The sequence below is a fragment of the Micromonospora sp. DT229 genome (assembly GCF_049844505.1).
Taxonomy (GTDB): domain Bacteria; phylum Actinomycetota; class Actinomycetes; order Mycobacteriales; family Micromonosporaceae; genus Micromonospora.
In genome coordinates, this window is the sequence record NZ_JBNCLD010000030.1 from 1 (window position 1) to 41,378 (window position 41,378).

Annotated in this window: 40 protein-coding genes; 9 read left to right on the plus strand and 31 right to left on the minus strand. The window is 71.3% G+C overall.

The window, feature by feature from the left end; translation table 11 throughout:
* Window positions 1-178: 178 nt before the first annotated feature.
* The 15 genes from ACLQ2T_RS27940 to ACLQ2T_RS28010 all read right to left on the minus strand — a co-directional run bounded on the left by ACLQ2T_RS27940 (window position 179) and on the right by ACLQ2T_RS28010 (window position 17,359).
* Window positions 179-2,980 (minus strand): LuxR C-terminal-related transcriptional regulator, encoded by a 2,802-nt coding sequence (locus ACLQ2T_RS27940; protein WP_425769345.1) that lies wholly within the window; start codon window positions 2,978-2,980, stop codon window positions 179-181.
* 131 nt (window positions 2,981-3,111) lie between these two features.
* On the minus strand, window positions 3,112-3,723 hold the full coding sequence (locus ACLQ2T_RS27945) for a TetR/AcrR family transcriptional regulator (RefSeq protein ID WP_425769381.1): 612 nt from the start codon (window positions 3,721-3,723) through the stop codon (window positions 3,112-3,114).
* A gap of 45 nt (window positions 3,724-3,768) precedes the next feature.
* Complete coding sequence (locus ACLQ2T_RS27950) at window positions 3,769-5,004, minus strand: acyl-CoA dehydrogenase family protein (protein WP_425769346.1); 1,236 nt, start codon at window positions 5,002-5,004, stop codon at window positions 3,769-3,771.
* Between the two features lies 1 nt (window position 5,005).
* On the minus strand, window positions 5,006-5,782 hold the full coding sequence (locus tag ACLQ2T_RS27955) for an SDR family NAD(P)-dependent oxidoreductase (protein ID WP_425769382.1): 777 nt from the start codon (window positions 5,780-5,782) through the stop codon (window positions 5,006-5,008).
* A 105-nt stretch (window positions 5,783-5,887) separates the two neighbouring features.
* Window positions 5,888-7,168, minus strand: coding sequence for an ABC transporter substrate-binding protein (locus ACLQ2T_RS27960; RefSeq protein WP_425769347.1), 1,281 nt, complete (start codon window positions 7,166-7,168; stop codon window positions 5,888-5,890).
* 58 nt (window positions 7,169-7,226) lie between these two features.
* Window positions 7,227-8,261, minus strand: a complete 1,035-nt coding sequence (locus ACLQ2T_RS27965) for a branched-chain amino acid ABC transporter permease (RefSeq protein ID WP_425769348.1) — start codon at window positions 8,259-8,261, stop codon at window positions 7,227-7,229.
* A gap of 68 nt (window positions 8,262-8,329) precedes the next feature.
* Window positions 8,330-9,208 (minus strand): branched-chain amino acid ABC transporter permease, encoded by an 879-nt coding sequence (locus ACLQ2T_RS27970; protein WP_425769349.1) that lies wholly within the window; start codon window positions 9,206-9,208, stop codon window positions 8,330-8,332.
* 18 nt (window positions 9,209-9,226) lie between these two features.
* Window positions 9,227-9,946 carry an ABC transporter ATP-binding protein gene (locus ACLQ2T_RS27975; protein WP_425769350.1) on the minus strand — a complete coding sequence of 240 codons (720 nt, stop codon included), beginning with the start codon at window positions 9,944-9,946 and terminating at the stop codon, window positions 9,227-9,229.
* Window positions 9,946-10,728 (minus strand): ABC transporter ATP-binding protein, encoded by a 783-nt coding sequence (locus ACLQ2T_RS27980; protein ID WP_425769351.1) that lies wholly within the window; start codon window positions 10,726-10,728, stop codon window positions 9,946-9,948. Before ACLQ2T_RS27980 ends, ACLQ2T_RS27975 begins: the two co-directional genes overlap by 1 nt.
* Before the next feature lie 74 nt (window positions 10,729-10,802).
* The gene (locus tag ACLQ2T_RS27985; RefSeq protein WP_425769352.1) at window positions 10,803-11,909 is read right to left on the minus strand and encodes an acyl-CoA dehydrogenase family protein; all 1,107 of its coding nucleotides are present in this window, start codon (window positions 11,907-11,909) and stop codon (window positions 10,803-10,805) included.
* The gene (locus ACLQ2T_RS27990) at window positions 11,906-13,063 is read right to left on the minus strand and encodes an acyl-CoA dehydrogenase family protein (RefSeq protein WP_425769353.1); all 1,158 of its coding nucleotides are present in this window, start codon (window positions 13,061-13,063) and stop codon (window positions 11,906-11,908) included. The genes ACLQ2T_RS27985 and ACLQ2T_RS27990 overlap by 4 nt, the downstream gene beginning before the upstream one ends.
* A 119-nt stretch (window positions 13,064-13,182) precedes the next feature.
* Window positions 13,183-14,013 carry an alpha/beta hydrolase family protein gene (locus ACLQ2T_RS27995; protein WP_425769383.1) on the minus strand — a complete coding sequence of 277 codons (831 nt, stop codon included), beginning with the start codon at window positions 14,011-14,013 and terminating at the stop codon, window positions 13,183-13,185.
* 157 nt (window positions 14,014-14,170) lie between these two features.
* Window positions 14,171-15,412: a glycoside hydrolase family protein gene (locus ACLQ2T_RS28000; protein ID WP_425769354.1), complete on the minus strand. Its 1,242-nt coding sequence runs from the start codon at window positions 15,410-15,412 to the stop codon at window positions 14,171-14,173.
* 95 nt (window positions 15,413-15,507) lie between these two features.
* On the minus strand, window positions 15,508-16,929 hold the full coding sequence (locus ACLQ2T_RS28005; RefSeq protein ID WP_425769355.1) for a dihydrolipoyl dehydrogenase family protein: 1,422 nt from the start codon (window positions 16,927-16,929) through the stop codon (window positions 15,508-15,510).
* 226 nt (window positions 16,930-17,155) lie between these two features.
* Window positions 17,156-17,359, minus strand: a complete 204-nt coding sequence (locus ACLQ2T_RS28010) for a cold-shock protein (RefSeq protein ID WP_425769356.1) — start codon at window positions 17,357-17,359, stop codon at window positions 17,156-17,158.
* A 427-nt stretch (window positions 17,360-17,786) separates the two neighbouring features.
* On the opposite strand from ACLQ2T_RS28010, the gene ACLQ2T_RS28015 reads away from it, so the two are divergent.
* Window positions 17,787-18,080, plus strand: coding sequence for a hypothetical protein (locus ACLQ2T_RS28015; protein WP_425769357.1), 294 nt, complete (start codon window positions 17,787-17,789; stop codon window positions 18,078-18,080).
* Between the two features lie 256 nt (window positions 18,081-18,336).
* Complete coding sequence (locus ACLQ2T_RS28020) at window positions 18,337-18,891, plus strand: hypothetical protein (protein WP_425769358.1); 555 nt, start codon at window positions 18,337-18,339, stop codon at window positions 18,889-18,891.
* A 40-nt stretch (window positions 18,892-18,931) separates the two neighbouring features.
* Here the strand turns inward: ACLQ2T_RS28020 and ACLQ2T_RS28025 are convergent, their stop codons facing one another.
* Window positions 18,932-20,125, minus strand: a complete 1,194-nt coding sequence (locus ACLQ2T_RS28025) for an ARPP-2 domain-containing protein (protein WP_425769359.1) — start codon at window positions 20,123-20,125, stop codon at window positions 18,932-18,934.
* Window positions 20,122-21,549, minus strand: coding sequence for a hypothetical protein (locus tag ACLQ2T_RS28030; RefSeq protein ID WP_425769360.1), 1,428 nt, complete (start codon window positions 21,547-21,549; stop codon window positions 20,122-20,124). Before ACLQ2T_RS28030 ends, ACLQ2T_RS28025 begins: the two co-directional genes overlap by 4 nt.
* A gap of 224 nt (window positions 21,550-21,773) precedes the next feature.
* Here ACLQ2T_RS28030 and ACLQ2T_RS28035 point away from each other — a divergent pair, with 224 nt between their 5' ends.
* Window positions 21,774-22,349 carry an MOSC domain-containing protein gene (locus ACLQ2T_RS28035; protein WP_425769361.1) on the plus strand — a complete coding sequence of 192 codons (576 nt, stop codon included), beginning with the start codon at window positions 21,774-21,776 and terminating at the stop codon, window positions 22,347-22,349.
* A gap of 27 nt (window positions 22,350-22,376) precedes the next feature.
* Window positions 22,377-22,904: a metallophosphoesterase family protein gene (locus ACLQ2T_RS28040; protein ID WP_425769362.1), complete on the plus strand. Its 528-nt coding sequence runs from the start codon at window positions 22,377-22,379 to the stop codon at window positions 22,902-22,904.
* Here ACLQ2T_RS28040 and ACLQ2T_RS28045 read toward each other — a convergent pair.
* Together ACLQ2T_RS28045 and ACLQ2T_RS28050 are read right to left on the minus strand one after the other, a co-directional pair.
* On the minus strand, window positions 22,901-24,124 hold the full coding sequence (locus tag ACLQ2T_RS28045; protein ID WP_425769384.1) for a serine hydrolase domain-containing protein: 1,224 nt from the start codon (window positions 24,122-24,124) through the stop codon (window positions 22,901-22,903). The two genes, ACLQ2T_RS28040 and ACLQ2T_RS28045, sit on opposite strands and share 4 nt — an antisense overlap.
* 79 nt (window positions 24,125-24,203) lie before the next feature.
* Complete coding sequence (locus ACLQ2T_RS28050; protein WP_425769363.1) at window positions 24,204-25,856, minus strand: sugar ABC transporter permease; 1,653 nt, start codon at window positions 25,854-25,856, stop codon at window positions 24,204-24,206.
* A gap of 268 nt (window positions 25,857-26,124) precedes the next feature.
* On the opposite strand from ACLQ2T_RS28050, the gene ACLQ2T_RS28055 reads away from it, so the two are divergent.
* Window positions 26,125-27,351, plus strand: a complete 1,227-nt coding sequence (locus tag ACLQ2T_RS28055; protein WP_425769364.1) for a DUF2786 domain-containing protein — start codon at window positions 26,125-26,127, stop codon at window positions 27,349-27,351.
* A gap of 13 nt (window positions 27,352-27,364) precedes the next feature.
* Here the strand turns inward: ACLQ2T_RS28055 and ACLQ2T_RS28060 are convergent, their stop codons facing one another.
* Window positions 27,365-28,948, minus strand: coding sequence for a DUF4139 domain-containing protein (locus tag ACLQ2T_RS28060; RefSeq protein ID WP_425769365.1), 1,584 nt, complete (start codon window positions 28,946-28,948; stop codon window positions 27,365-27,367).
* Between the two features lie 67 nt (window positions 28,949-29,015).
* Window positions 29,016-29,273, minus strand: coding sequence for a transcriptional regulator (locus ACLQ2T_RS28065; protein ID WP_425769366.1), 258 nt, complete (start codon window positions 29,271-29,273; stop codon window positions 29,016-29,018).
* A gap of 64 nt (window positions 29,274-29,337) precedes the next feature.
* On the opposite strand from ACLQ2T_RS28065, the gene ACLQ2T_RS28070 reads away from it, so the two are divergent.
* A complete protein-coding gene (locus ACLQ2T_RS28070; protein WP_425769367.1) occupies window positions 29,338-29,964 on the plus strand; it encodes a hypothetical protein in 627 nt (208 codons plus the stop codon).
* Here ACLQ2T_RS28070 and ACLQ2T_RS28075 read toward each other — a convergent pair whose 3' ends face one another.
* From ACLQ2T_RS28075 to ACLQ2T_RS28095, 5 genes are read right to left on the minus strand one after another with little or no spacing between them, the layout of a single operon-like run.
* On the minus strand, window positions 29,965-30,714 hold the full coding sequence (locus tag ACLQ2T_RS28075) for a hypothetical protein (protein ID WP_425769368.1): 750 nt from the start codon (window positions 30,712-30,714) through the stop codon (window positions 29,965-29,967).
* 17 nt (window positions 30,715-30,731) lie between these two features.
* A complete protein-coding gene (locus tag ACLQ2T_RS28080; RefSeq protein ID WP_425769369.1) occupies window positions 30,732-31,049 on the minus strand; it encodes a hypothetical protein in 318 nt (105 codons plus the stop codon).
* Window positions 31,050-31,058: 9 nt separating this feature from the next.
* Window positions 31,059-31,736: a hypothetical protein gene (locus ACLQ2T_RS28085; protein ID WP_425769370.1), complete on the minus strand. Its 678-nt coding sequence runs from the start codon at window positions 31,734-31,736 to the stop codon at window positions 31,059-31,061.
* Between the two features lie 60 nt (window positions 31,737-31,796).
* A complete protein-coding gene (locus ACLQ2T_RS28090; protein ID WP_425769371.1) occupies window positions 31,797-32,984 on the minus strand; it encodes a Gfo/Idh/MocA family protein in 1,188 nt (395 codons plus the stop codon).
* A complete protein-coding gene (locus ACLQ2T_RS28095) occupies window positions 32,954-33,664 on the minus strand; it encodes a ThuA domain-containing protein (RefSeq protein ID WP_425769372.1) in 711 nt (236 codons plus the stop codon). Before ACLQ2T_RS28095 ends, ACLQ2T_RS28090 begins: the two co-directional genes overlap by 31 nt.
* Before the next feature lie 291 nt (window positions 33,665-33,955).
* Between ACLQ2T_RS28095 and ACLQ2T_RS28100 the strand changes: the two genes are divergently transcribed.
* Entirely contained in the window at window positions 33,956-34,783 is an 828-nt protein-coding gene (locus tag ACLQ2T_RS28100; protein ID WP_425769373.1) for an SAM-dependent methyltransferase, read from the plus strand.
* Between the two features lie 126 nt (window positions 34,784-34,909).
* On the opposite strand, the gene ACLQ2T_RS28105 is transcribed toward ACLQ2T_RS28100, so the two are convergent.
* Complete coding sequence (locus ACLQ2T_RS28105; RefSeq protein ID WP_425769374.1) at window positions 34,910-37,783, minus strand: immunoglobulin-like domain-containing protein; 2,874 nt, start codon at window positions 37,781-37,783, stop codon at window positions 34,910-34,912.
* Window positions 37,784-38,169: 386 nt separating this feature from the next.
* The gene (locus ACLQ2T_RS28110; protein ID WP_425769375.1) at window positions 38,170-38,532 is read right to left on the minus strand and encodes a hypothetical protein; all 363 of its coding nucleotides are present in this window, start codon (window positions 38,530-38,532) and stop codon (window positions 38,170-38,172) included.
* Between the two features lie 160 nt (window positions 38,533-38,692).
* On the opposite strand from ACLQ2T_RS28110, the gene ACLQ2T_RS28115 reads away from it, so the two are divergent.
* Window positions 38,693-39,022 carry a MazG-like family protein gene (locus ACLQ2T_RS28115; RefSeq protein ID WP_425769376.1) on the plus strand — a complete coding sequence of 110 codons (330 nt, stop codon included), beginning with the start codon at window positions 38,693-38,695 and terminating at the stop codon, window positions 39,020-39,022.
* A 147-nt stretch (window positions 39,023-39,169) separates the two neighbouring features.
* Window positions 39,170-39,580 (plus strand): VOC family protein, encoded by a 411-nt coding sequence (locus ACLQ2T_RS28120; protein ID WP_425769377.1) that lies wholly within the window; start codon window positions 39,170-39,172, stop codon window positions 39,578-39,580.
* 35 nt (window positions 39,581-39,615) lie between these two features.
* Here ACLQ2T_RS28120 and ACLQ2T_RS28125 read toward each other — a convergent pair whose 3' ends face one another.
* The 3 genes from ACLQ2T_RS28125 to ACLQ2T_RS28135 form a co-directional block, all read right to left on the minus strand.
* A complete protein-coding gene (locus tag ACLQ2T_RS28125; protein ID WP_425769378.1) occupies window positions 39,616-40,509 on the minus strand; it encodes a tryptophan 2,3-dioxygenase in 894 nt (297 codons plus the stop codon).
* Entirely contained in the window at window positions 40,502-40,702 is a 201-nt protein-coding gene (locus ACLQ2T_RS28130) for an MbtH family protein (RefSeq protein ID WP_425769379.1), read from the minus strand. The genes ACLQ2T_RS28125 and ACLQ2T_RS28130 overlap by 8 nt, the downstream gene beginning before the upstream one ends.
* Window positions 40,695-41,378 (minus strand): phosphopantetheine-binding protein (locus tag ACLQ2T_RS28135; protein WP_425769380.1); only part of this gene is annotated, 684 nt, incomplete at its 5' end. The genes ACLQ2T_RS28130 and ACLQ2T_RS28135, both read right to left, overlap by 8 nt.

The following is a 41,378-nucleotide window of genomic DNA, read 5'->3' on the forward strand; positions in this document are numbered from 1 at the left end:
CCCGACAATCCCACTACACACGCCGCCTCAACCTCGAACTCCAGCCATGATCCCGAACGGCGGCTGCCGTACTAGAAGCGAATCATCGATGCCCGAAGCAGCGAGCGCATCGCGGCATCGCGGCAGCCTGCGGAACGGTTGCGGCTCGACCAGATGGAACGATGTTGCGGTTGTTGCCTCAGCCCAAGGCGCGGGCCAGTTCCGTGCGGGAGCGGATGCCGAGTCGGTGGTAGATGTTGCGCAGGTGGTGGTCGACCGTCCGGGTGGAGAGGAACATCTGTGTGGCCACCTCCCGGTTGGTGGCGCCGGAGGCGACCAGGTGGGCGATGCGTAGCTGTTGACCGGTGAGCAGCCGCGCCGCCTGCCGATCCGGGGTTCCGACGGACTCCCCCGCTGCCCGCAGTTCCTCGGTGGTCTGCCGCGCCCACACCTCGGCACCGAGCAGGGTGAAGGTCTGCCGGGCGCGGTGCAGGTGGGCGCGGGCGTCGCGGGGGCGGCGGGCCCGGCGTAGTTCCCGGCCGAACAGCAGTTCGGTGCGGGCGCGTTCGAAGGCGGCGGCGTCGGCCGGGTGCAGCAACAGAGCACGTTGGTACTGCTCTTCGGCCTCGGCGCTGCCCCGGGGCGCCAGCAGGGCGTGGCAGCGGGCCGACAGGGCCTGCCGCAGTGGGCTGGCGGTACTGCCGGCCCAGCGGTCGAAGACGGCCAGGGCGGCGCGGGCTCGGGCGGGTCGGCCGTCGTGCACGGCGGCTTCCACCAGGTGTGGGGTGGCCATCACCTGGACGAGAACCTGGCCGCGTCCGGTGCCGGGGCGGGCCAGGGCGGCCAGGCGGTCGGCCGCGTCGGCGTACCGGGCGTCGACCAGGTCCAGCACCGCCAGGGCCCACTGCGCCAGGGCGTACGGGCGGCTGTCCGGCGTGGCGGTGTCGCCCAGCTCGGCGACGTGGCCGAGGGTGGTCTCCCGGTCGGCCCGTACGGCTGCCAGCACGGCCAACAGACCCAGGTGTACCCCGGCAGTGGCCTGCTGTCCGGTGGCCCGCGCCACCCGCAGCCCTTCCCGGCAGCTCTTGGCTGCGGCGTCGTGGCGGCCCAGCCAGTATTCGCTCATCGCGCGGAGTTCGAGGGCCCTGGGCAGCATGGACACCTCGCCCCGCTCGGTGGCCAGTTCGACGGCCCGTTCGGCCAGCCGGTACGCCGCGGCGTCGACCGCCACCAGCAGACCGGCTGCGGCGGCACCGCACAGCGCCGTGGGGGTAGCGGCGGCGCCGGTCAACCGGCCGCCGAGGGCCACCGCCTGGCGCAGCAGGGGGCCGCCGTCGGCATGGTCCCCGCGCAGGGTGGCGGCCACTCCGGAGATCAGGGTGGTCAACAGGTGTGCCCACTGTGGGTCGCCGTCGCGGCGCATCGCCGCCGCCCGTCGGGCCACCTCGGCGTAGCGGTAGTGGTCACCGGCGAAGCAGACCGCCTCCCCAGCCCGGACCAGGGCGACAAGCGCCGACTCCCGGTCGACCTCGGCCAGGGTGGTGGCGGCGCCCAGCAGGGTGGGCAGGGCGGTGGTGGCCGCCCCGCAGCGCAGCTGCATCTCACCGCGCAGCAGCTCGGCCAGGCCACCGGTGGTGGCGGCCATCAACCGGTCGGTGGGGGTCGGTGGGGTCTCGGGCGAGGGGCCGGCGAGGTGCAGCAGCAGGTGGGCTCGTTCGACCTGTCCGGCCTGCCAGGCGTAGCGGGCCGCGATGACCTGCCGTCGGGCGGCCGTCAGGGGGTTCTCGCTGAGGTCGGCGGCCCGGGTCAGGGCGGTGGCGGCCACGGATCTGTCCTCGTGCTCCGTTGCCGCGTGCTCCAGCTCGGTCGCCAGGGTCGGTTCGGTCCCGTCGGTGGCCGCCGCCCGGTGCAGGGCCACCCGCAGTCGGGAGCCGGTGCCGTCGAGGGATGCGGCCAGCAGCAGGTGGGCCTGTCGGCGCGCGGTCACCGAGGCGGTGGCTTCGATCATGGCGCGGGCCAGCGGCCGGGGGAAGGCCACGCCCCCCGGGGCGGTGATCCGGATCAGGCCGGCGGTCTCGGCCGGTACCAGGGATTCGATGGTGTGGCCGACGGCCCGCAGGACCCGGCCCAGGGTCCTCGGGTCGACCGCGCCGGGCCGGTCGGCCGGATTGGGGTGGGCCAGGTCCGCCGCGCCGACCGCGGCCAGCAGCAGGGCCTGGCGGGTGTCCTCGGGCAGCCGGGCCAGCAGGGCGCGGTAGGTGCGGCCCAGAACCCCGTCGGCCGGGGGTGCCGTCGGCAGGGGTTGGGTGCCGCACCACTGGCCGGGGGTTAGCGAGTCCGCCAGGTCGACCAGGGCCTGGGGGTTGCCGGCGGCCAGCCCGGCCAGGGCGGTCAGCACCGGCTCGGGTGGGGACGCTCCGGGGCATCGGGCGGCCAGCAGGGCGAGGCTGTCCGTACGGTCCAGCGGCAGCAGACGGTGGCCGGGTATCGCCTGGGCCGCCGTGTCGGCGGCGGCGGTGAGCAGCAGCACCACCGGCAGGTGCGCGAGTCGTCGGGCCACGAAGGTCAGCAGCCGGGCGGTCGGGAGGTCCCCCGCATCGAGGTCGTCCATGGTGCACAGCAGCGGCCCGTCGTGGGCGGCGTCAGCGAGCAGTCCGAGTACGGCGGTGGCGAGGAGGAGCTGGTCTGCCTCGGGGCAGCCCTCCCCGGCCAGGGCGCGGCGCAGCACCTGCCGCTGCCGTTCGGGCAGCGCCTCGGCGTGGTCGAGCACCGGGTCCAGCAGGCGTTGCAACCCGGCGTAGGGCAGCATCGCCTCGTCGGCCAGGCCGGCGGCGGCGAGCAGCCGGCGACCTGCGCGGTGGCGGTGGGCGTACGCCAGCAGGGCGGTGCGACCGGAGCCGGGCTCGCCGTGCAGCAGGAGGGCGCCTCCGGCTGAGGCGGTGATCAGTGACCGGATCTCCCGGCACTCCGCCTGCCGGCCCCGTAGCACTTCTATTTGCACTGCTGATGCACTAACCATGCATGGAGTCTCGCCTATTGGTAAGCGCTTGAGAAGAGGTGAATCGGAACACTCCGGCCACTTCTCCGAAACAACCCGTCAGGACGGCCCGGCCGGGCGGCACTTACCGCGACTCAGCGCTCGTCCCACTCGGCCAGCAGGGCACCGACGGTACGGGCCATCACCGCCCGGGCGGCGTCCACGCCCAGCCCGAGGCCGTCGCGCAGGGTCGACCAGGCCGGCCAGGTGCTGGCCGCCACCACCGCGTTGATCACCTGCTCCCGGCCCGGTCCGGCGCGGTCGAGTTCCTCGGCGAACAACTGCTCGACCTCGTCGCGTACCCGGGCGATGTGCTTGAGCCGGTTGCGGCGCAACTGGGCGGAGTGGGGTTCGCGCAGTTGGGCCGCCCGCGCCGACGGTGCGATCAGTTGCAGCAGCTTCGCCCGTTGCCGACAGAAGGCGTCGACCCGTTTGGCCAGCGGCAGGGTGGGCGAGATCGGCCGCCAGGCGGCGTCCTGCTGGCGGAGCAGTTCCGCACCGCTGGCCTCGAACAGGGTCTCCATGTCCTTGAAGTTGGTCCACAGGGTGCGCAGGGAGATGCCGGCCCGTTCGGCGATGCGCTCCCCGGTCGGCCGCAGGTCACCCTCGGTGATGAGCGCCAGATGGGCCTCCACGATCGCCGCCCGGGTACGCTCCGCCCGCGCGGTGCGCCCGTCGATCCGACCGGCCGCCTCGGCACTGACCATCCGCGCCCGTCTCCTCACCGCTGTGTTTCCTCGTGCCAGCCGAGTCTAGACGTGCGTCGGTTCGGCATCCGCGTCCCGATACCGGCGCAGTTCCCGACGGGCCAGGGACTGCCGGTGCACCTCGTCGGGGCCGTCGGCGATGCGTACCGCCCGGGCCCGGGTCCAGAGCCGGGCCAGCGGGGTGTCCTGACTGACCCCGGCCGCCCCGTGGGCCTGCACCGCCCGGTCGATGATCCACTCGACCGTCTCCGGCACGGCGATCTTGATGGCCTGGATCTCCGTGTGGGCGGCCCGGTTACCGACGGTGTCCATCAGCCAGGCGGTCTTGAGCACCAGCAGGCGGGCCTGTTCCAGGCGTACCCGGGCCTGCGCGATCCAGTCCCGCACCACCCCCTGCTCGGCCAGGGGCGCACCGAAGGCGTGCCGCTGGCTGACCCGTCGGCACATCAGCTCGACGGCCCGTTCCGCCATGCCCAGCAGCCGCATGCAGTGGTGCACCCGACCCGGACCGAGCCGGGCCTGCGAGATGGCGAAGCCGGAACCCTCCGCGCCGATCAGGTTGGTCACCGGCACCCGTACGTCGACGAAGTCGATCTCCGCATGGCCGCCGTGGTCGCCGTCGTCGTACCCGAAGGCGGTCATGCCTCGGCGGACGGTGACCCCCGGGGTGTCCCGCGGGACGAGGATCTGGCTGTGCTGCTGGTGCCGGGGGGCCGAGGGGTCGGTGCGGCCCATCACGATGAAGATCGCGCACTGCGGGTCCATCGCCCCGGTGACGAACCACTTGCGGCCGTTGACGACGTACTCGTCGCCCACCCGTTCGATGCGGGTGGCGATGTTCGTGGCGTCGGAGGAGGCCACCGCCGGTTCGGTCATCGCGAAGGCGGACCGGATCCGGGCGTCGAGCAGCGGGGTGAGCCACCGCTCGCGTTGCTGTGCCGAGCCGAACTGGGCCAGCAGTTCCATGTTGCCGGTGTCCGGGGCGGCGCAGTTGAGGGCCACCGGGGCCAGCCACGGACAGTGTCCGGTGATCTCCGCCAGGGGGGCGTACTGGAGGTTGGTCAGGCCGGCGCCGTGCTCACCGGGCAGGAAGAGGTTCCACAGCCCGCGTCGCCGCGCCTCGGACTGGAGTTCGGCCACCACCGGGGGCACCCGCCACGGCTCGCCCGGCTCCCGGGCCTGGGCCTCGAAGACCGGCTCGGCCGGGTAAACGCACTCGGTCATGAAGTCGCCCAGCCGCTCCCGCAGCCGCTCAGTGGTGTCGTCGTAGCGGAAGTCCACCTCACACCTTCCCGTCCGGTTCGCCTTCGGTCTGTTGCTGGAGACGGTTCATCCCGCGCAGCCAGCGGTCCGGGTCGGCGGCCCGGTTGGCGTACCAGGCGGCGACCTCCGGGTGCGGCAGCACCAGGAACCGGTCGTCGGCCAGGGCCGCCAGCACGCAGTCGGCCACCTGGTCGACCGTGACGGCGGTGCCCTCCAGCAGGGCGCTGCCGATGGCGTCCGCACCGGCCAACATCGGGGTACGCACCCCCTGGGGGCAGAGCACCTGCACCACGATCCCCCGGTGGGCGTAGCTGGCCCGCAGCCACTCGGCGAAGCTGACGGCGGCGTGTTTGCTCACCGCGTACGGTGCGTTGCCGAGCATGGTCAGCAGGCCGGCGGCCGAGGAGGTGACCAGCAGCCGCCCCCGCCCGGCGGCCAGCCAGCCGGGCAGCAGTTCCCGGGCGGCGTACACGTGGGACATCAGGTTGACCCGCCAGGCCCGCTCCCAACCGGCGTCGGTGTCGTCCGCGGGCACCACTCCGGCGTTGGCGCAGTACAGGTCGACCCGGCCGAGCCGTCGGCGGGCCAGGTCGACCAGTTCGGCCACTCCGGCCGGGTCGGCGGCGTCACCGGGGCAGGCGTACCCCCCGATCCGCTCGGCCACCCGCTGCGCCGCCTCGGCGTCCAGGTCGTTGACGATCACCTCGGCGCCGGCGGCGGCGAACCGTTCGGCCAGGGCCGCCCCGATGCCGGAGCCCGCGCCGGTCACCACCACGGCCGCCCCGGGCAGTCGCAGTCCGCCGGTGGCGGGGTCGGGGGGTCTGTCGCCTGTGGGCATGGTCGTCCGTCCGGGGTAGGGCCTGGTCCGCACCTGCAGTGGGGTGCGGACCAGGCGAGCGGCTCAGGCGGTCGGTACCCCGTTGGCCGGCGGGGCCACCGGCGCGACGGTGTACTCCTGGACCGGTCCGTCGGCCTCGTCGGTCTCGTAGGTCGGCCCGAAGTAGCTCTGCTTGCCGTCGGTGACCCGGCTCAGCCGGCCACCGCCGTAGCCGGAGTGGTCGGTGGCGGAGAAGCGCAGCGGCGCCACCCCCGGGCCCTGGTAGCCGCCCTTGCGTACGGCCTCGATCAGCGACTGGCGGGTCAGGTCCTTGCCGGCGGCCTGGAGCACCTGCACGAACAGGTAGCCCACCGCCATGCCGTACACGGTGTTGCCGTCGAACTCCGCCCCGCTGTTGTGCTCAGTGTTGATCTTGTTGAACAGCTGGATCCAGGGGTCCTCGGTGTCGGTCTGCATCGGCATGTAGTTCAGGCCGACCATCCCCTCCAGCAGCCCGGCGGCGTCGCCGAGTTGCCGGGCCAGGGTCGGGTGGTCACCACCCACGTTCGACACCACCCACTGCGGGCGGTAGCCCAGCCGGGCGGCGGTGCCGACGGACAGGGCGGTGAAGCCGGGCACGGTGGCCAGGATGACGACCTCGCAACCGGCCTCCTTGAAGGCGCCGATCTGCGGGGCGACATTGGTGTTGCTGGTGACGTAGGTTTCCTTGGCGGTCACCCCGTCGGCACCGAGCACCTTCTCCACCCCGACCAGGGCGTCGCGGCCGAAGTCGTCGTCCTGGCCGAGGAAGCAGACCTTGCTACCCGGCATGGTGCTCTTGACGTGGGTGGCCAGGATCTTGCCCTCGACGGTGTAGTCCGGGTTGAAGCCGAAGGTGTTCGGATACTTGTCGGGCTGGTCCCAGCTGCGGCTGCCGGAGGCCACGAAGAGGTCCGGCACCCGGTTGCTGTGCAGGAAGTCCAGCACACCGGTGTGGGTCGGGGTGCCGAGCCCGTTGATCACGGCGAAGACCTTGTCCTGGAGGACCAACTGCCGCACCACCTGCTGGGTGGTGGCGGGGTTGTAGCCGTCATCCATGATCTTGTAAGTGATCTTGCGGCCGTGCACTCCCCCGTTGGCGTTGACGTAGTCGAAGTACGCCTTCGTCGCCGGGGCGATCTTCGAGTAGCCGGCGGAGGCCGGTCCGGTGAGCGGCATGTGGGTGCCGACGACGATCTCCGTGTCGGTGACCCCGGGAACCGGCTCCCCGGAGCCGGGAGCGTCGTCCGCGCCGCAGGCCGCGAGGCCGAGCAGCAGGGTGATGGTGGTGGCGATCACGAGACCGCGCCGTGCCGTGGTTCGCATGGGACACCGACCTTTCATCGGTCCGGTTGTGCGAGATGGGTGGGTGGGGGTGGGACGGTCACGACCGCCCGACCGGCCGGCGGGTGCGCAGCCGGTGGGTCAGCCGGGACAACAGACCCTGCACACCGCCGGGTGCGGCGATCATGACCACGATCAAGGTGGCCCCGAAGATCGCCAGCGGAAGGTTGCCCTCCAGCCGCTGCGCCGCCGCCGGTGACAGGGTGAACAGGTTCGTAAGCGAGTGGGTCAGGTCGGGCAGGGCGACCAGCAGGAGGGCGCCCCACACCGCACCGGCGAGCCGACCAAGACCGCCGATGACGACGGCCATCAGCAGGAACAGCGACAGGGTCAGACCGAAGGCGCCGGGTGACACGCTCTGCGCGAGCACCGCCAGCAGGGCGCCGCCCAGGCCGGCGCCGGCCGCGCTGACCACGAAGGCGATGACCTGGGTACGGGCCACATGGATGCCGGCCAGGCGAGCGGCCACCTCGTCGTCGCGGACCGCCCGGAACAGGCGGCCGTACCGGCTGCGGACCAGGTTGGCCAGCACCACCAGGCAGAGCAGGGTGGTCCCGGCGGCCACCCAGAGCTGCCACCGCTCGTGCGGGAAGTAGAGCCCCAGGCTCTCCGGTGCGGGCGCCACCGGCACCGGCAGGCCCTGCTCGCCGTTGAAGACGCCGTCCAGGGTGACCGTCAGGGCCGGCACCACCACCGCCACGGCCAGGGTGAGCCCGGCCAGGTAGGGCCCGCGTAGTCGGGCGGCGGCCACCCCGACGACCAGCCCCACCACGACGGTGACCAGCACCGCCGCCGCCAGCGACCCGACCAGGGTCAGCCCGGAGGTGACCCCCCGGTCGAAGAAGGCGGCCTGGCACAGGGCGACCGTGTACGCGCCGGTGGCCATCAGCGCCCCGTGCCCCAGCGACAGCTGCCCGCACAGTCCGGTCAGGATGGTCAGCCCGGCGGTGGCGCAGAGGTAGGCGGCCACCGTGGCCAGTTGGAAGTTGCGGTACGAGTCGAGCTGGTAGCTGACCATCAGCACCACCAGCCCCACCCCCGCGGCGACGAGGAGGTGCCGGAGCAGGGTAGGCATCGTACGGCCGGTGCGGAGGGCGTCGACGGCACGGACTCGGCGGGGTGGGGCCGAGGCCCGGGTGGCGCTCACACCTGCCTCGCGGTGACCGGGGCGAACAGTCCACCGGGGCGGACCAGCAGCACCGTCAGCAGCAGGGCGAGCACCGCCAGCGGGATGAGGTCGCCCCCGGCGTACCCGCTGACGTAGGAGAGCAGCAGGCCGACCCCCAGGCCACCGACGACCGCGCCGGGTGGGCTGTCCAGCCCGCCGAGCACCGCGGCGGTGAAGGCGGAGACGAAGACCAGGTCCATCGCGTGCGGGTGCAGGCCCAGCTCGGTGGGGATGACCAGCATCCCGGCCAGCGCCCCGACCCCGGAGGCCAGCGCCCAGCCGAGGGTGAGCATCCCGCCGACGTTCACCCCGAGCAGCCGGGACACCTCCGGGGCGAAGGCCGCTGCCCGCATCCGTAACCCGATCGCGGTCCGGGTGAAGATCCAGACCAGGGCCGCCCCGACCACCCCCACGGCCGCGAAGACGAACAGGTCGTACGGGGACAGCACGGCGGTGCCGCCCACCGTCAGGGCGGTACGGCTGAACGGAGTCTGCGCGGGCAGGTACTCGTTGCCGTACACCATGCCGAGGATGGCCTGGATCAGCAGGACCAGGCCGAGGGAGACGATCACCGGGTTGAGGGGTGAGCGGTGGTCCACCAGCCGCATCACCGCCACGTCGACCAGGGCCCCGAGCAGCAGTCCGGCCAGCAGTGCCGCGGCGAAACCCAGCCAGTAGGAGCCGGTCGCGGCGGTGACGCTGTAGGCGACATAGGCGGCGGCGACCGCCATCGCGCCCTGGGCGAAGTTGACGATCCGACCGGCGCGCCAGATGAGCACCAGGGCCAGTGCGAACGCGGCGTAGACCGCGCCCCTCGACAAACCGTCGAGGGTGAGGAAGAGGAAGCGGTCCACAGTCCTCCCAGCCTTCTTTCAGAATCCGAGGTAGGCGTGGCGCAGGTCGGCGTCGTCGCGCAGCCGCTCGGCCGGGGCAGCCAGGACGACCCGGCCCAGCGACATCACGATGCCCTGGTCGGCCACGGCCAGGGCGCTACGCACGTTCTGCTCCACCAGCAGCACGGTCAGCCCGGTGTCGTCGCGCAGTTGGCGCAGCAACGCCATGGTCTGCGCCACCACCCGGGGGGCCAGGCCGAGGGAGGGTTCGTCCAGCAGCAGCAGGCGAGGGCGGCCGACCAGGGCCCGACCGAGGGCCAGCATCTGCCGTTCGCCGCCGGAGAGCTGGTGGCCGAGGTGTCGCCGCCGTCGGGCCAGCGGCTCGAACAGCTGGTAGACCTCGTCCAGGGCGCGGGCGGCGTCGCCGCGATCGCGCCGCCACAGGGCACCCAGGCGCAGGTTCTCCGCCACGGTGAGTTCGCCGATCACGCCGCGCCCCTCCGGCACGTGGGCCACCCCACGGCGGACCAACTGCTCTACCGGGGTGCCGCGCAGGTCCCGCCCGTCGAAGAGGATCCGGCCGGCGGTCGGGCGCAACATGCCCGACAGGGTGCGCAGCAGGGTGGTCTTGCCGGCGCCGTTGGCACCGATAACGGCGGCGATGGTGCCGGCGGGCACCTGCATGCCCACCTCGTGCAGCACCGGCACCGGGCCGTAGCCGGCCGCCAGGGCTTCGACGGCGAGCAGGTCGGCGGCCACTACGCGGCCTCGTCCACGGTCGCGCCGAGGTAGGCGTCGACCACGGCCGGGTCCTCCCGGACCGCCTCGGGTGATCCGGCGGCGACCACCCGTCCGAAGTCGAGCACCACGATGCGGTCGCAGACCGCCATGACCAGGTCCATGTGGTGCTCCACCAGCAGTACGGCGCAGGGGTCGTTGGCCCGGTGCGGCAAGCTCCGGATCAGCTCCGCCAGGGCGTCCACGTCCTCGGCACCGAGGCCGCCGGCCGGTTCGTCGAGCAGCAGCAGGCGGGGTCGGGCGGCCAGCGCGCGGGCGAGCCCCACCCGCTGGCGTACGGCGAAGGGCAGGGTGCCCGGCACGGCGTCGGCGTACTCCTCGATGCCCAGCTCCGCCAGGACGGTGCGGGCGTGTTCGCGCAGCCGGTGCTCCTCGCGGTCGCTGCGGGGCAGCCCCAGCAGGGCCGGCAGCAGGCCAGTGCGGGCGGTGTGGGTGGCCCCGGTCATCACGTTCTCCAGCACGGTGAGCCCACCGAAGAGGCCGGTGGCCTGGAGGGTGCGGGCGATGCCCAGCCGGGTCAGTCGGTGCGGTCGGGGCCGCAGGGGCCGACCGTCGAGGGTCAGGGTGCCGGTGTTCGCGGCGACGAAGCCGCACACCACGTTGAACAGGGTGGTCTTGCCGGCGCCGTTGGGACCGATCACCCCGACCACCTCACCCGGACCGACCTCCAGGGAGACCTCGTCCAGGGCGGTGAGGCCGCCGAAGCGGACGCCGACCTGGTGCAGTGCGAGACCCGCCGCCATCTACCCGCCCCTCGCCGTGCGGCCAAACTTATTACACTGGGAGTGTACGTTTCTCGCGTGTTTCGTCAACACCTTCAATGTCGTTGTTCAGCCGGTGGGGCGGGCAGATCGACCATTCGGGCGAGGGCGGCCCGGTGCCGGTCGGCGGTACCGAAGCCGATCGCGGTGCTCTTGGCCCGCTTGAGATACAGATGCGCCGGGTGTTCCCAGGTGAAGCCGAGCCCACCGTGCAACTGGACGCAGACCTCCGCCGCCCGCACCGCCATCGGCCCGCAGTACGCCTGGGCCAACGCGGCGGCCAGGGCCGCCTCCGCATCGGCCGCACCGAGCCGGTCGGCCGCGTACCGGGCCACCGCCCGGGCCTCGGTCAACTCCACCCAGAGGTCGGCCAGCCGGTGCTTGACCGCCTGGAAGGAGCCGACCGGGCGGCCGAACTGGTGACGTTGTCGTACGTAGGCCACCGTGGTGTCCAGACACCACTGGGCCAGGCCGACCTGCTCGGAGGCGAGCAGGGCCGCCCCGGCGGTCAGCGCCGCCGTCACCGCCTCGGCGGCGGCCACCCCGGCGGCCACCGGTCGGGCCGGGGCCTCGGTGAACTCGATGTCGACAAGCGGCCGGGTGGCGTCCAGCGACACCACCGGGGCCAGCCGCACGGCCGGATCGGCGGCCTCGACGACGTACAACCCGTCCTCGGCCGGAACCAGCAGCAGACCCTGCGGCACGGCGTCGACCACCCCGGACACTGAGCCGGACACAGTGGGTCCGGGGCCGACCCGCACCGGGTCGCATCGCGTGTCGGGGGCGGTGGCGAACCCGACCGCCAGGGCCACCTCGCATCCGGCGGTCGCCACCTGACGCAGCAGGGTGTGCTCCCCGCAGGCCAGCAGCGCCCGGGTGGCCACGACCGTGCCCAGGAAGGGCACCGGGGCCACCGTCCTACCCAGTTCCTCCAGCACCACGGCGACCTCGCGGAAACCCGCCCCGGCCCCCTCGTACTCGGTGGGCACGGCCAGGCCGGTGACCCCCAGCTGGTCGACCAGCCGACGCCACAACCCCAGGTCGTACGGGTCCTCGCCGTCCACTGCGGCCAGGGTCCGCTGCCAGGGGGCATGCGCGGTCAGCAGGGCCCGTACGCTGTCGCGCAGGGCCTCCTCGTCGGAGTCGTAGAGCAGGTCGGTCATCGGTCCCTCCGGGGTTCGGTGGGTAGCCCGAGCACCCGCTCGGCGATGATGGTGCGCAGGATCTCCGAGGTGCCACCCTCGATGGAGTTGCCCCGAGCGCGCAGGTAGCGGTAGGTAGCGGTGCGGCCCAGCAGGTCGGGCTCGACCGGGCGGTGCATCGTCCAGTCGTCGTGTCGCAGCCCCTCGGCCCCGCGCAGCTCCACCTCCAGCCCGCTGATCTGTTGGCTCAGCTCGGCGAAGGAGAGCTTCACGGCCGAACCCTCCGGGCCGGGTTCACCGGCGGCGATGAGTTGACGCAGACGCAGCGCGCCCAGCCGGGCGGCTTCGGCGCGTACCCAGGCGTGCAGGACCTCCGCGTGCAGACCGGCGGTACGCAGTTCCGGTCGCTGTCGCCACAGCCGGGTCAGCACCCCCACCATGCCGCCCTCCCGGGGCAGGGGTCGCCCGCCGATGGCCACCCGCTCGTTCATCAGGGTGGTGCGGGCGATCGGCCAGCCCTGCCCGACCGCACCGATGCGGTGGGCGTCGGGTATCCGGACCCCGGTCAGGAAGACCTCGTTGAACTCCGCCTCCCCGGTGATCTGCCGCAGCGGACGTACCTGCACCCCTGGTGCGGTCATGTCGCAGACGAAGTAGGTCAGGCCGTGGTGCTTGGGTGCGGCGGGATCGGTACGGGCCAGCAGGATCGCCCACCGCGCCTGGTGGGCCAGGGAGGTCCACACCTTCTGGCCGTCGACCACCCAGTCGTCCCCCTCCGGCACCGCCCGGGTGCGCAGGCTGGCCAGGTCGGAGCCCGCCTCGGGCTCGCTGAACAGCTGGCACCACACCTCCTCACCGGTCCACAGCGGTCGCAGCCAGCGCCGGCACTGGGCCTCGCTGGCGTGCCGCAGCAGGGTGGGGGCGGCCATGCCGAGCCCGATGCTGTTGCGCCGGGGCCGGTTGTCCGGCGCACCGGCCGCGGTGAAGGCCTCGTCCACCACGGGTTGCAGGTGCGCCGGGGCGCCCAGGCCACCGCGACCGGGCGGGTGGTGCACCCAGGCCAGCCCGGCGTCGAAGCGGGCGCGCAGGAAGCCGGTGCGATCACCGGCCGGGTCGTGCGTCCGCAGGAACGCGGCGACCAGCCCGCGCAGCCCGTCAGCGGTATGGTCGGACACTCACCACCTCCAGCATTTCTGCACTGTCGATGCAATATACGGCCGCCGGTCCTCGGGACGGAAGACCGGCGGCCGAAGGATCCGGGGCGGCCGTGTCACGGCCGCCCCGGAAAGACCCGTCAGTGCGGGCAGGTGTTGCGGTACTCCTCCACAGCCGAGCCGCTCGGGCCGGGGCAGAGGAACTGGTCGTAACGGGTGTCGTCGTCGACGAACCGCTTCAGCCAGGCCACCATCTGCTTGGCGGTGGGGGTGTTGGTCGTGTTCGGGAAGAAGTGACCCTCGTTGTTGAGTTCCAGGTACGCCTTCTCCGCCGAGGCCGGGATGCTGTTGTAGAACGGCTCGGAGTGGGTCGCCACCGAGGCGACCGAGTCGGTCTCACCACCGATGATCAGGGTGGGCACCCGCAGGTTCGACCAGTTCTTGGTCAGGTTCCACGGCGCCAGCGGCACGGCGGCCTGCAACGACGGCCGGGCGGCCGCGGCCTCCAGGCTGCCGCCGCCGCCCATCGAGTGACCGGCCACGGCGAGCCGGCTGGAGTCGATGCGGCCGCGCACCGAGCTGCGCTCGGTCAGGTAGTCCAGCGCGGCCAGCAGTTGCCGGCCCCGGCTGCTGGGCTGGTCCAGGCGGGTGATGGTGTCGATGCCGATGACCACGAAGCCGTGCGAGGCGATTCGCGGGCCCAGCCAGTCCAGGCTCGACCAGGAGGCGGTGTAGCCGGGCGAGATGGCCACCGCGCCGAAGGTGCCCGCGGTGGTGGTCGTCGGGTAGTAGATGACGCCGCCGCCGAAGCCGCTCACCAGTGAGGAAACCGTCGTCGACGAGGTCGCGAAGGGACCACGGCTGGCTTCCAGGATCGCGTTGGTCGGCGCCGGGCCCCGCTCGTACGGGTTGGCGGCCTGGGCGGTGGAGGAGGTGGCGACGACGCCGCCGGCGGCCATGACGGCGACCATCGCCAGCCGGGCCAGGAGGGTGAGGGAACGGGGACGGGTGGTGGTGGATCGCACGTCGGATACTCCCTTGGGTTGGAGTGGTATCGACTGCGATCAGTGTTTGGGGCGTTGCGCCGACCCCGCATCGGTAGAATCACCAGTCACCCGCCCGCGCGGGCTACCCGCCCCCCACCATCCGGTAGGCCGCACCCGCCTCGGTGAGGGTGCCGTCCTCGCGGTACAGACCGTGCGCCGCGTGCTCGCCGGTGGCCGGCAGGGCGAACCAGGCGTACCGCTCGACGTACGGGGTGGCCTGCAACGCGGCCGTCGCCTTGTCGATGAAGGTGACGAGCTGCTGTGGGGTCGGGTGGCGGGGCGCCCCCTGGCTGAAATCGATCAGGCCGAACTCGGTGATCCAGATCGGCAGGCGGTAGCGTTCGTAGACCGCGTGCACGTACTGCATCAGGTGATTCGCCGCCTCGTCGCCGAAGTCCGAGCCGTACCAGTGCAGGGCGATGAAGTCCACCCGCAGTCCGCGTTCCCGAACACCGCCCAGGAAGCGGTCCAGCCAGCCGCCCGGGGTGTCGGCGCCGAAGGCGACCGCCGGGCTGCCCAGCCGCATCCCGGTGTCCTGAAGCCGGGGCCACAGGTCCAGGGCGTGCTCCACCGACATGTTCGCCTGCCCCGGCAGGTCCGGCTCGTTGAAGCCGAGCAGGGTACGGCCGGAGCGTTGGGCGGTGCTCAGGTCGGCCTCGGTGACGAAGGTCGCGCCCCAGATCATCGGTACGAACTCGGCCCCCGCCGGTACGTCACCGTTCGAGGTGGACCAGTCGTAGTACCAGGTGGCACCCACCTGGCGGATTCCCTCGCCGCCGGGCGGGAAGGCCCAGGTGGCCACCCCCTTCTTCGCGGCCGGTCCGGTGACCTCCGGCCGTCCACCCGCGGCCCACGCCTGGGTGGCAGCCCCGGAACACTCGCGGATCCGCAGCGCCGTCCCGGTGGCCGCGCCACCGGAGGCGTCCAGGCACTTGCCGGACCCGGTGTTGATCACCCTCCCCTGGTCCAGCAGCCAGCTCTGCGCCTCCGTGCCGTTGCAGTCCCACAGCTGCACCCGGGTGCCGTCGTCATGAAGGCCTCCGGCCACGTCCAGACACTTGCCGAGCGCGCGCAGGGTGCCCCGGCGCCCGACCCCGACCCAGTTCTGCGCGGCCGTGCCGTTGCAGTCCCACAGTTGGACCCTGGTGCCGTTCTCCGTCCCGGACCATTGGACGTCGACACACTTGCCGGCCACCCCGACGATCGGTGCGCTGCGGTCGGCCTGCGCCGAGGGTACGGCCGCCAGGCCCACCAGGATCGCCCCGCAGGTAAGGATCGCGCCTACCCAGACGAGCCGTCTGCGGCTCACCCAACGTGAGGTCATGAACAGTGCTCCTCGAAATCCGTGGCTGGTCGCGGGTACCACGGCGGGCGACCCGCCCCGGTTCACCGCAGCGCGCCACGTTTTCAAGGGACACCTCAGCGGCCGTACGCCTCCAGCAGCCGCAGCCACACCTCGCTGACGGTCGGGTACGCCGGCACCGCGTGCCACAACCGGTCCAGCGGAACCTCACCGACGACGGCGACGGTCGCGGCGTGGATCAGCTCCGCCACGTCCGGACCGACGAGAGTGACCCCGACGATCACCTTCCGGTCCTCGTCGACGACCATCCGGGCCCGCCCCTGGTAGCCGTCCGCGTGCAGGGTGGCGCCGGCCACCCGGCCCAGGTCGTAGTCGACCACCCGGATTCGCAGCCCGGCCGCCTCGGCCGCCGCCGCCGTCAGGCCCACCGCCGCGACCTCCGGATCGGTGAACACCACCTGCGGTACCGCGCCCTCGTCGGCTGTCGCCACGTGCCGGCCCCACCGGCCGCCCTCGACCTTCTCCCCCGTGGCCCGGGCCACGATCACGTCGCCGACCGCGCGGGCCTGGTACTTGCCCTGGTGGGTCAGCAGCGCCCGCCGGTTGACGTCACCGGCGGCGTACAGCCAGCCTCCGCCGTCGACGACCCGCATCGTGTCGTCGACCGTCAGCCAGTCACCGGGGGTCAGACCTACCGTGTCGAGGCCGATGTCCCCGGTGTTCGGGGTACGGCCGATCGCGACGAGCACCTCGTCGGCCTCGATCCGCTCGCCCCGGCTGGTCTCGATGTGGACGGTTCCGCTGTCGTCACGGTGGGCGGCCACGGCCTCCGCGTCGAGCTGAACGGTCACCCCGGCCTGGCGCAACGACTCCACGACCCGTTCGGCGGCGAACCGTTCCACCGACGGCAACACCCCGCTGCGGGCCAGCACGGTCACCGAGGACCCCAGGGCGGCGTACGCGGTCGCCATCTCGGTCGCCACCACCCCGCCACCGATGATGGCGAGTCGGCGGGGAATCGACCTGGCCGAGGCGGCTTCGCGGCTGGACCACGGCGCCGCCGCGGCCAGGCCCGGAAGGTCCGACATCCGGGAGCTGCTGCCGGTGGCCACGACCACCGCGTGCCGGGCGGTCAGCCTCGTCGTGGCACCGTCGACCCCGGTCACCTCGACGACCTTGGCGGAACTGATCCGGCCGTGACCTCGGTGCAGCGCGATCCCGACCGACTCCAACCAGGACACCTGGCCGTCGTCGCGCCAGTGTGCGGCGACGGAGTCCCGCCGGGCCAGCACGGCCGCCGCGTCCAGGTCTCCCGTCACGGCCTCCCGTGCACCGGGCACCTGGCGGGCCGCGCGCAACACGGACCCGCTGCGCAGCAACGCCTTGGTCGGCATGCAGGCCCAGTAGGAGCACTCCCCGCCGACCAGTTCCCGTTCGACGATGGCGGCGGTCAGGCCGCCCTGCACGACCCGGTCGGCGACGTTCTCCCCCACCGGCCCCGCGCCGATCACGACGACGTCGTACTCCCACTCGGTCATGTCAGCTCCCCTTCGCAGCACGGCCGGGGCGGATCGCCGCGACGAGGAAGAAGATAGCGCCGGGGGTGGCGTGGCCGGTCGTGTCGATCAAGGACGGATCGTCCGTGGCACTGCGCGGTGCGGCGGGAGGGCACCGGGCGTCATGGGGCCGGACCTGAACAGATACGGAGAAACGCCGAACGGCGGCCTGCTGAACCAGTCAGGCCGCCGTTCGGTGAAGCGTGGATCAGAGCGAGCGGATGTCCGACGCCTGCGGGCCCTTCGGGCCCTGCGTGATCTCGAACTCGACCCGCTGGTTCTCATCGAGGCTCCGGAAGCCGCTCGCCGAGATCGCCGAGAAATGGGCGAAAACGTCGGCGCCGCCGCCGTCCTGGCTGATGAAACCGAAACCCTTGTCACCGTTGAACCACTTCACGGTACCAGTAGCCATGTCTGCTCCTTCGCAGGCTGGTGGAGACCACACTGTGCGGTCTCACTTGCCGCTGCGTTGATCACCCGCGTCGGGAACGACACGAAAACGAAAAAAGCACCTGAACGGGTTTTGGTTAACCCATCAGGCGCCGAAACGTCAAACGGAAATCAAAACTGCAACGAGGCAACCGTAGCACAGAATTTGACGAGGCGCGGGCCACGAGCCGCTGGAGCCGGCGGGGTGGGGCGGCTGACGGCGCAGCGACAGCGCGTGGTGCGCGTTAGACTGGAGCGGTAGACGGCCGCCGGCACTTCGGACGCACTGCCGGATTACGCCACGTTGCGGGCGACGACCAGCGATGTCGTGAGGCAACCCATCGGAGGTCTGGCTGACCTCCAGTTGCGGGTCCGCCATTTCGGGCGGCACTCCGGCACAGGAGAAGGACATGACTCTCGCATTGGCCCCATCCACGGTCTCTTCCCCGGAGCCGCGCAAGCCCGTCAAGAATCTCCGCGAAAAGGGGGCGGAAAGCTTTCACTCCGCGCTCTCCAAGGTTTTGACCACCGCCCTGGAGAATGCCCTTGAAGCGGGCGACCACCCGAAAGCAATCAGCGTCATCAATCGTGGCTTCGCGGAGGGTAGCGCCCAACTCGGCTGCGATCTCCTCTGCCGGGCGATCGCGGTCGTCGGAACGGCCCGGACCTGGACCGTGCAGCTCGCGCCCCTGCGATCACCGTAGGTCCCCGACGGGCACGACCCGCCGCATTCCATCAGATCACACAGCCCGGGTAACCGCAGGTCACGGCACTGAGCCATGGACACGGTCGGGGATAGTCACCGGTGGGGGGCCTCGACCTGCCGCCCACCGGCGAGGGATCTTTCGTCGAGACCTTCGAACCGATCAGAGCCGACAGCGGGAATGACTTGACGCCGGAATACCGATCGAGCATCGTCGATTAACATCGACCTCAGCGATACTCGAACGGGGAGAACCGATGAAGACCCTCGTCACTCTCGCCTCTGCTGCCGCCCTGCTCCTGCTGACCAGCGGCAGCGCCCACCACCGCCCACCGACCGCCGAGGCGCCCTGCCGCGGGCAGATCCACTCGAATCCGAGCTTTGAGCGCGGCACCACCGGCTGGACAGCCGACCCCCGTATCGTCGTGCTCGGCGACGCGGCCAGACCCGCCCACACCGGTCGGGCGTACGCCACCTTCGCCGGGTTGGACGTCACCCGGTACGAACTGCTCAGGACCGAGGTGACCGTGCCGGCCGACTGCAGACTGACGGTCCAGTTCTGGGTCCGGACCCTCACCACGGAGACCAGCCGCGGCGACTACGTGAACGTCGGGCTGGCGGTCACCGGAGAACCCCCGAAGACACGGTTCTCGCTGGCCTACGACGGTGGGCCGCAGTGGCGGCAGTACAGCATGTCCAGCGGGACGGCGACGACCGAGCGCACCGCGTGGGTCACCTTCGGCGCCGTCGAAACGGCCGGCAACGGTGTCACCGCCTTCGACGTCGATGACGTCACCTTCACCTTGAGCTGACCAGGGGGCGGCGGGCAGGACCGCCATCGCAAGCTGCCGATCATTGACGCCGGTCGGCGGCCGACGGCCCGCCACGCGACTGCCGGGCGCGTCTGCGGCAGGCATCGATGATGTCGGGACGCAGCAGGTGGCCGAACCCGGCGCGGTCCACACGCTGCACCAACCCCTCGACATCGGTACGCAGGGCGGCGGCGGTGCTCTCCAGGTGCCAGTCGTGGGCGGCCAGTTGGGACAGCAGGTGTCCACGGCGGGTCTGCGCGGCCGACAGTCGGAAGGTCTTGAGGTAGACCAACCGACCGGTCTCGTCGGTGATGGTCTCGCCGATGTGGTTGTCGGCGTCCGGATCGAAGGCGGGCAGGAACCGGGCCAGGGTGAAGCGACCCAGCCGCTGCACCGGGGTGACGGCCAGCCGCTGGGCGGCGAACAGCCCCTCGGCCATCAGGGTGTGGAAGCTCTGCCAGTCGGCCGCCACCCGGGTCAGTTGGGCGCGCAGGTCGGCGATGTCGGCGATGGCCGTCTCGTCCAGGCGGAAGGTGAAGTCCGGTACGGCCGGATACAGGTGGGTGTAGTGGAAGAGCAGTTCGCCGTAGAGGTCCCGCAACAGGGTGGGGTGCAGGGCGCGGTAGTCGTCCGGGTGTCCGACGACGAAGGCGGCGGCCAGGGTGTCGGCGACGTGGAGCACCATGCCGCACTGGTCGGGGTGGATCTCGAAGACCCGCAGGGCGTCGTCCAGCCCGGGGACGGTGGCTCCGGTGTAGCCGGCCTCCATCCGAGGGGACAGACCCCGGGTGACCGCCTGCCGGGTCCAGTCCTGCCAGGCGATGGGCGGGCCCCCGAACTGCAACGCCAGGTACCCCTCCAGGGCCAGGTGCAGCGGCAGGAAACGCAGCCGCTGCCGATCCTCCCGGCGGGCCATGCGGCGGCGGAACACCAGCCGGATCCCCTCGGGAGGGTGCGGGTCGGTGGGTTCGCGTAGCTGGGTGCCGTAGGCGGCGGCCGGGGTGCCGTCGGTGGTCCAGTCGGCGACGAACCCGTGCGGGATGACCGAGATGTACGCCGTACGCGGTGCCGTCTGCACGATCGACAGGGCCTCGGGGTCGTAGAGCCGGGCGTGCAGGCGCAGGTCGGTGACGGGGCGCTCGCGCAGCAGGGGGACCAGGCGGATCGCCCCCCAGGTCTGGGCGGGGCCGACGGTCAGCCCGGTCAGGTCGAGGCCCTCGGCGCCGGTGGTCACGGCCCGGCCTCCTCGAGGTCGAGGATCCGCTCGACCCGGTCGGCGAGATGACGGCGCAGTTCGTCGAAGCCGGCGTCGCCGGTGGCGAAGCGGGCCAGTTCGACAAGCGCGGCGGCATCCTCGGCGTCCCGGACACCTACCGTGGCCACGTCGGGAGCGAGTCGGCGTACGTCGAAGGTGTCGGCGTCGTAGACGGGGTTGAGGTGCACGATGCTGGTGTGCTGGTCGGGATCGAGGCGGGTGCGCCAGATCCGCAGCACCTCCGCGGCCTGTCCGGGTGGGGCGTTGTCCCAGCCGTCGGAGACGATGACCAGCCGGTCGGGGCGGTGTTCGAGCGCGTCGAGGATGCGTGCCCCCAGTCCGGTGGCCCCGACGGGATGGACCAGCAGGGGGTCCCCGCGATGGTGCAGCCACAGCCCGGTGAAGTCGGCGGCCAGGGCCTCCAGCAGATAGTGGGTGGCCAGGGCGACGGCCAGGGGTCGGCGACGCTTCGCCCCGGAGCCGGCGGCGGAGTAGCTGTCGTCCAGGACGGCCACCACCCGTCCCCAGGTGCCCGCCTGGCGGCGCGCGGCTCGACGGGCCGCGGCCCGCAGGGCTCCGGTCAACTCCTCGCTCCGCTCGGCGCGTTCCGCCCGGGGCAGCGACAGGGTGTAGCTGGCCAGGCGGGTCAGGGGTGCGGTGGCCAGGTCCATCGCGACGCCGGTGACCTTGTGCCGTACGGCGCTGCCCTGCAACCGCAGCCGTTCGGCGGCGGTGAGCCTGGGTGCGATGCCGGACAGGAACCGGGCCCGACCGATGCCGTGCTGGGCGGCCAGTCCCTCGGCGACGGTGTACGGCAGTTCGTACAGGGCCCGCTGCTCGTAATGGGCGCGCCGCCACGCCTCCAGGATGGGGGTCTGGTAGCGCTTGGGTCGACGCCAGTCGAACAGCACCGTGCCGACCTCGCCGGGAAGCGGCAGATGGGCGTGCCGGGCCGCGACCGACAACGATCGGCGGTACTTGATCGCGTCGAAGGCCGGGTCGGGCCGGGCCGTCACCCAGTCACGCACGATGGCACGGGTACGTCGGTTGTTGACCCCCAGGCGGCGTAGCTCGCGGAACACGCCGTACACCCGTTGCGGGGGCAGGGTCCGCAGCCGCGCCGCGATCAGTCGCCCCTCCAGCGCACGCTGCGCGTCGCTCGCCTCCCGGGCGGTGCGCAGCAGGTTCGTCACCACCATTGTGGCGTTGAGGTGGTTGATGTCCAGGGCGAGGGTGGCGGCGTACAGGTCGCGGTAGTTGCCCAGCACGTACTCGTGTAGGAAGTCCAGGGACAGCCGCTGCGTGGGCGCCGCGGAGCTGAACTCGCGCTGGGCCGTCGAGGCGACCGCGGCGTTGACGAACATGACCACGTCCTCACACGCGACTCGATCCGCCCGCGACATGACCGCGACTCCACCTTCTCTGGTGACCAGGGTGCCGGCCGGGGAATGGGGGCACGAACTGCGAAGCATCGCTTCAGAGGCGGGTTCCGGAAGTCGCACCGAAGTCCCGCGGCCGGCCCGGCCACGATACCGGTCACGATCAACCCCGTTCGGCGGCCTGCGCGCAGGGTCTCGGGTGTCGATACTGATGGACGTCGCGCAGCCCCATGAGGGACAGTCGCACCATGGAGAACTCTGTCGCCGTACGGCATCGCTCGATGGATGAAATCATGGCAGGGCTGCACCTGGTGCGGCAGTCCCCCCAGGACGGCGGCACTCTGGCCCTGGCGGTACGCCGGCCGGCCGTCGATGCCCGCGAGGTGCTGTCGGAGGCCGAACTGGACCCCGACGCCGGGCTGCTCGGCGACAGTTGGAGTCAACGTCCCAGCAAGCGTACGCCCGACCGGTCACCGCATCCCGACATGCAGTTGAACGTCATCAACTCCCGTTTCGTCGAGCTGATCACCGGTGCCGATCCGCAGGCCTGGGCGCTGGCCGGGGATCAGCTCTACGTCGATCTGGACCTGAGCGTGGAGGCCTTGCCGGCCGGTACCCGCCTGGCGATCGGCGACCGAGCGGTCATCGAGGTGACCGATCAGCCGCACACCGGTTGCGCCAAGTTCGCCGCCCGGTTCGGACGAGACGCCCACAAGATCGTCTGGGCGGAGGAAGGTCAGCGACTGCGGTTGCGCGGCCTCAACGCCCGAGTGGTCGTCGGCGCCACGATCCGGGTCGGCGACACCATTCGCCGCCAACCCTGACCTCCTCACGCCGGTTACGCTGCCGGTATGCGGCTGGTCATCATGGCGGACACCCACGTGCCGAAGCGGGCCCGTGACCTGCCGCCCGGGCTGTGGGCCGCCGTCGACGCCGCCGATCTGGTCATCCACGCCGGCGACTGGGTCAGCGTGGAACTGCTGGACGAGGTGCAGCGGCGCAGCGCCCGGCTGATCGGTGTCTACGGCAACAACGACGGCCCGCAGTTGCGCGCCCGGCTGCCGGAGATCGCCCGGGTGGAGGTGGCCGGGATGCGGATCGCGGTGGTGCACGAGACCGGTCCGGCCACCGGCCGAGAGGGCCGCTGCGCGGCCCGCTTTCCCGACTGCGACCTGCTGGTCTTCGGGCACTCCCACATCCCCTGGGACAGCGAGGCCCCGGGCGGCCTACGGCTGCTCAATCCCGGCTCGCCGACCGACCGGCGCCGTCAGCCGTACGCGACCTATCTCACCGCCGAGCTGGCCGACGGCCGACTGGACGCCGTCACCCTGCACGAGGTGACCCCGCCCAGCCGGCCGCAACGCCGTGTGACGCCCTAGGGCGCCGGCACCGCCGCCGCGTTGCCCGGCATCCGGGTCACGCTGGGCAGCTGCGGCGCGGGCTGCGCCGAGCGGCTGCTCACGTCGCCGGTCGGGCACATCGCGGTGAGCAGGAAGGTCTGCCAGGCGATGTCGATCGGGTGCGGATCGGGAAAGCCGACCTGATAGTGGCTGATGTTGATGCCGGAGGACACCTGGCGGGTGCCGTCGCGGCTGTGCAGCGAGTAGGTCAGGTGACCGAACACCGCGCCGTCGTGCCCCCAGAACTCCCCGCACGGGGTGGGCAGCGAGTAGATGCCGAGGCCGTAGGTGCCGGCTTCGGGCAGCTCCGGCAGCATCGGCACCCCGTCGAGCATCTGCTTGAGGGTGGCGGGGCTGAGCAGGTCTCCGTCCAGCAGCGCGCGGAAGAAGGTGTTCAGGTCCGCCATGGTGGAGATCATCTCGCCGGCCGTCCACCCCCAGCTCATGTTGAACTCGCTCAGGTCGCGGACCCCGAAGGGGGCGAAGTAGGCGCCGCCGTGCGGGCCGCGGATCGTCGGATCGGTGCCCGGGAAGCTCGTCCCGGTGAGCTTCAACGGTCGCAGGATGCGCCGCTGCACCTCGGCCGGGGCGTCGTTGCCGGTCACCGCCTCGATCAGCAGTCCGGCCAGGACGTAGTTGGTGTTGGAGTAGCTGAACGTCGCACCGGGGGCGCCGGTCGGTGGCATGGCCAGACCGGTGGCGACCAGGTCCGCCGGGGCGTACGTGGTGACCTGCATCTGGTTGAGCGAGGCGTACGAGTCGATCATCGCGTTGGTGTAGTTGCCGATGCCGCTGGTGTGATTCAGCAGCATCCGGACGGTGACCTGGTCACCACGCTCCCCCGGCACGGTGTCGGGGAGCCACTTGCCGATCGGATCGTCCAGACCCAACCGTCCCTCGTCGACGAGTTGCAGCACGGTGGTGGCGACGAAGGTCTTGGTGATGCTGCCGATGCGGTGGCGCATCTGTGGCTGCATCGGTCGAGGTTTGGTCAGATACGCCTGGCCGGCGGCGTCGCGCCAGTCATGCCGGCCCTCGCGTACCTCGGCCAGGACGCCGGGCACCCCGGCCTCGGGTACTGCGGTGAGCGCGGCGCGTAACTCGGCGCGGTCCGGTCTGTCGGCGGACGGCCCGGGCTGCGCTGCGGCGGATGCGGGTAGAACAGCGATCGTGGCCGCCAGCATCACGCCGGCAGCCACGATCTTGCGTGTCCGAAGAGTACTGAACATGACTACATGATCGTTGTGTCCCCGGCGATCCGCAGCCCCTGCCGGGAAATCACCGACCGACTCGCAGCGCCAACCGGTCGAGATACTTCACCTGAAGCCACCCGAACGCGACCAGGAAGAGCAGAATCATCGGTATCGGCAGAACCGCGCCGAGGGCGAACTCGTCCGTGGTCAACCCCCACCTGGCGAACAGCAGGAGAGCCTCCAGCGGCGCCGGCCGATTCAACGGGGTGGACGCCACGAGCATCGGCCAGAGCACCTGTCCGGCGGTGATCAGCCAGGTGACCAGCCCGACCAGCAGGATCATCGGCGCCGCCGGGGCGAGCATGGCGCGCCCGAACCCGGTGCCCGCCCGCCACCGGGGTTCCAGCCCACGGAACAGCACGGTGAACAGGAACAACGCGGGAATGCTTACCCAGCCCGGCGGCACCAGCCCGAGGAAGGTGTTGAGCTGCTCGAAGTCGGCGGCCCGCAGGAAGGACTCGATGGCCAGCGGCCCGGTGCCGACGAACAGCCACGGCGCGAAGGGCAGCAGGAGCAGCTCGCTGAACCGACCGAGGGGACGCAGGCCCCCGATGGCGAAACCGGCGGCCGCCGCGACCGCGACCGTGACCACCGCCGACAGCAGGGTCGGCAGCCAGGTCGCCATCAGCATGCCGCTCAGGTCGGGAGTCGGCATCGGCGGGATCTCGGTGGTGAAACGCAGGCTGCGGCTCAGCCACGGCCAGGCCGCCCACAGCATGACGGCGAGCACGAACACCCCTGCGACCACCAGCCCGATCCGGGCCTGCCGGTTACCGGGTGACTCGGTGACCAGACCGGACGCGGCGACCGGGCCGGACTTGCTGACCTCGCCGTGCGGGTGCTCGCGGGGGGTGGCGGCCTCGTCGACCACCTCGATGCGGGCCTTCGTGAGCAGCAGCAGGGCGGTCGCCGCCAGGCCCAGCAGGGCCAGCGGGATCAGCAGCAGCACCGCTGCGGCGGAGCCGCGACCAGCCGCCAGCTGTTGCAGGGACTCGGTGACCACGTACGTCAGGGGGGTACGGACTCTGCCCGTCAGCAGCGACGCGGTGTAGGTCTGCAGGGCGACCGCGATGATCCCGAGCACCAGCAGACCGGCGACGGTCAGCGCCGCCGGCAGGGCGTCGCGGCGGTGCCCCCGGCCGCGCAGGGTGCCGAGGAAGGCCGTGGTGGCGACCGCCACGACCAGTCCGCCGCCACCGACTGCGGTCAACTCCGCGAGGGTCGCGACGGGACGGTCCAGCATGGTGCCGGGTTCCATCCGATCGAGACGCCAACCGATGAGCAGCGCCACGGGCGCGTACCCGGCGACCGGCACCACGATCAGGGCCCGCAGCGCCAGCCGGGCCCGGCGCCCGGCGCGATCGGCGAGCAGCGCCAGCACCGGTGCGACCAGCAGCGCCAACGCCAGTGGCACCAGCGCCAGGAGCAGGGCCGAGCCCATGTCACCGAGGAATCCCTGGGTGAAGACGGCCTCGTAGTTGGCAGAGCCCACACTCTCGGTGGGGCCGCGCATCTGGTCACGGGTGGTCGAGCGTCCCACGGCCTGCAGGGTGGGAATCAGATACGACCAGGCGAGGGCTATCAACGCGGGAAGCAGCAGGAGGATTCCGAGACCGATCCGGGTACCCCTGTCCGGTCCGGTACGGGCCGCCGTCATCGTGGGTGCTGCCATGCTCATGCCGCTCCTCGCCTCTTCGGACCGTTGGCCGGTCCCGACGATAGGGCCAGTGATCACGTCGCGCCACTCCTCCCGGCGGCATACATCGTCGATGTGGTCTCCGTTGAGTACCGGGACGTCCTCATCGCTGAGTACGGATACTCAGGGGTGGGCGGATCGCACCCTCAGGTCCCGCCCGGCGGGCGGCGTCGCGGCGCGGGAAGGTGACGACCGCCGCTGATCGGACCACTGGCCGTAGGCCCCGGCCTCGACTCCGTAGCCTGGGCGGGTGACATCGGTGCGGGAGCGGATCAGGGCGGTTCTCGCCGGGGCGATCGACTACGAATCGGGGCTGGACGCCCTGGCCGTGGCCCGGTCGACCGAGGTCGATCCGGAGCTGGTGGCCGTGAAGGACGAGGCGTGCGCGCGGCTGTGGCGGGGCGGATGGCAGCCGGCCGAGTTGCACCGGGTCGTCGCCCGACGGGGTCAGCCGCGCCAGGCCGACCTGGTCACCGACGCGGTCGCCGGGTACCTGCGACAGTTTCCCGCCGGCACGGTCGACCCGCGGTGGCGGGCGCAGGCGGAGTTCCTCGGCGCGCAGGTCTGGTGGTCCAGCGACGCCAGGTACCTCGACGAACTCGCGGCGCGCTGGCGGCTGGACCGGGTGGCCGTACTCGATCTGGTGTTGGGTCTGCTCGTCATCCTGTCCACCCTCCCGCCGATCGAGGTGCTCCTTCCCCCGCCCGGCTCCCCCGTGCCCGGGGACCGCCCGGATGCGGCGGGGTCGTCCCGGGTCGACGCCCGGCTGCTGGATCGGGTCCGCGCCCTGCTGGCCAAGGCGGAGTCCACGACCTTCCCGGCCGAGGCCGAGACGTACACCGCCAAGGCCCAGGAGTTGGCCACCCGGCACAGTCTGGACGAGGCGCTGCTGGCCGCCCGATGCGCCGACCCGGCGCCGGTGGTGCCGTACGCCCGGCGCATCGGGGTGGACCACCCGCACGAGAAGGAGAAGGCATCCCTGCTGGACGTGGTCGCCCGGGCCAACCGCTGCCACACGGTCTCCTCACCGGAGTTGGCCTTCAGCACCGTCTTCGGCTTCGACACCGACATCGAGGCGGTGGACCTGCTCTACACCTCCCTGCTCGTGCAGGCCCACCGGGCGATGGCCCGGGCGGAACCCCCGGGCGGCAAGGCGGGGCGGCGCCGCCTGAAGGCGTTCCGACAGTCCTTCCTGGTGGCCTTCACCGTCCGCATCGACGAACGGCTGACCGAGGCTGCTCAGCTGGCCCTGGCCCAGGTCACCGGTCCGGGCGAGGGCACGGGCAGGGCCGACCCGGCCGATCTGCTGCCGGTGCTGGCCGCCCGGGACGAGCAGATCCGCGACACCATGCGGCGGGTCTTCCCGCACACCGTCCGGGCCCGAGGCAGCCGGGTCGACAGCCGCGAAGGCTGGGAGTCCGGCCGGCAGGCCGCCGACCGGGCCACCCTGCCCACGGACACCGGCCGGCACTCCTAGGGCGGCCCGGCGCCTACTCCCGCCAGCCGGTCAGTTCCACCCCCTTGGCCAGTTCCACCCGGAAGCCCAGCGCGATCTCGCCGCTGTCACCCGGGGCGAGGGACAACCGCCAGGTCAACTCCCCCAACTCCGTACGCTCGACCGGCGGCGGCACCAGGGTGGTCTCCCGTACCACCACGGCCTCGTCGCGGGAGACCGGCAGCTGGTCACGCACCTCGACGGTGGCCGGGCGGGGGGTGTGGTTGGCGACCGTGATCAGGTATTCCACCTCCCGCCGCCGGGTCGAGCCGAGGGTGGCCTTGGTCTCGGTGCGTCGGTGCAGCTTCCGCTGGACCCGCAGCCGGTCGTCCACCCCGAGGGCCAACTCGGTCTCCTCCCCCGGCGCCCACATCGGCAGCCGGATGGAGGCGATGAAGTCGGCGTCGTGGAACACCGCCGCCGGGCCGGGCAGCAGGGTGTGCGCGGAGGTGTTGCGGACGGTGGCCCGCAGGTGCGCCTCGGTGGCGCGCAGCGGCACGGTGACATGGTCGAGCCGGGCCGGCAGTTCCAGCACGGCGATGGTGGCCCGGTGCGCGCTGCCGTCGGCCGGCACCGCCACCGGTCGGGCGGGCCGGTAGGTGGCCGCACTGACCCCCTGCTCCACCTCGGCGACGCTCTCCTGCAGCTTCGGAGCGGCCGCGCCGGCCCGGGCCGGGGCCCCACGGACCGGGGCCCCGCCGGGGGCCGGCGGGACCATGCCGACCGACATCTGCGCCGACATCACCACGGGCGGCGCCGGCCGGAACCGGTCCAGATACCACGGCGACAACTCGGGTACCCCGGTGGTGGCCGCCGGTCGGGCGGTGGACAGTTGCAGTTCGCACTCCGGCCAGTCCTCCCCGGTGCTCTGGCTGACCGCCCCGAACCAGGTGACCGTGACGGTGTCGTCGACCAGCCGCACGTCGTAGGAGGGCTGCCAGCCGGCCCCGTCCACCAGGTAGGTCAGCTCCAGCTCGACCTCGGCCTGTTCGTCCTGCACCGCCACGATCACCTCGACGGCCAGCCGGTCCGGTGCCCGCTTGCCCTGGGCGGCGCCGAGCTCCCGCCCGACCGCGGCCAGTTCCTCCGTCAGCTCGGTACGCCGACGGGCCAGCTCGCGTCGCCGGGTCCGCGATTCGGCCAGCTGCGCGGCCACCGAGTCGGTGAAGGCGGCCACGTCGCTGGGCGCCGCGTCGCCGGCCGCCAGGGCGCGGGCGTAGGTGCCACCGGCCCGCTCCGCCAGTCGGGTGAGGAACTCCCCGCGCTGCTGCTCGATGCCGTCCGTGTCCTCCGTCTCGGCCAGGTCGTCGGCCAACTCGCGGCGACGCTGCTCCAATCCGACCACCTGGGCGTCCGTGCTGCGGGCCTGCCGCCAGGTGGTCACCTCCACCCCGAGCACGACGGCCGGCCCTCGACCACCGACCCGCACCGAATCCCGCCGCAGGCCGAGCGGGAGTGGGGCGACTCTTATCCGGTGCTGCCCGGGGGCCAGTCGGAGGCCGCCGCGCCGGGTGACCCGGGCCCGGTCCGGATAGACGGTGACGCCGACGACGGGTGCATCGATCTCCGTTGTGTCCACGGCGGGGAGGGTAGCCGAGCCCGGCCCGCCGCACCGACCCGTGCCGGTACGGTCCGGACCGCCGGGTTCATCGTCGGCGCAGGACGGCGTAGACCATCCGGTTGCTGGTGAACTCGGAGACGGTCACCAGTTCCCAGCCGTACGCCTCCAGCACCTCCGCCGCCGCGACGGCCTGGGTCACCTGGTCACCACCGATGCCGTGCTGGGCCACCACGCACAGCAGTCGATAGGGGTAGCCGCGAAGATCCGCCCGGTTGCCGAGGATCGCGCCGGCGGAAACGGTGCGGGTGCGGGCGATGTCCTCGGAGGTTTCTCGGGGGGCCACATCGGCACCCTAGCGGCGGCCGACCGGCCTGTCCCGGTGGTGGGAAACCGGTACCGTCGAGGTCGTGCCTGACTCCTTGGGTGGTCGCCGTCTGGGCGTGGTCCTCGTCGCCGTCGCCGCACTCGCCGGCTGTGACGCGGAGACCCCCGTCGCCGCCCCCTCGGCCCCGGCGCAGACCTCGGCCGGTGTCCCGAGTGCCACCCCCTCGCCTGCCGGCCCCTCCTACTCGGCCGCCGAGTTGGACCTGTGTAGGCGTACCGACCTGGCGCCGCTGGCGGACCTGGCGTTGACGGTGACCCGGACCGACCCGAAGCCGCCGCCGGGACGGCCCGGGGCGGCCTGTCTGTTCGAGATGCGCACCAGGTCAGGCCATGAGGCGAACCTGCGGGTGGAGGCGTCCACTCCGGCCACCGCCGAGGAGGCCCGGCTGCTCTACCAGGGCACCCGGGAGGCGACCGGGATGACCCCGGCGGGCCCGGTGGCCCAGGTGGGTGAGGAGGCGGAGGCCTTCACCAAACGGTCCACCCCGGGGTTCCGGTACGCCGAGTACATGGTGCATTCCCGCACCGGGAACCTGGTGGTGAAGGTGTGGCTGGCTGTCGGCGGCGAGGCCTACCTTCCGACGGCGACCCTGGCCTCGGCCGCCCTGGACATCCTCACCGCGACCCAGTCCGCCGTACCGACGATCTGATCAACCCCGCACGGCCTGCGGCCACTGCCCGCCGGGCAGCTTCGAGTGGTCGCCCACCTGGGTGGCGATGTCCCGCACGTTGCCCAGCGCGTCGACGAACCGCTGCCCGATGGTGAGCAGGGTGTTCAGACCCGCGGTGACGAGGTCACCGATCGACTTGGCCAGGGTGGAGACGGCCCAGGGCAGGTCGATGACGGTGCTCGCCTCCGCCGCGGCCTGCACGAGCTTGCCGGTGAGCCCGGTGACTATCTTGGCCAACTCGACCGCGTAGTCGACATTGGCCTTGGCGATGTTGAACAGCCACTGGCTGATGAACTCCGCCTTGACCACGGTCTCGTCGACCGCTGCCTTCTGCTTGGCCGCCTTGGAGTGGTAGGCACTGGCCGCGTCCCCGGTCCACTTGGCCAGGTTCTCGTTGTCCGGCTCGGTGGTGACGAAGGACAGGTTCGACACCGGGGACTTCACATCGGTGACCCAGCGGAAGCTGATGTTGATCAGGGAGAGCACCGGCAGTTGGTGCTCCAGGGCATGATCGACCCGGTCGAGGACACTGTTCAGGCCGCCCCGGACGTCGTCCAGATTGTTCTTGATCCACCACAGCGCGGCCGGCCCGAGCAGCCACTTCCAGCTGTTCACCTTGTCCACCAGCTGGTTGAAGCTCTCGATCGCGGAGTTGATGCCGGTACGGATCTGGTCGAAAGCCTTGTTGAACGGCTCGCCGTACTCAAGCTGACTGGTCGTTGGCTGCACCCTGTCGTCCTTCGCGCTCAGTGGGTGTAGATCTGGTTGAGGTCGAGAGAGATGACCGCGTCGGCGTCGTCGTACTCGTCGGCGATTCGCCGAAGGGCGTCACCGATCTGCTCGAACTCGGTCACCGCCCCGCCGAGGACGCCGACCAGGAAGCGATGGAAGTCCCGGTAGGCCGAGGAGTGCAGGACGACGTTCGCGTCCCCGATGAAGAAGGCCGAGGCGTCCAGGTGCAGTTGGTCCGCCGCCAACTTGATCAACTGCGCCCGGTCGGACAACCTGAGCCACTTGCCGCCTTCGTCGCGCACGGCCTCGGTGATGACGGAGACTTCCTGCATGTCGAAACCTCAGGATCGTTTCTGGGAGCGGACCAGAGCGTACGTCCGGAACAGGGCATGCGCCTCGTACCGCAGCGCGGCGGCATCCAGCTGACCGATCCGGCGGATGTCACCGACGATCGAGACGACAGCCCCGTCGCGCATCCGCAGGGTCAGCACCCCGGCCGGGCTGGCGACCTCCTGTTCGGACACCACCTGCGGTGGGCGAGCCAACCCTTCGAGTTCGATATCCAGGTCGTGCAGGGTCTGCCAGGTCTGCCGCAGCCACTGCTCGTCGTCGGGTTCGGCCTCGTCGCTGGCGCCTGACGGTGCCTGGGCGGCTCCGCCGGTGCCGCTCGGCTGCGCCTGGGCGGTCTCGTCGGAGTCTGCCCGCAGTTGCTGTAGGGCGACGGCCTCGACGGCCGTCTGCACCGCGGTCGTGTACGCCGTGAAGAGGGCATCCGGGGCACCGCTGACCCCCACCCGGCTGCGCCAGTCGCGGGACACGGTCACTTCCTCGACCTGACCGGCGGTGTCCACGACCACTGTGATGGCACCGGTGGGGTCCTGACCGGAGTGGGTGCTGGGCCGCCGCTCGGTCTCCGCCTGACGCAGGGCCCGGGTGGCCTGTTCCCGCAGTTCCTCGTCACTGCCGAGGGAGTCGAGGGTGGCCAGGGACATGCGTATGTGCCGTCTGTCTTCGCCCATCTCTCCCCACCCCGTAGCGTCGACGAACACATCGATACCGTCTTCGAACGCGAAGCAGGGTCACCGTACCGCAGAAGGGTCATGGCTTCGATCCCGCGCCGGTGCCCTCGGCGGCCGATCCGGGGGTGCGCTTTCCCGCAACTGTCGTGCGGACCTCCACTCCTCGGCCGGGGTCAGCGGAACGGGTGCGGGACGTTCGGTCGTCGTGGTCAGCTCGATCCGTCGGCCCTCTTCGGCCGAGCGGAGCAGGGCGGTCATGATGTCGAGTACGTGCAGGGCCAGCTCGCCGCCGGCCCGGGGCGGACGGGTGTCGTCGGCCCGGACCAGGTCGATCAGGCCGATCCCCCGGGCGGCGGCGACGTAGCCGGCCTGCGGTTCCAGGGGACGCCACTCGGGGTCGCCGAGGGCCCGGCGGCGGACCGTGCCCTCGAAGTGGTTCGGATCGGGTACGGCCAGGGTGCCGTCCTCCCCGTGCACCTCGATCGGCGCGGCCATCGTCGCGACACCGTCGAAGCTGGTCGTGAGGGTGGTCAGGGCACCGTCCGCGTGTTCCAGCACCCCGGTCACGTGGGTCGGCACCTCGACCGGGATCTGCTGCCCCTGGCGGGGACCCGAGCCGATGATCCGGACATCACGCAGCCGACTGGCTGCCCCGATCACCGCCCGGACCGGCCCGAGCAGGTGGACCAACGCCGAGATGTAGTACGGCCCCATGTCCAGCAGCGGGCCCCCGCCCGGGGCGTAGTAGAAGTCGGGTTCGGGATGCCAACGCTCGTGCCCGGGGGTGACCATGACCGCCGATGCCGCCATCGGGCGGCCGATCAGCCCACCCTCGATGGCCGCGCGGGCGGTCTGGGTACCGGTGCCCAGCACGGTGTCCGGGGCACACCCGACCCTCACCCCGGCCGAGGCCGCCCGGTCGACGATCGATCGGCCCTGCGGGAAGGTGGCCGTCAGGGGCTTCTCGCCGTAGACGTTCCGGCCCGCCTCGATAGCGGCGCCCGAGATCTCGGCGTGCGCCGCCGGGATGGTCAGGTTGAGCACCGTGGTCACCTCGGGATGGTGCAGCAACCCCTGGACACTGACCGCCTCGGCACCGGCAATCGCGGCGGCGGCAGCGACGGCCCGGGTCGGGTCCAGGTCGGCCACCGCGACGATTCGCACGGCGGGATGCCCGACGAGGGTCTCCAGGTACGCGCGGGAGATGAACCCCAGACCTACGATGCCGACGCCGTGCGGGTCGCCCACACCATTCCCCTCTCGATGACGGTACGCACGCAGGGGTGCTCCAGCACGTCGAGGCTGTGTCCCGGGGTGGTCACGACGATCCGCCCGGCCCCCCAGTGCCGGGTCCAGATCGCCGGCGAGGTGACCGGCCGGTGCCACGGCTGCCATTCCCGACTCGGATGAGTGGTGGTGGCCAGCACCTCGATCAGGTCGTCGTGCAGCACCCAGTACTGCTCGGTGACCAGGTCGAAGTCCTCGATCCCGGCGGTGATCGGATGCTCGGCACCCAGGGGGGTGATGGTGATCGAATGGGGTAGGAAACTGTCCTGCTCGGTGCCGCAGCGGTCCTGCGGCCGGACCCCGGGGTGGGTGGCGAACTGGCCGCCCACCAGGTGCAGGTACTCCGCGTTGGCCCGGAAGGAGTCGACGATGCCGCCGTGCCACCCGGTGAAACCCGTTCCGGCGGCGACCGCGGCGGACAGCCCGGCCACCTGCTCCGCGGTGATCTGCGACATCGTCATGCACTGCACTATCAGGTCGGTGGCGGCCAGTTCGGCGGCGTCGGAATAGATCTCCGTCGACTCTTCCACCCGGACCGTGTATCCATTGCCTTCGAGGAAGGGAATGAACAGCTCCGTAGCCTCGACCGGCCGGTGTCCCTCCCACCCACCTCGGACCACCAGGGCTCTGCGCCGCGCCACTGACCCTCCTTTCCGGTTCGTCGCTCCGGGTCACTGCTCCCACCCGACCGACGCCCGCATCGTCCATCGACAACCGTACCCGTCCAGCGGTCTCCTCAGTGCCGCAGCCGAGAGGCCCTGCGGGACCGGACGGGTATCCGGTTTGTCGCGGAGTCGACTCAGGTGGACATCCCGGTCCGACATACGACGGTAAGGAAGCCGAATTCGCTTCGGGGTATGGCTACACTCTGTCCGGCCCTCGGCTCAAGCCGATCGGCCGACCGCGATCCGGTAGGGACGAGGAGACGAACTGTGACCGGTCCAGAAGTGGCACCGCCGGGGGTCGACATGAACGCTCCGAGCGTCGCCCGGGTCTACGACTTCTTCCTCGGCGGCAAGGACAACTTCGCCGTGGACCGGGCGGTCGCCGAGCACGCGATCAGGATCACCCCGGACGGCCCGCAGGCCGCTCAGGCCAACCGCGCCTTCCTGCGGCGGGTGGTGCGCTTCCTCGCCGCCGAGCAGGGTGTCAACCAGTTCCTGGATCTCGGTTCGGGTCTGCCCACCCAGGGCAATGTGCACCAGGTCGCCATGCGCCACGACCCCCAGGCGCGGGTGGTCTATGTCGACAACGACCCGATCGTGCTGGCCCACGGGCGGGCCCTGCTGGCCGGCGACGGCGCCACCACGGTCGTCCAGGCCGACATCCGCTCGCCGGAGGCCATCCTGCAACACCCACAGGTGCGGCAGGTGCTGGACTTCGACCGCCCGATCGGGTTGCTGCTCTTCGCGATCCTGCATCACCTCAGTGACGACGAGGACCCCAAGGGGGTGGCGGCGAAGCTGATCGAGGCCCTTCCCTCCGGCAGCTACGTGGCGATCTCCCACTTCCGTGATCCCGGCGAGCGACACCCGGAGGCCTCCCGCAAGGCCCACGAGGTCGAACGGGTCTTCAACGAGTCCCTCGGCACCGGCCGGTGGCGTACCGATGAGGAGATCCTCTCCTTCGTCGAAGGCCTGGAGGTGCTGGAGCCGGGGCTGGTGCCGCTGCCCGAGTGGCGGCCGGAGCCGGACGAGACCACTGTGGACCAGAGCGACACCTACCACACCTTCATCGCGCTGGTCGCTCGCAAGCCGTGACGCCGACCCGGCGGCGGCCGATCTCCCAGCGGGTGGATCGGCCGCCGCCGGTGCGTCAGTTCGACCCGACCGGGCACCGGTCGGAGCGGGCGCCGAGCCCGCCCGCTCCGACCCCATGGCGCATGCCTACCGCTTGCGCACCGTCAACTTCTGGTAGTCGGCGGCGTGGCCTCGGTAGGTCGGGTTGCCGGAGTAGGCGACATGCACCTGGTACTGGCCGGGCTGCAGATCGGCGGTCGGCAGGTCGACGACCGCCTTCCCCTCCACCAGCGACACGACCTGCACGGTGCCCCCGAAGGTGACCGTGACCTCGCCGGTCGGGGTGGCGGCCTGCTTCTTCGGCCCGCCGCCAGGCTCGACGGTCACCGTCAGCGCGAAGGTGCCCCCACGGACGACCGACGCCGGGGCGGCCTTCGCCTTGACCTTGACGGCCTTGGACCCGGCGGGCACCTGGACTGACGCCGTACCTTCCGAGGCCTTCAGGTAGTCGTGGCCGAGGTACTCGGCCTTGACCGTCCGGGTGCCCGCGGGCAGGCCCGTCGGCAGGGTGACCGTGGCCGCGCCCTCCTCCAGGTAGGCGACCGTCGACCAGGAGCCGAGGCTGAACCGCACCTGACCGCCGGTCTGGAACCCGTCAGCCGCGGTGACCCGGGCGGTGGCCGTGGTGGTCTGGGCCCCACTGGCGTACGCCTCGACGGCCACCTCCGTGGTGGTCGTGACATCGCTGTTCGGGATCCCCCGGATGTCGTTCCACTCCCGCAGGGTCAGCGGGATCACCGTGCCGTGACGGGGTCGGACGACCCCGGCGTTGGTCATGGTGATCGCCTTGGGGTTCCAGGTCGGTGCCTCGATGTCCTCGTGGCAGGCGGCCTGGTAGCCACCGCCGTTGGTGTACCGGTCACCCCACAGGTAGAACTGGCCGGGGCAGGCGGTGTCACCCGGGTTGGCCTTGAAGATGACCGGCCCCTCGTAGCCCTGGTTGGCGACCCAGGTCGTACGCCCCAGAGCCGGAGCGACCAGGGTCCAGTTGTCGATGTCGCTGTCCAGGAAGTCGGTGTGCTTCTCCGAGAAGATGTCCGAGCCCTGGTTGCCGGCCTCGTTCTTGGTCACCCGGTAGTAGTGGTCACCGACCTTGATGGCGGTCGTGTCGATCCGGGACAGCGGGGCCGGGTCCTGCCAGACCTGGGGAGGGGAGAAGGTCTGGAAGTCACGGGTGGTGGCGTACCACATCTGGGCGTTGCCCTGACCGGTCCGGTTCACCGGGTCGTTCCACAGGGACTGGGCCCAGAACACGACGTAGGCGCCGATCTCCTCCACCCACAGCGATTCGGGTGCGAAGGCGTTGCCGGCGTCGTCCGGCGCGACCTTCACATGCCGCTGCGGGGTCCAGTTGACCAGGTCGTGCGACTCGAACACCTCGATGTACTGGGTGTCGTTGATGTCGTATCCGCCCTGGTCGTACCAGTTCAGGTCGGTGGCGATCATGTAGAAGGTGTCGCCGTCGGGTGAGCGGACGATGTGTGGGTCACGAAGGCCCTGGTCCCCCAGCTGGGAGATCAGCGACGGCCGGCCTCCGGTCAGACCGGTCCAGTCCAGGGCGGTGTTGCCGTTGGAGGTGGCGAACATGATCTGCTCGCCGTCGGCGATGCCCTCACCCTTGAAGTACCCCATGAAGTACCGCTCGTACTCCTCGGAGCGGGGCATGGCGGTGATGGTCACCGGGAAGGACTTCGTCTTCGAGGCCGCGCCCTTGGTGATGGTCGCGGTCAGGGTGGCCTCGACATTCGCACGGCCGAAGGCCGGGCGGGTCACCTCACCGGTCGGGGTGACCAGGTCGGTGGTCGACTTCCAGGTGATGGTGGAGCCGAACTCGCCGTCGGCCGGAAGGTGCAGATTTCCGCGTACGTCGTCGGTGGCGTACAGGGTCAGGTCGAAGGTGTCCCGGTCGACCGCCTGCGCGTCGTCGAACTCCGCCTTCACCACCACGGGGATCTCCCGGGTGGTCACCTCCTGGGCACCCTTGCGGACGGTGGCCGTGAGGGTGGCGGTCGCGTCGGGCTGGCCCTGGGCGGGTCGGGTGATCCGACCGGTCACCGCAACCTTGCGGGCGCTGGGAACGGCCGGTGGGGTGTAGACCTCGACGACCGAGGGGTCCGAACTGGTCCAGGTGATGGCCGAGCCCGCCACCGAACCCACCTTGGGCAGCACGATGTCCCGTACGATCGCGCTGGTCAGGCCGAGGTCGATGGCCTCGGCGTCGGCGCGGACCCCGATGGCGACGGTGCGTTGCGCCAGGGCCCGGGTCTCCTCGGCGCTCACGGCCCGGTCGTAGATCCGGAAGTCCCGAATCGTGCCGCGGAAGGAGTAGTGGCCCGAGTTCTGTGAGCGGGCTAGGAAGTTGCAGGTGGTGCCGGCGGCGTTCACCGAGGGCGGGGTGGTCAGATTGGGCGCCGTGGCGTGCAGCACGCCGTCGAGGTAGAGCCGGCCGGTCCAGCTCGTACCGTTCGGGTTCAGCGACTGGGTGTAGGTGACATGGGTCCACGCCCCCTCGGTCATCCGGACCCGGTTCTGTTGCAGGTTCGTCGAACCGACGGCCACCCGGAACCGCTGGGTGTTCGAGGCGAAGATGGCGCCCTGGCCCCCGGTGTCGGCGTCACACGAGCCGGACTTCGCGCCGAAGCTCCACATCTGGTGCTCGCCGACGTTCGCCGGGTCGATCCACACGTCGTAGTCGACCGTCAGGTTGGACATGCCGGCGGTGAGGTTGTCCGGCAGCTTCACGTAGGCACCTTCGAGAGCGCCTTCGTACGACTCGGGGTTGAACCTGACCCCGTCGCCGGTCAGTGTCGCCTTCTGCGGATTGACCAGGGTGGCGTTCGCCGCCGAGCCCGCGCTACCCGAGTTGACCAGTGTCGTTCCACTGGTCTCGTCGAGGGCGAAGCGGTGCACCAGACCCTCGTTGAGCTGATCGTCGGCGGCATGGGACGGCGTCGGTGCCAACGACGCCGCGGCAAGCGCGCCCAGTGCGATGATGGCGATGGCTCTACCCTTTCCTGACCTTCGCTGACCCGATCTCAATGGTCCTCCCGGGTGGTGGTGGGACTCTCTGGAGTGGACGAGAGCGTTGTTAACGCTAACTTTGGCGTACTGACAGGTCAACGACACCGTGAGCGACCAACCGGGGAGGCCGCCGTCGACGAGGAGGCGCTCGCCGCGTGGCGCAAGGCCGCAGCGCATATCGACCGGCATGAACTCGTCGCGGCGCAACGGGTGTTGCGCCCATGGGTGGACCGCGAGGATCTCAGCCCCGGGGTCCGGGCTCGGATCCTGCTGGACTGGAATTGGTTGTCGGCTGCCCGTGGCCGACGGGCGGAAGCCGCCGCCGGCTACCAGACGGTGATCGATCTGGCTGCGGCCTCGTCGCCGCAGGTCAGGGCCGCTCTGTACGCCTGCTGGGCAGCCGACAGCGGTTCTGGATCGCCGGTCCGCTCGGACAACAGAAAGAGCATGAAGCCGAGCTCCGCGGCCCGGTTGGCCGATGCGGTGTCGAGGTCGGTGAGCGCGGTCAATCGGTGCACAGCGCGGGCGAGTGCCACCGGGTCGTCGTCACGATCCGCCCGCCGAGCCAGTTCCATCACCGCCGGGAACCCGTCCGAGGCATCGACATCGGGCTGATCAACCGCCATGGCATTTGAGGCTACCCTCAGTGAAGACCCTTGGTGTGCCGCCGAACGGGCCTGGAACGCCATCACCCCACCCGGCGACGAAACCCCCAGAACAACACACACCCGCTGCTGATCCACCGCCGTACCAGTGACGGCGAACCGGCCTTCTACCGCTGCTGGACACCGGGCACGGGTGCGATGGACCGACACCGCTCCGCCGGCCTCAACCTTGAAAGAAGACCTGATGAGTGACGTGTTCGACCTCGCCGCCCTGGTGACCGCCCGGCTGGATGCCGTCAACGGCCGCAGCCGCGAGGAGATCGGCCTGCGCATCCTCAAGGTCACCGAAGAAGCCGGCGAGGTCGCCTCAGCGTGGATCGGCACCGTCGGCCAGAACCCCCGCAAAGGCGTCACCCACACCACCGACGATGTGGCCGCCGAACTGGCCGACGTGGTGCTCACCGCCCTGGTCGCCATCACCAGCCTCGGCCACGACCCCCGCCATGTCGTCACCACCTGCATCGACAAGGCCACCGCCCGCCTCGACACTCACCGGACGCAGCCGCCCGAGTGAGTACCCGCAGCACGCGGCCATGGACGCCCCAGTTCCCGGCTGCGCGTAGCGCCCGACCCGGCCGGCTCGTCGACGCGGACCGGGCCGTCCGGATGGTGGTAACGTCAGCGACGTCGATGTCCCGACCTGCCACCGGAGGATGCCTTCGTGTACCCCACCGTCCGCAACATCGCCATCGACTGCGTCGACCCGTACGCGTTGGCGACATTCTGGAGCAAGGTCGTCGGCCAGCCTCTCGCCGAAGACGACCTGCCGGGCGACCCGGAAGCGTCCGTGCAGCTCCCGGGCGGACCGGCACTGTTCTTCGCGGCGGTCCCGGAGCCGAAGGTGGGCAAGAACCGGCTGCACATCTGCCTCGAGCCCTCGGTGCCGCGGGAGGACGAGGTCGAACGCATCCTCGCGCTCGGCGCGACGATGGTGCACGACCGCCGCAAGCCCGACGGTCGCGGTTGGGCCGTGCTGGCCGACCCGGACGGCAACGAGTTCTGTGTCCTGCGCAGCGCCGCGGAACGTGCCGCCGGCCAGAACGCCCAGCAGGCAGCTTCAGATCCCGCCTGAGCTCGGCCGCGCGGTCGAGCTGATGCGATAGAGATCTACAGCAGGTTCCGGGCGGTCCACAGCTCGGGGAAGAAGCGGTGCTCGCTGGCTGCCCGCAACCAGGCGAGCCCGCTGCTCGCACCCGAGCCCGGCTTGTTGCCGATCGTGCGCTCGACGAGCAGCAGATGCACCGCCCGCCATCGCGCGAACTCGTACGCCACGTCGCAGAGCGCCTCCGCCAGCCGGCGCAGCAGCAGATCGCCATCGGGGCGGTAGCAGTCGGCCCAGGCCCGCTCGACGCTCGGATGCGGCCGGTAGGCGGCGGCGACATCGGCCGTGAGGTGGTCCTCGGGGATCGCGGCACCGCGTCGTGCCAGCAGGCGCACGGCCTCGTCGTACAGGCTCGGCGCGGCGAGGTCGGCGGCCACCTGCGCGGCGATCGACGGGACGCCGGAGTGCGGGCGCAGCATCGCCGGGTTCTTGTTGCCCAGCACGAACTCCAGCCGGCGATACATGAACGACTGCACCCCGGACGCCGCACCGAGCAGGTCACGGAACTCGTTGAACTCGGCCGGGCTCATCGCCCGCAGCACGTCCCAGCACTGCACCAACAGCCGCTGGACGGGCAGGGCACGCCGCAATGTCCACAGCGCGCTCTCCGGATCGTCGCGGGCCAGTTCGTCGCGGGCTCGGCTGAACTCCGCGTGCAGCAGCTTGAAGAGCAGCTCCTTGACCTGCCCCATGATGTGGAACGAAAGCTCGGCCGCCCCGTCGCTGCGCAGCCGTTGCAGGGACAACAGCGTGTCGATCTGCTCGTAGTCGAGATAGGGGCTGCGCGTCGTCTCCGACGTCAGCAACGGCTCACCGCCGCTGCGCGTCGCCCGCGCTGAGCGTTCCTCGTCGGACAGGGTCGCGGCGGACACGGTCTCCACCGGCGGCGGCTCAGGCATTGCCGGCGTCCATGAAGCGACGCAGGCTCAGCGGGCGCATGTCGGTCCAGACCTCGTCGATGTGCGCGAGGCACTCCGCCTTCGGCCCGCGGAAACCGGTGCGGTACCAGCCCGGCGGCGGATCGTCGTCGGCGGTCCAGATCGAGTACTGCTCCTCGTCGTTGCGAACCACGTCGTAGATTTCCTCACTCACCGGAGCTGTTCCCTTCTGAGCTGATGGTGTACCTGGTGCGATCGGCACGACGGATCGGCGCCAGCGGTGCGGCAGCGGTGCGCTGCGCCTGTTCCACGAGAACCGCCATCTCGGCCAGTGTCGGCGCGGCGAACAGGTCCGCCAGCGCCACGTCGACCCGGAACTCCGCGCGCAACCGGGCGGCCAGCCGCGTGGCGAGCAGCGAGTGACCGCCCAGGTCGAAGAAGTCGTCCTCGGCGCCGATGCGCTGCACCTCGAGCAGCGTCCGCCAAACCCCGGCCAAGGCCTGCTCCGTCGGGGTGCGCGGCTCGACGAAATCGCGCGCCACCTGCGTTCGAGCGTCCACCGTCGACGGATCGGGCAACGCACGCGTGTCAAGCTTGCCGTTGGCGGTCACCGGCCAGTCGTGCAGCACGACGAAGCGCGACGGCACCATGGCCTCCGGCAGCCGGCGGCGCAGGCCGCTGCGCACCAACTCCACGAGCTCACCGGGCTCGGCGGGAGCGTCGGCGGCCGGCTGAAGGTAGGCGACGAGCTGGGGCTGACCATCCCGGTCGGGGTGCACGACCACGTGGGCGGCCTGCACGCTCGGCTCCAGAACCAGGTGTTGGTGGGTTTCGGTGAGTTCGATGCGGGTGCCGCGGATTTTGGTTTGGTGGTCGGTGCGGCCGTGGTA

What these genes read in the sequence shown, in the direction of transcription:
- ACLQ2T_RS27945 (WP_425769381.1), bottom strand. Translation starts at nt 3,723, where the DNA reads ATGGTCAGTGCCGAGGCGGCCGGTCGGATCGACGGGCGCACCGCGCGG.
- ACLQ2T_RS27960 (WP_425769347.1), bottom strand. Translation starts at nt 7,168, where the DNA reads ATGCGAACCACGGCACGGCGCGGTCTCGTGATCGCCACCACCATCACC.
- ACLQ2T_RS27965 (WP_425769348.1), bottom strand. Translation starts at nt 8,261, where the DNA reads ATGCCTACCCTGCTCCGGCACCTCCTCGTCGCCGCGGGGGTGGGGCTG.
- ACLQ2T_RS27980 (WP_425769351.1), bottom strand. Translation starts at nt 10,728, where the DNA reads ATGGCGGCGGGTCTCGCACTGCACCAGGTCGGCGTCCGCTTCGGCGGC.
- ACLQ2T_RS27985 (WP_425769352.1), bottom strand. Translation starts at nt 11,909, where the DNA reads ATGACCGACCTGCTCTACGACTCCGACGAGGAGGCCCTGCGCGACAGC.
- ACLQ2T_RS27995 (WP_425769383.1), bottom strand. Translation starts at nt 14,013, where the DNA reads ATGGTCGCCGTCATGGCCGCCGGCGGCGTCGTCGCCACCTCCTCCACC.
- ACLQ2T_RS28000 (WP_425769354.1), bottom strand. Translation starts at nt 15,412, where the DNA reads ATGACCTCACGTTGGGTGAGCCGCAGACGGCTCGTCTGGGTAGGCGCG.
- ACLQ2T_RS28005 (WP_425769355.1), bottom strand. Translation starts at nt 16,929, where the DNA reads ATGACCGAGTGGGAGTACGACGTCGTCGTGATCGGCGCGGGGCCGGTG.
- ACLQ2T_RS28010 (WP_425769356.1), bottom strand. Translation starts at nt 17,359, where the DNA reads ATGGCTACTGGTACCGTGAAGTGGTTCAACGGTGACAAGGGTTTCGGT.
- ACLQ2T_RS28015 (WP_425769357.1), top strand. Translation starts at nt 17,787, where the DNA reads ATGACTCTCGCATTGGCCCCATCCACGGTCTCTTCCCCGGAGCCGCGC.
- ACLQ2T_RS28020 (WP_425769358.1), top strand. Translation starts at nt 18,337, where the DNA reads ATGAAGACCCTCGTCACTCTCGCCTCTGCTGCCGCCCTGCTCCTGCTG.
- ACLQ2T_RS28030 (WP_425769360.1), bottom strand. Translation starts at nt 21,549, where the DNA reads ATGTCGCGGGCGGATCGAGTCGCGTGTGAGGACGTGGTCATGTTCGTC.
- ACLQ2T_RS28035 (WP_425769361.1), top strand. Translation starts at nt 21,774, where the DNA reads ATGGAGAACTCTGTCGCCGTACGGCATCGCTCGATGGATGAAATCATG.
- ACLQ2T_RS28040 (WP_425769362.1), top strand. Translation starts at nt 22,377, where the DNA reads ATGCGGCTGGTCATCATGGCGGACACCCACGTGCCGAAGCGGGCCCGT.
- ACLQ2T_RS28050 (WP_425769363.1), bottom strand. Translation starts at nt 25,856, where the DNA reads ATGAGCATGGCAGCACCCACGATGACGGCGGCCCGTACCGGACCGGAC.
- ACLQ2T_RS28080 (WP_425769369.1), bottom strand. Translation starts at nt 31,049, where the DNA reads ATGCAGGAAGTCTCCGTCATCACCGAGGCCGTGCGCGACGAAGGCGGC.
- ACLQ2T_RS28085 (WP_425769370.1), bottom strand. Translation starts at nt 31,736, where the DNA reads ATGGGCGAAGACAGACGGCACATACGCATGTCCCTGGCCACCCTCGAC.
- ACLQ2T_RS28110 (WP_425769375.1), bottom strand. Translation starts at nt 38,532, where the DNA reads ATGGCGTTCCAGGCCCGTTCGGCGGCACACCAAGGGTCTTCACTGAGG.
- ACLQ2T_RS28115 (WP_425769376.1), top strand. Translation starts at nt 38,693, where the DNA reads ATGAGTGACGTGTTCGACCTCGCCGCCCTGGTGACCGCCCGGCTGGAT.
- ACLQ2T_RS28125 (WP_425769378.1), bottom strand. Translation starts at nt 40,509, where the DNA reads ATGCCTGAGCCGCCGCCGGTGGAGACCGTGTCCGCCGCGACCCTGTCC.